This window comes from Coprococcus ammoniilyticus (genome assembly GCF_025567345.1).
GTDB classification, from domain to species: domain Bacteria; phylum Bacillota; class Clostridia; order Lachnospirales; family Lachnospiraceae; genus Coprococcus; species Coprococcus ammoniilyticus.
In genome coordinates this window covers 115,343-173,013 of sequence record NZ_JAOQJS010000006.1, presented here as the reverse complement: position 1 = coordinate 173,013, position 57,671 = coordinate 115,343, and the positions used below count along the sequence as shown (strand labels likewise).

The following is a 57,671-nucleotide window of genomic DNA, read 5'->3' as shown; positions in this document are numbered from 1 at the left end:
TCCGTCGATCTGAAGGTTATTATTATCTACGATCACTAACAGATTATCCAGCTTTCTGTGACCTGCAAACATGGCAGCCTCCCAGATCTGTCCTTCCTGGATCTCCCCGTCTCCGCACAGACAGTAGGTTCTGTATTCCTTACCGGACATCTTTGCTGCAAGTGCCATACCGACTGCTGCAGAAAGTCCCTGTCCGAGAGAACCGGATGACATGTCCACACCAGGAATGTGCTTCATATCCGGGTGTCCCTGTAAATAAGAACCGATATGACGCAGGGTCAGAAGATCCTCAACCGGGAAAAATCCTCTCTCAGCAAGGGCTGAATAGTAACCCGGTGCTGTATGTCCTTTGGATAATACAAAACGATCTCTGTTCTCATCCTTTGGATTCTTCGGATCCACATGTAATTCCTCAAAATAAAGATAAGTAAAAATGTCTGCTGCTGAAAGTGATCCGCCCGGATGTCCTGCTTTTGCAGAATGTACGGAGGAAACAATTCCCTTACGGATGTCAACAGCCTTTTTTTGAAGGTCTAGTTTGTTCATGTCTTTCTCCATTTCGTTTTATTTTCATTTTTATAATTGTCCCAGCACTTTTCCGATCTTGTCAGCGATCAGAAGATCTGCCTGACTGTCCGTCTGTGTCGGCGACATATTAATAACTACCAGGTGTTTTCCTCTGAAATACCGGATCAGTCCGGCGGCAGGATAAACAACCAACGAGGTTCCGCCAATGATCAATGTATCTGCCTCCGAAATATACCGGATCGCATTCTCAATGTCGTCATTGTTCAGACCCTCTTCATATAATACTACATCCGGCTTAATTATTCCACCACAACTGCATTTTGGTACACCATCTGATTGAATAATATAATCCAGATCATAGAATTTGTGACATTTTGTGCAATAATTTCTATGGATCGAACCATGCAGCTCAATCACATTCTTACTTCCTGCCATCTGATGCAGGCCGTCAATATTCTGTGTTACGATTGCTGCAAGTTTCCCCTGTGCTTCCAGTTCTGCAAGTTTTTTATGTGCCATATTCGGCTTTGCATCTTGATAGATCATCTTATCCTTATAGAAACGGTAAAACTCTTCCGGGTCACGCATATAGAAGCTGTGACTGATGATCGTTTCAGGTGGATATTTGTATTTCTGATTATACAATCCATCCACACTGCGGAAATCCGGAATCCCGCTCTCTGTAGAAACACCCGCTCCACCAAAGAAAACCATACGTTCCGAACCTGCAACAATTTCTTTTAACTTTGCAATTTTCTCATTCATTTGTTCCATATATCAGTCTCCCTTCTGCATAATACAGGATCAGGCAATAGCGAAACCTTCCTATTGTAGTTCTACTATTGCCTGCCCTTGCTGTGTCACGGCATTGCCGTAACTTCTATATCCACTTTACAGGTACTGTCCACTGTGTATGTATCGCTGTCTTTTATCGACAGCTCAACCGTATTTGCACCAATGGATAATGTTTCCGCATCAATCGTTATCTTCAGATCCTTCGCTGTGAGCTTGGCAACCTCATCAGAAAGCCCTGATATCACAACTGTATTTCCCTCCGGAAACTGAACAGCATAATCATAGTCCGTCAGTTTATTCTCAATCGTAATATCATTGGCTGATATCGTCATTGTTCTGCTGATATTCCGTTCAATCGCTACATGGACGCTGATGCTTGTATTCTCATCTGCCAGAACAACTCCATCAGGCAAATACTTGGATATCTCGATCGTACTTTCCAAATCTTCACTGCATCCGGATACATCGATATCATCTACTGTTATCTCCGTGAGATTCTGCAGCACATCTGCCGGTCCTCCAACTGTTATCTCATTCGGCACATATTCTGCGTTCACTACTTTATAATTATCTGCTGGAACACCGGTTGTATCCAGCTTTACTGCTACCGTTTTCGTCTTATAAACCGGTATAGTTACAGACACTCCGGTCACCTTGCTTTCCAGCTTCTTACCGGATATCTCGTCACCATTTGCATCATAGAAGATTGGTGTGCAGGTTGCTGTTACATCTGAAGTCCGTCCGGATACATCCACCTGTACCTCTGCCTTTTCGATCCGTTCAATCACGCTCGCTGCTCCCTTTACCGTTATCAGATTCGGCGTAGATACCGGAATACCGGTCGTATATCCTTCTGCCGTTTCACCCTTTGTTGTAACCGTTACCGGCAGGGATGCCGTCTGTTCCTCCTCCAGTTCTACCTGGAGTACATTATCTACGATCGTAATGCTGATATTGTTATTTACAGACGATGAATTCGCTGTCACCGTAATATTTACAGCATTTGTAATTGACAATTTTGACATATCCGCAATCGCTGTAAAATCAGAAGCTCCAAGTGCATTTACAACTGAACGTCTGCCCTTTACAATGATGTCCACCGTTTCACCGGACACAATATCATACAACTGATTCTTATCCGTGATCGCATCTGTATTGATCAGGGTAACCGGTATATCTCTAATCTGCCGTGTGGTTGAATAATCATCCACATTTAAAACTGTGACCCAGACAGCAAATCCAAGGATCAATGATAAGAGTTTCCAGCCCCAGTTACTGAATAATTTATCTTTCATTGCTGTCAGCCTCCTTTCTGTTATCAGAAGACTTTCCACTTTTTACATTACCTGAACTGGTCTTTTTCTCAGTATTCTTCTTTTTGCGTTTGCCATCCTTCTGCCGGCGTTCATCCTTTTTCTTTCCATCCTCCTGATTTAACAGTTCCAGATGGTTCCGGACACTTTCTGTATCCAGATTCCGATACAGCTCGCCGCCCTTTGCGATCGAGATCGAACCGGTCTCCTCTGATACGATCAGTGTTACACTATCGGACACCTCACTGATACCTACACCTGCACGATGTCTGGTTCCAAGCTCCTTGTTGATAGAGAGATTCGCTGACAATGGAAGATAACAGGTTGCTGCAACCACTCTGTTATTTCTGAGAATGACCGCACCATCATGAAGCGGTGTATTATGCTCAAATATATTAAGCAGAAGCTGGTTCGTTACAACCGCATCAACAGGAATTCCTGTATCAATATATTCACCCAGTGCGACCTTGTCTTCAATAACGATCAATGCACCTGTCCGGTTCGCTGATAAAACAGTTACTGTCTTGATCAGCTCATAAATCGTTTTGTCACTCAGCTTTCTTTCATCTGCATCTTCATGCATGATATAATCAAAAAATTTCTTTCGTCCAAGTGTTTCCAGTCCCCTCCGGAACTCCGGCTGAAATAAAATGATAACTGCCAGAATACCTATGCTGAACACATTTTTCAATATATACAGAATCGTATTAAACTGGAACAGGGATGCCAGAATCGTAAATAACAGGATCAGAACAATACCCTTTAACAGTGTCCATGCACGATTGCTCTTAAACCACATCAGTATCTTATAGATGACATATGAAAGGATCAGGATCTCAATAATGTCACTGATATCCGGTGTGGTAATGTAAAACCAGTCAAAATATGTTCTCATAAATGCCAGGATCTTATCCATTCGGTATCTCTCCTTTCTAAATATTCCGGATATACAAAGGCTGTATCAGCCTTCCTATATGGTGGGATAAAGATATGACCTGACAAAAACGTCAGGTCATATGCAAGAATTCATTTACCTCGTAACACCACTTACTGAATCTTCATCAGCAGTATTCTGTGATACTGTATTGATCTTTTTTACGTTCTTCTGCTGTTTCGTCATAACAATCTTCGGAACAGCTTTCACATAATAATAATATTCCTCATCTTCAAACTGTGTATTCTCCACTCTTGAATAATCCACAACTGTTTTGAAAAACTGCGCTACAACCGCAATGATCACTGCACAGATCGAACCCAGCAGGATCTCTCCAATCGAGATGCTTGCATTGAGTACAACATTTCCAATCAGGAATAAGATGATCTCAAACAGACCACCAACAATAATTGCCGCATACCATGAATATTCAACCGATAATCTGTATATCACATGCGTAATAATAAGAACAACTGCAAATACAACGATCGTAAGCAGAAGATCTTTATTATCAATCAAATGCTGGAATATATATTTATAACTTTCAAGCATATTTTCTGTATCTGTTGTCTTACTCAGTTCTGCAAGATAATTGGATGCATCTAATGAAAAATAATAGAAGACAGCACCAAAAGCTAACGGAACGATCGCGATCGGTCCTACAAACATACCTGCAAGAATCGGAAGCACATACTGCATTTTAATAATGAAAAATAATGGGGCATACATGACCACCCATGTTGCTTTCGGGAAAAACCGGATATACAGGCAATACATGATAATAAATAAAACAATAAATGATATGCCTGTTTCTTTATTGCCCGAAAAATAATTCATAAATGCAACAACTCCACCAATTGCATAAGTAAGACTTTCCGGAATAAATGCACATACAACAGCAAGAAGAAAAATAACCAGTCCGCTGGATATCGTTTCATTATGTCCGCCTGTAATATGTACAATGGACCAGAACATCAGCAATGCGAGAATGAACCGGATAGCCGGTGCTACGATCCTATCGTATTTACTGCAAAAATTCTTAATTCCATCTCTGAATGTCAAAAGTGATGCCATGTTTACTTCCTCCTCTTCTTCCCTTTGGTTTTGTCCTCTTTCTCATAGAAAGCAATCAGCTTCTTCAGATCCTGATTATACTTTATGATATGAGGCTTTGCCTTGGTGTATCTATAGGAGTATAGAAACCATGCAAGAACCATAAATACTACGCAAACAACCGCATATACTATAAGAAGTTTATATGCCAGACCGAACAGATCCATATCTACAAGCTCCGTGATCAGTTTACCCATATTGTAATAAATATAGGCCGCTACCACGACCACAAATAATATCGTTGTCGATACCAGAGTCTTCAGACAGTTGTATTTTACATAGTCTGATTTGAAATATCTGCCTTTTTCCAGATCTTCTTTTCCTGTAGATTGTTCGTACATGGCAAGTCTGGTCATCAATCTGACCTTTTCTTCGTTTACCATCTTGTTTTCTCCTACTTCTTTTCTTTCTACAAAAATCAGCTTTTGTTATTATAATCCATACGAAAAGAATAAGCAAGCATGCGCCGGAAAAAGTTTCTTAAATAGAATTAACGTCTTGATTAAAAGAATGCCATATACCCGGGTAAGGCAGATAGAGATGGTGGGGTGGTTGAGACTTGCTTCATTTCCAAGAAAGGTACACATGCCCGATCCGCTCATGCTCTTGTGCAAACTCGCCCTCCGGGCTCAGACATGCACCCGCATTCGCTGGCAATGTGACCTTTCTATTCGGAAATTATGCAAATGTCTCAACCACCCCACCATCTCTATCTGCTTTACCCGGGTATATGGATAAACAGCCTTAAAAATATTTCTTGAGTTCAGCAAATACCGGTTTCAGGCGATCAGCGCGAAGGTCGAAGTCCATCTCCTTGTATGACCATGCCGCACGGCCGATACCATATTTTGCAAATACTTCATGGATGGCTTTATACCATAATACAGTGTTTGCCGGGTCTGCGTTTTCGATCACGCCATATTCTCCGCAATAAAGTGCTACGTTTCGCTCCTTTGCAACAGCGATTGCATCGGCAAACAGATCTTCAAAATATGCTGAATCAAGATTTCCCTTATAATCAAGGATCGACAGCGTTCCGGCAAGCTTTGCAGGCAGGTGTGCTTTTGCATATGCACAAAAATCTTCCATGCTGCCTTTGAATTCCATATGATAATCCGCCGGCATATCATCTACCCACTGTGCGCCCTGATGTGTAAAAAGAAGAGGGTCATAGCTGTGGAAATTATATATGATATGTTCATCCATCGGCATCGGAATATCTCTGACTGCCTGCACGCTGTTATGCCAGTAACCACCGATCAGAATATCAGTTGTCGGTGCATATGCACGGATACGTTCGACACACTTTGGTGCGATCTCTGCCCATATGGCACCATCTTCTTTATCTACTACCTCATTTAATAATTCAAATGCAACTTTATCTCCATATCCGCCAAAGCGCTTTGCAAATTCTTCCCATAATCTGTAGAAGCGTTCCTGAAGAGCTTCGTTTCCAAAAAATCCACTCTGTTTTTCTCCCGGATCAAAGGAATAACCGGCGGTCTTATGCAGATCAAGGATCATATTGAAACCATATTTATGTCCGAGTTCCAGCGCGCGTTTGATCCGTGCAAAACCTTCTTCCTTATACTGTCCGTCTTCTGTCTCTACCAGATTATAATCCACCGGCAGTCTGAGATGATCCAGTCCCCAGCTTGTAAGCTCTTTAAAATCATCTTCCGTAATAAAATTATTGAATCTGTCCTCGGAATAATCACACTGGGAAAACCAGCCTCCCAGATTAACACCCTTCTGATACCCTTTCCATGTCTTCATATGCATGATCTCCTTTTCATTTAGCAAATAATAAATTTGTAATTGTTATTTTCTGAATTTATGATACTATAAATGCATATGTAGGGAATATAATATATCCGATTTTTATATCGCATAGCTGACCTTCATTGTTCTGATTGTATTTTTAGAGATGGGCAATCCGTTCATTTGATAAAATAATGCCTATATGCAAATATTTTTATAGCTGTATATTATATGAAAGGAGTATTTCCATGAATAAAGAATTACAGAAACTGTTATTAGCGCAGCAGGAGGAACAGTCTTATCACCTGCCGATGGAGGCAGAGTATTCATTTTACCGGCGGATCGCAAATGGGGATATGGAGCTACTGAAGCTAAATATGAATGCAGATACCATGGAAGGCATGGGAAAGCTGTCTTCATCCCCACTGCAGAACAAAAAATACCATCTGGTCATTCTGACTGCCATGATCACACGTTTCTGTATCGAAGCCGGGTTGGATCCGGAACAGGCCTATACTTTAAGTGATATGCATATCCGAAAAATTGACGCATGTCTGACACCGGAACAACTGAATCCGCGAAAAGGAGCTGTTGTGAAGGATTTTGTACTTGCCATGCACGAGCTTCATAACAGTCCCGGACTGTCTTATCATGTCATGCAGGCCGTCTCCTACATCAACAACCATATCACAGAACCGATCCGGGTATCGGATGTCGCCGATGCAGTGAAGCTCCACCCGGACTATATGACCCGTCTGTTCAAAAAAGATATGAACTGCAGTCTCTCACAATATATCATAAAAGAAAAATGCAGGATGGCTCGCTACATGCTGTTAAACAGCCAGGTGAGCTGTACAGAAATCAGTTCATTTCTGTATTTTGCGTCCTGCAGTCATTTTGTAAATTGTTTTAAAAAAGAATACGGTCTGACACCGAATGCCTACCGCAAACAAATGGGAGGTCTGTCAAATGAGCGAAGCGATGCGTTCTAATACAACAGCAACGCCGTCTTCATTATTTGACAGAGTCTCATTCATGGGAATACCAAGCATCACCGCAAGTGTCTGAAGTCCTGCTGCTTTAGTGGCATCTGACCGGTTAAATTCAAGGTTATCACAGCCACCATCCAATGAAATATCGTTTATATATTTAATTTCCTGTTTTGCATTTTCTACGATCATACGAACCTGATCTGCGGTCATATAATCATCTGCCGGTTCCATTGCCTGTTGTGTTGAAATACTATCATGGTTTTTAAGATAATGCATTACTCGTTGCCCTTTATTCATATTGCGTATTTCATCTGCTTCTGTTGAATCTGATTGTCTGTTTGTCTGCAGGTCCACAGCCTCAGGAATATATACCACTTGTCCAACTTCGAGCTTTAATGTTACCCTGTCATTGCGCTCTGAGAAATCAAATTCCGGTTTCTTTCCCTTTTTTACAACAAGGATTCCTCGTCTGCCATAATAATTTGCATGTGCCAGTACATTTGCCAATGCTTCTTCCTTGCCGCCTTTTTGTTATTCGCGGTGCGTATTGCATGAATTAATTTCGGTCGCAGTCCCCACACAAGGCGGGAACTGCGACGGCTGGCCCAAATTTTTTCTTTATGTCTTCCCCCACTTTTCTGGTTTTCTTGTTTCACCCCAGTGAGAATTTACAGATTGGGTTTTAAATTACCATGGGGTTCTCTTTATTTCGCCTTTCTTGTTTTCTCATCCATTTTATGATATTGTTTTTATAGCATTGTGGTACTTATGGTAAGAAAGGGGTATTAAACAAATGAAAAAATTTATAAACATATGGAGTCTTCTTATAGTCATGTCCATCTTGATTTTACTTCCGCACTTCTCTGTTGCTGCACATGGAGAAAAAGCAGAAAAAAAACAAGCAGAACTTGCCGGCAGAGAATCAGGTTATACACTGACCTGGAATGACAATAAAGGACGATTTATCTGTAAAAAAAACGGCTCCAAATTGAATAATGGCTGGAGTTTCGATTCATCGAAAAAAATCGCCTATTGCACCGGGAAAAATGGTTATTTGTATGCCAAAATCAAAGACGGTAAATACTACACATATACTGCTAACAATAAAAAACCATCTTCAAAAGTATTCAAAAACAAGAAAAATACCATCATTCGGCTACATAAGAAAAATTTCTATGTAGGGGCTAACGGTCTTATTAACCTAAACAAAGGCTGGAAATTAAATAATAACGGATTATATACTTACTATGTTGAAAAAAACGGTACTGTTTCTGTAAAAATATCAAATGGTAAATTTAGAGTCTGGAACGGGAAGGACATCAGATGGGATAAGAAAGATTTAAAAAATTATAAGGGAAAAGTTTATACCTATAATGAAAAATCTTTCTTCGTGAATACGAACGGAAACATTTCAAGAGCAATGGGGTGGCAGGAATCTTATTTCATCGACAATGATGGATGTGTAAAGTATTATGATGATGGAACCACTTCTTTCCGGATCACAAAAAATGGTGGCACAAAGGCATTAAAAGATGGCTGGAACGATGATGTCTATGTAAAAAATGGCAAGATACAGCGGTCAACAATCGTTAAATCAGGTGGCTGCAATTATTTTGTAGATAAAAATGGTAGCAGACAGAATTTTAAAGTGAAGAATAATCAGATTGTAAGACCGGATAATAGTATGGCGGTTTCATCCGGGATCTATGCTGCAGCCGGAAAAAAATATCCGATTGATAACAAGGGAAAGATCCAGAAAAACAGCACTGTGTTTATCAAGAATAAGGCTTATGAAACTGTGAGTGACGGATCTTTGTCTAAACAGCCGGCGAATCATGTTCATTTATGGAAGGCGGGTTCTGTAACAGAACAGATTGATCATAAAGCCAAGACAAAGGAAGTTCAGATCCCGGTCAAAGAGTGGGACGAAGAAGTGTGGTCAGAGAAAGAAAAATATATTTGCAAAAAGTGTGGGAAGTATTACGATACATTAGATGAATGGGAAGAACACTCCGGAAAAACCAATCATGGAAATTATGAACCTGCCAAGGTCCTCCTTTATACCATCCATCATCCAACCGCAGATGAACCAAAGTATGAAACTACGACCGTTATAACGGAGAAAGCCTGGTCTGAATATTATCAGGATTATACCTGTCGGGTTTGTGGAGAGAAGATGAGAGTAAGGATTGTAAGAGGTGATCCTACAAAGGGAGATTATAATGGGCTAAAGATTCCAAGTAAAAAAGGATATATACTTAATGCGTTTGGAGAGAAAAAAATGATCGTTTCTGCTAATATGGCATTCCCAACTGCAATTAGAATAAAAGAACCAATCTCTGCAGATGAATCCTATAAAAGATATGGATTTTCATATTTTGAAAAATCAGACAATATTCTTCTCCCAGATACTTACCTGCAGTTGCTTAAAGACCATAATATTCAGTAAACTATTTACTAGATAATAAGAAATAGAAAAACTAACTTGACAAATTCTTAATTAATGTATTATCCTAAAGATACCCTAATCCGTATGCTACAAGTATACGAAATCCTTGGTCAAGAATCCAGAAAAGAGCAAGGAATCAAACAAACGGGGCGGAATCCTCAATTTCCGCCTCGTTCTTTACCTATTTATGTAAATATTCCACTATTGGAAAATAAAATCATTAGAAAAATTTGAATTGCAGGATTCATAAGCAATAATATATCATTAATAATTATAAAAAATTATTATAAATAATATTAAATAATTAATAATAACGCATTGACAGTCTGACTTCACCAGATAAGATATGGTAAAGAAAAATGGATCAGGAGATTGGGTTTGTTGACATTACTATCTGGATATTTTATAATAAATATGTTAATAAATTCATTTGATCCTATTATAGGATGGGCGGAGAGTTATATCTTTCCGCCTTTTTTTTACCAAAGTTAAAGCCCGAATCAAATACCGTAATCTTTTGGTTTTAATATCCCGTAAATGGGGAAAGTGAGATAGGGAGAAAATTGGAGTAAAAATCATTATTTATAATATTAAATGATTAATAACAATGCATTGTGTCAAGTATAAGTATACTCACCTTACAAACCAACGCATAGGCACATAAATTTATATATTTCTTAACCAGCAACGAATTGACAGTCCAAAATACAAATGTTTATAATAAAGTATGTCCTTTGAATACCACCCTGGTACGCATCCCTCGCGACCGGGGTGTTGTTATTTTATTAACGACGCGAGCTACGGCTGCGATCAGCTTCTTATAGCCGCCGCTTAAAAATTCGGTTGGCACTTCCTTCAGGCAGTATACGGTCAGCACTGCCATGATGGCTGCCGAGAGGATTCGTCCGAGATACCGGATTTTCTCATAGATCTGTTTTCTCTTTTATATTAATTTTAGAATATATATTCTACTGGCACTTTACCGAAAACCATAAGTAAAATTTTGAAATTTTTCAAAAATATTTACCGGAAAAATATTTACAGATTGTCTTTATAAGCATCCACTTACCAAAAGTTACATCAAACCATACAAGTTATTACATCAACGGTTTTTATACCATTATTTCTGGTATGGTGGTTTTGTCGACAAATCAGGTACCGGAAATTAAGAGGAATTTTTATGTATAACAAGGACAAAACTACCATTTCACAAAACTCAAGCACCAAACATTCCGCATTCAATATTTATCAGCTTTTTCCACAACGAACGGAAGATGAATGCCTTGCAGAATTAAAACAATACCCAAAACTTTATTGGACATATAAGAACTGGCCTGATGACTGGAAAAAACGTTTTATGGAATTTATGGAGGGCTAAAAAAGTCTGCCACTAACCTATATCTATCTGCATCATGGAAGAACCATTTTTAATACTGGTGTAAATCTGAGTCTTTTACAGGAATACTATGTCGTTAACCTTGACGTATTTAAAAATAGCAAGTATGCTAAAGATATCAACGATCTAAATGCATGGTTGTCTCTGCTAACCGCTGACTCTACAGACAACCTTACCACACTGATATCCAACTATCCATGGATGGAATCTATATGCCAGGATATATCTGAATATCTGTATCGCCCTGAGGAGGTTATTAGTATGTTTTCAAAAGCATTAAAAAAGATGGATGAAAATACTGTTAATTTTATGATCGAACAGATGAAGAAAGCGTTGGAAGAAAAGGACGCTGCTTTGTCTGAAAAGGACGCTGCTTTGTCCGAAAAAGATGCCGAAATTGCTGCATTACAGGCAAAACTTGCTGCGTTAGAACACTAATGCGCAGTTCATTAACATAATTATTTTTACATAATAATCCCCCGGCTATAATGCTTATTCATTGACATATTCTTAGAATAGATAGCCTCATCACAAAATAGAGGGGCTGTCAACAATATGATCAAATAAAACAAAGTAATTTCGTTACAACGGATACTACAAAAAAGGGCTGCCGCACTAAGTGATTGGTGCGACAGCCCTTTTTTTCGGTGTCATTGCTCATAATAACATATACACAATCGTACTGCCTATGATGCTGACAAATGTATTCTTTTTCCACACATGAAGGGCGACACAAACTGCGGCTGCGATCAACTTCTTATAGCCACCGCTTAAGAATTCGGTCGGTACTTCCTTCAGGCAGTATACGATCAGCACAGCCATGATGGCTGCCGGAAGGATTCGTCCGAGATACCGGATTTTTTCGGGGATTTGTTTTCTCTTTCCAAGAATGGTAAATGGGAGCGCCCGCATAAACAAAGTCGCCGCTGCAGACACAAGGATACAGATCAATACATATCGATCATTCATGGGCTTCCACCTTTCTTTCACAGATCAGCAACAGACCTGATACCAGAATCAAAGTTGGAAGAAGGAAATAATCTTTTCCTATTAACAGAAGCAACAGCACACCTCCGATAAACCCGGCAAGTGCCGGCAAATGCACTTTCACACTTCTCCATTGATCGATCGCGATCGTAATAAATAACGCTGTCATACAGAAATCGATCCCCTCTAATTTCACCGGAAGGATCTGACCGAGTATGCCGCCAAGCACAGCGCCCCCGCGGATGTCAAGTCATTGCTACAAAAAATATGCGGCTTTTTTACCATGAAAATGGCTTAAAACCGCATATTTCTGTATAGAGGACGTTATATAATTGTCACTAAATAGGTGGGGAGGATGTTACGTCATTGTCACAAAATATCCCACACCAAATTATTTTACATCGTACCTTTTAATCTTTGAATAAACTTATTTAACTCACGGTACATAGCCCTACTATTAATTACCTTTCCTAAATTCAAATAAGCTTTTCCCGTCGCATTATCTCTCAACATTGTCTGTGATAATACACCCACAAAAATCAACCTACTTCCAAGTGCAATTCCATCTTTCACAGGATATGTTCCTTGATTATAAATAAAAACTGGACTTCCACTTGATCCTGGAAATACACCTGCATCAATCAAAAATACTTCTTCTCCTTTAAAGTCATTCCATATTGGAGTTGCCGTTATCCCTTGTCTAATTATTGATATCTTATTTTTTTCATCATATAATCCACTTGGATATCCTATGAATGTTACGTTTTCGATTGCAGAAAGCTTATCCTCTTGTTCTTTAGTAGGCACCATATTTTGATCCACTGTTCTAAAAAAAATTTCAATATTTCTATTCTGAAAATCATTAAATGTTCCTGCCAATGGAACCGCAATCAAATCTAACTTTCCTAGTTTATTTCCATCTATAATTGACTTATCAAATTGCACCCTTATTGTTTTATCAGTAGGAAATCCTTTTTCTCCAATATGCAGCTCAACAAATCCAATCATAGCGTCTTTTAGTACATGATAATTTGTTATCAATAATGGTATTGATTCCGTTTCACTTTCACGAACAGAAAACAAAAAACCTGTCCCCGTTGACAGAGATTTATCACTATTTTGTGCGTAAATAGGTACTGTTGTATATAATAGCTGAGTACCAATGTCATTAATTTCCATTTCTACTCCTCACTTTCTTCCGCTGGAACAATTATGTATTCTTCTACGTAATCTGCCAATTTCTTTGCATCTGCCATACTATTTTTCCTTAAAAAATAATATGCAACGCTACATCCAATTCCACCAACTGGACAAATCGAATAAAAAAGTATACTCAAAAATTTTAGTTCATAAGCCACTTGAGATATCAAGGCGCTTAAAAATGCTCCCAGTAAAAGTGATGCTACACCCAAACAAGCTTCCGCATAAGGAAACTTTGTTTGCTTGATTTCCTTACATTCTTTCCGAAGTTTCTCAATTAAACCTATATCCAACACAATTTTATCTCTAGTTTTTGGAACATGAATATTATATGTATCTTTATATTGCAAATTTCTGTTGTTTTCATCACTTATAACATTTCCACTTTCTTCTGCAGTTACGTTAGAAAATGCTTGATACAATTCATCTATTTCTTCCAATTTTTCCTTTCTCCTTTTGTATATTTTCATATTATCGGGTTGAAATCATGCGTAAACTGCAAACTTTTCGTTTCTTAATTTCCATTCGCTATTTCTACCTCAGTAAATCATATATTGTCTTTTCACTTTTTCGCACTTTAGATACTCTCTTATACTCATGAAGACTTTTTTCCAGAATAGATACATCAGCAAAATATTCCTTAACAAACGAAACACTTTTTACATTTTTCATTTTCAAAATAGATTTGCAATATTCACTCGGTGACATGTTCTTTTTCTTTTCAAAATCCTGATATTTTCCTTCGTTGCAAATTATCAGCATTTCTATCTCAGGTGCTGTAATTACGTTCACAACTTCTACTTTTCGCTGATACGCCTTACTTATCTTAAAATTTTCTCTTCTTGAATCAAGTATTCTATACACCGTTATTTTTCCTGAAAAGTCCTTTTTCAAATAACGGGTTTCAAATTCTTTTCCTTTTCTTGTCCTAAGTATTTCACCTTCAAGCAATTCATCTCTTGAGAATATCAATTTATTTTGATCCAATAATAAATCCAGTATCGCAGTTTCAGCTCCTCCTTCACAAATACAAGCCTTATACTTACTCATTTTCTTCTTCATCCTCCCCTATTCTCACACTAGAAAGGACTTTTTTTAATGCCATATATGCTTCATACACTGGAACAGTGCCTTCTAAATATCCACTTTCATATGCTTCACTCTTCTTAATGTCATTTCGTTTTAAAATAAGTGAAAGATTCTCAGCATATATTCCTCCTCGATTTCTAACAATGTAAATGCTATCATTTCTCTCATATTCATCTAATAATTCTGAATAATGTGTAGAATATATTAAAGTAGCACCATTTCTATTTACACTAGGGTTCATAAAAAAGCGAACTAATGTGGTTACAATCTCTTCATTAAAATGGTTTTCAAGTTCATCAACAATTAAATAACCACCTTCTATAAAACAAAGCAGAGCATTCATAAAAACATTTATTCCCTTAATAGTACCCGATGAAAGATATTTTTCTATCTCACTTGGTCTATTAAGTATAATTTCTTCTGATCCATAAAATTTCAGACGAATATCTGCTGATTTTTTTTCTACGCTACATTTAAAATATTCAATACTAGGATCTAAAAAGGTAAGCAGTTCTTTTGGAAATTTTCCAAGTATATTTAACATATTGTGGTTTGTCCACATTAGCATATCTCTTACTGGAAAATTTGATTGCTTTTCCTTATTAATTGCAATCATAACACTTACATCATTTAATAAAAATTGTTCTTTTTCATTTCTTTCAATTCGTATATCTGAGTCTTTAAAATCAAATAGACTCTTCTTTGTTCTTATTTTATTAGCATCTTTCTCCCAAAGTTTTTCTTCCGTAATAATCAATTTTTCTTCATTATCAACTGGGTTTATTTTTTTTTCTATGACTGTCTCAAGTTTATAAACTCTATTCTCATTATAGAAAAAACTAGTGATTGTAACTTTTTCGCCCTCTGATAAATCATTTAATATTTCCTTTGACTTAATATTATTGAGAGCCTCATTATTAAGTAAATTGATAACAAATGAAATTGCTTTTAATATTGTTGTTTTTCCAGATGCATTGAGTCCTATAAATGAAATTGCTTGGTTAGTATAAAATTCGGTGTAATTATTAGAAAAAACATTAAATAATTTTTCCTTATCATTTTCTGCCACTCTTTGTTTAGTAATAAAGTCAATATCTATATTTTCTTTAAAACGTGGCATATTATTTATAAATATTTTCAACAGCCTCACTTTTCATTTCCTCCTTATTCACATTAATTCCGTTATTACATTATATATTATGCCATATCGCTGTCATTTATTCAATATTAAAAACGTGATATCTGTTTTTATTTGTATTTTATTTTCACTCGTCCGTCATCATACACATATATCCCATCCACATACTTTTCAAGCATCTCCTCTGTCAGTTTCTCATACCCCAAAAACTCCATCATCTGCTCCACCGGAATATTCTTCTTCAGCAAGATTTCTTTCTCGCCGCTGATCAATTCTTCCAGTTCCTTTTTTCGTCTTTCCAGGCGTTCTTTTTCTTCCTCTAGCTGCTTCTTTTCACTCAGGAACTCCTCTCGGCTCATCTGCCCTTCATGGTACTTCTCATAATTCTGTTGGTTCTGAACCTTAATCTGCTCTTGGCGTTTTTCACAGTCAGCATTTTCAGCCTTGTATGTCTCATCCGTCATTGTGTGAACCATATATGGATAACGCTTACCCATTTTCTTGAAATCTTCAACAAATGTCAGTCCGTAAAAGAACTGTCTGCTATTCATGAACAATGCAGTCAGTGCGATCGTGAGGATCGATGCACCGCTACTTAAGAATGTTACCAGCACAAACTGAAATGCGCCGGTATATACCGTCAGGCTGGTAAACAACGACCAGAACCATGAAAGTCCTGCTTCCTGCATCATAAGTCCATATGCCATACTGACAAAAAGATAACTTCCGGTGATCGGCAAAGCTTTCACAAATGCCTGTTTTAATACTTCTTTTCTGTCTACAGTCTCCCCAGTCATAATTTTTCTCTATACTCCTAACTCACATTACAATATCTCTGAAATTTTTTCCAGTACCGCTTCCGCCAGCGCCTTGTGTCCTTCTTCATCCATGTGCTCCTGATCCCGTTCCGATGGTACGGCATAATCAGAAGCCGCCAGATAATAAAGTCCTTCTTCCTCTGCGATCTGCCGGTAAATCTCCGGCAGCTCTTTGGACACCTGTACAGAATTTTCCCCAAATTCCGGATCAAATCCATCCCAGACCTTCTCGCCCAGTGCGATCGGTGACATCAGAAGAATCTTCGCTGATGGCGCACCATCCCGGATCTGTCGCACAAGTTTACGGATACCTAAGCCGATACTGCCTGCCGTTGCACCATAAAATGTCTTACAATCATTTGTTCCAAGCATTAAAATGATCAGATCTTCCGGCTTATGGGTTTCTAATATGATCGGAAGGAGTTCACTGCCACGTCTGCCCGGACGAAGCGGATCGTCAAATACTGTAGTTCTGCCACACAGCCCTTCCTCCTGTACAATATATCCCTTTTCCATCAGTCCAGTTCCTACGATTCCGGTCCATCTGGTATCCCAGTCATAGCGTTCTGCCGTTCCCGGCACATAACCATATGTGTTTGAATCACCAAAGCATAATACCTGTCGCATGGCATTTCCTCCTTCTTATATTTTACTAATGCCGTAACGTAATATCATCATGTTTGAACACTTTCGGCATTACCAATCAGAGGACGCTTCCGCTCGTTTCGTCCTGCAACGGTACTAAGCTGCCGCTTACAGCGCCACCTAAGGACCGGCGGACTCAAATGCCTCTGTCTTGGTAATCCGAAGTGTTCAAACTTAATACAATTTTTGTTTCTGCGCATCATTATCTTACTATTCCTATTCGGAATGTATGAATTATATAACAAATTCCAACTAAAATACAATACATAAATATTAGAATTCGTTATAACTTTCTCTTATAGCAAACCTAGTCATGCTATAATCAATACGCTATCCACCATTTACCGCCTGCCTAAAAATAGCAAAAAACTCTACTGCTTCCTAGGGCTGGGTATTATGCTTATTATAAAATAATATTGCGAGATTTCGTTGTTGCCGGATCAGAGTAAGCTACACTAATCTCAAACTACGCTAACGCTCGTCTTCACTAAGTGCTCCGCTCAACCGAAGGCGAGTTAGCACAGGAGTATTTACGAATCAGGCATGTGCAGTGAACAGAAATCACAGCACGTTATTTATAATAAGAGCAACCACCAGAGACAGGTAACAGTAGAGTTTTTACTATTTATCACTCCAATTCAAATGCTCCGGTATAAAGCTGGTAATAGGTTCCTTTCTTTGCGATTAGATCCTCATGTGTACCACGTTCAATGACTGCGCCATGATCCAGTACCATGATAACATCCGAATTCTTAACTGTAGACAAACGATGTGCAATGACAAATACGGTTCTACCTTCCATCAGCCGGTCCATTCCCTGCTGAACCATCGCCTCCGTTCTTGTATCGATCGAGGAGGTTGCTTCATCCAATATCATAACCGGCGGATTGGATACGGCTGCTCTTGCGATCGAGATCAACTGCCGCTGTCCCTGTGACAATCCGCTTCCATCTCCGGCAAGCACCGTGTCATAACCATTTGGCAGCATCATAATGAAATTATGCGCATTCGCAAGCTTGGCGGCTGCAATACATTCCTCATCCGTGGCATTTGGATTTCCATATTTCAGGTTCTCCATAACCGTTCCGGTAAACAGATTGACCTCCTGTAATACAATACCGAGAGATGCCCGCAGATCCTTCTTGCGGATCTTATTAATATTGATTCCGTCATACCGGATCTTACCATCGTCTATATCATAGAAACGATTGATCAGATTGGTGATCGTCGTTTTTCCTGCTCCGGTCGCACCTACAAATGCGATCTTCTGACCCGGTTTCGCATAGAGCGTCACATCACGCAGGATCTGTTTGTCCGGATTGTAGCTGAAATCCACATGATCCAGAACGATATCGCCCTCTAATCTCTGGTAAGTAAGACTGCCATCCTCATGTGGATGCTTCCATGCCCAGATTCCGGTTCGTTCTTTCACTTCCACCAGCTCACCATTTTTCTCTTTGACATTTGCAAGTGTTACATAACCATTATCCACTTCCGGTTCTTCATCGATCAGCTTAAAGATACGTTCCGCGCCTGCAAGTGCCGTTACGATCGCATTAAACTGATTCGAAAGCTGTGAGATCGGATTGGTAAAGTTCTTCGACAACGTAAGGAAGGATGCGATCATACCAAGAGTGGCTGTATTCGTTCCGACCAGCGTCAGATTCGTTGCACCGGAGATCGCAAGCCATGCTCCAACAACCGCTACAACTACATACTGCACATAACCAAATGCATTCATCATCGGCATCATTCCGCTTGCATAACCATTTGCACTGGCTGCTGCCTGCTGCCATTCCTGATTCTTTTTCTGGAAATCTTCTCTGGCTTTCTCTTCGTGGCAGAATACCTTAACAACCTTCTGGCCATTGACCATTTCCTCGATATAACCATCTAATGCACCAAGTGTCTGCTGCTGTTTTATAAAATAAAATCCACTCTTGCCACCGATGACCTTCACCAGCTTCATGATAAAGAACAGCATCACGACAACGATCAGTGTCAGATAAATGCTCTGATATAACATACAGCAGAATACCGCAACAACCGTACATATCGATGAGATCATCTGTGAAAGGGACTGTGCGATCATCTGGCGGAGCGTATCAGTATCGTTGGTATAGCAGCTCATGATATCTCCGTGTGTATGCGTATCAAAATAACGGATTGGCAGGCTCTGCATCTTCTCGAACATCTCATCTCGTATGGTTTTCAGAGTTCCCTGTGCGATCCCTACCATCAGGTAGTTATAAAACCATGTAGAAAATACACCGATCAGGTAAATAACGCCGACCATACAAAGTGCCTTGATCAGCCCGGTATAGACCGGATGATCCATTGCAAGGATCGGGGTGATATAATCATCGATCAGTATCTCGATAAACATTGCCGACGCTACACTTGCAAGTGCACTTAAGATAATACAGATAAATACAACAACCAGCGTCTTCTTATATGCTCCGATATAGGACAGCAGCCGTTTGGCTGTATTTTTATTGACCCTGCTGCCCTGCTCTCTGTCGGGTGCGTCCATCTGTTTCTTCTGTTTACTCATCCTGACCGCCTCCCTTCTGCTGTGATTCATATACTTCTCTGTAGATCGGACTCTTTACGATCAATTCTTCATGCGTACCTACATCCATGATCTTACCATCATCCAATACCACGATCTTATCTGCGTGCTGAACAGAGGAAATTCTCTGCGCAATGATGATCTTGGTCGTGTCCGGCAGGTATTCGGCAAATGCTTTCTGGATCATCGCATCGGTCTTTGTATCAACCGCACTGGTCGAATCATCGAGGATCAATATCTTCGGTTTCTTAAGAAGTGCCCGCGCAATACAAAGACGCTGCTTCTGTCCACCGGAGACATTTGTTCCACCCTGTTCAATGTAGGTATCATATCCATCCGGCATCGCCTCAACGAATTCATCCGCGCAGGCAAGACGGCAGGCTTCTTTTACTTCTTCATCCGTCGCCTGTTCATTTCCCCAGCGGAGGTTCTCTTTTATTGTCCCTGAAAACAGTTCATTCTTCTGAAGAACCATTGCAACTGCATCACGAAGCACCTGCAGGTCATATTTGCGGACATCCACGCCACCGACCATAAGTGTTCCGCCTGTCACATCATACAGACGAGGGATCAACTGGACAAAGGAAGACTTCGATGAACCGGTTCCACCGATAATACCAACGGTCTCACCGGATCGGATCTTAAGATCTGCTCCGTCAATAACTTTCTTATCTGCCCGTTTGCTGTAAGAGAAATCCACATGATCATACACGATCGAACCATCTGCAACAGTCTGAACCGGGTTCTCCGGATTCTGTATCGTAGTTGTCTCCTCAAGCACCTCAACGATACGTTCCGTTGAAGATCTGGATATCATGATCATGACAAATACCATTGATAACATCATAAGTGACATCAATATCTGCATCGCATATGTGATAAGTGCAGTCAACTTACCGGTCGTAAGTCCAAGTGCTTCATTATTTCCGCTTGCCACAATGGCTTTTGCACCGATCCATGAAATTGCGATCATACATCCATACATGAAGAACTGCATCAAAGGAGAGTTAAATGCCAGGATTCTTTCTGCCTTTACAAAATCCTTATAGATATCACCTGATGCATGTTTGAATTTGCCGATCTCGGCTTCCTGCGAATTAAAGGATTTGACAACCCGCATTCCCTTTACATTTTCCTGAACGATATTATTTAAACCGTCATATTTGTGGAATACCCGTTCGAAGATCGGGTGCACCTTGGTTGCTATAAATATCAGACCGAATCCCATAAACGGAATAACGATCAGGAATATCCATGCCAGCTTTGCATTGATCGTAAAGGAAACGATCACGGAAAAGATCAGCATGATCGGTCCTCTGACTGCAATACGAATGATCATCTGATATGCGTTCTGAATATTCGTTACGTCTGTGGTCAGTCTTGTTACGATAGATGAAGTGGAAAACTTATCTATGTTAGAAAATGAAAATGTCTGGACATTATCATAGATATCCTGTCGCAGATTTGCGGAAAATCCTGCTGACGCTTTCGCACCGAGAACTGCTGCAAGCACACCTGTTAAAAGCTGTAAGGCTGCAAGCACAATCAGCCATGTTCCATCCTTTACGACAATACTCATCTTTCCACCTTCGATACCAAAATCCAACAGATCAGACATACAAAGTGGAATTAAAATCTCAAATACTACTTCAATTACTGCACAGAATATCGTAAGCAGTGTCGGCTTCTTATATTCCCGCAAACTTTTTAATAATTTTCTGATCATACGTCCTCCTTCTTTCTTTATCTGATATTTTCATATAATTTTTCAAGCAGCTTTTTCGCCTGCGCCACCTCATTCTCTGAAAAAGAATGAAGCAGTCTCTGTTCCGCAGCTCTCCTGCCTTCATACATTTTATTGAGCAGTTTTTCAGCTTCACAGGTGCTGCATACCATCTTATTTCGTTTGTTATTCTCATCCAGATGACAGTTCAGATAACCTTTCTTTTCCAGACGGTTCACGATGCCGACAACTGTCGGATGCGCTACATCCAGAAATACCTCGATCTCCTTCTGTGTCACCATTCCACCATTCCAGTACACATATTCAATCACTCTTGCCTGTGAACTGGTCAGATCCACGTCACATAAATATGCGTCAAATCCGGCCTTCAGCTTATCATTGATCCGCTTAATATAATAACCGATGTCCTTCTCCGGACCACACGGCAGCTTTCGATCTGCATCCATATCCTTTTCCTGTTCCATTACGGTTCCTTTCTTTTATTTACAGCTATGTATAATTCCCGGAAAATGCTCTTACATTTAATGTTATATAGCTTGCATATCTTATACATACTATACATCTTTTTTCATGTGTAGCACGCTACATTTTAGTTCAAAAAAAAGAATGTGTCAACACCACTTCCTGTATTTTATATTAAAAAACATAAAATCTTTCTCTTATAGTCAATTATCTAATTATACAAAAAACTCTACAGCACTCGGTCACGGGGATGGTGCTTGTTATAAAATAACATTGCGAGATTTCGTTGTGAACTGCACATTGCCAGTAAATACGAGTGCTTGTCTGAGCCAAAGGCGAGTTAGCACAGGAGTATTTACGAATAGGGCAATGTCCAGAGAACAGAAATCGCAGCACGTTATTTATAACAAGCGCCATCCCCGTGACCGAATGCTGTAGAGTTTCAGAATTCTTTTCTATGAATCACACATCCGGTATCCGACCCCTAATTCATTCGTTATGTAATTCTCCTTACCGGGAACTGCACCGAACTTCTTTCGGATATTCGCCATATTTACCTGCAGCTTCTTCCGGCTTCCCGAATCATTATATCCCCAGATCTCGTTGATGATAAAACTGTAGGTCAGCATCTTACCTGCATGCTCGGATAACAACGCTACAATATTATATTCTGTCTGTGTCAGCTTCACTTCATTTCCGGCGATCGTAACCAGTCTTGCATCATAATTGATAACCAGCTCTCCAACCTCGAATCTTCCACCCGGCCGCAATCCATCCTCTGCCCGATGCGTAGCGATACGGAGTGCTGAACGTACTCTTGCTACCAGTTCATTTGAACTGAATGGCTTGGTTACATAGTCATTTGCGCCCTCATTGAGTGCCTCTACTTTATCCCTCTCATCAGAACGTGCCGATAAAACGATGATCGGTGTAAATGATGATTGCCGCACTTCCCTTAAAAATGTCATTCCATCCCGATCCGGCAATCCCAGATCCAGAATGACAAGATCAGGACGATGGGATGCAAACATCATCTGTCCCCCACGACAGGAATATGCGGAAACAGCCTGATATCCATTTGCTTCCATCAGCGCACTGATCAGATTATTAATATGTTCTTCGTCTTCAATTATCAATATCTTATATCTGTTATTAATCATTCTCAGTTTCCTCCATATCCAGTGTAAATCGCACAACAGCACCGCCATCCTGCAGATTCTCCGCAGAGATCTCACCACCATGTGCTTTTACGATCGTGGTACATACCGCCAACCCGATCCCTGCATTTTTCTTACTGCTGTCAAGTCCTGATTCACCATAAACCAGTTTCCCTGCAAATATATCCTTTACCTTATCAACCGGAATACCACATCCGTTGTCCCGGATCTCAAATACTGCAAAATGCCCACTCGTATATACACGAAGCCCAAGCTTATTCATCCCCTCTGCATGCTGAACTGCATTTTCTAACAGATTCAGGATCAACTGCTCGACTAAGATCGCATCCATCGGAATCATGATCAGTTCATCCGGAATGTCAATCTCAACATTCTGACCTTCATACCGTTTATTGAACTTAACCAGAACAGAATCTAACAGCTCATCCAACGCAATCGGGATCTTAATGATCTTAACATTTTTTCCATCCAGTCTGGTAATCGATAACATATTCTCAACCATTCGCGACAGCCATTGTGCATCCTGTTTGATTCCACGAAGCATGCTTTTTTTCTGCTCCTCCGTAAATTCATTCTTATCATCTAACATTGCAGAGCTTGCACCATAAATCGTTGTAAGCGGTGTCCGAAAATCATGGGATACGGATCGGAGCAGATTGGCCCGCATCTTCTCCTGTTCACTCTCTGCCTTTAACTGTTCCTGACTCTTCAACTTATTTGTAAATCCGCAGGTAATAACTGCAATAGCTATCATGATAACGGCAGAGATCATATTTTCCGGGATCGTAAAATTAATCTTAAAATACGGAAATGTAAATGCATAATTTACCGCCAGAATGCTGATGACAGATGCGACCGCACCATATAAGAAACCATCTGTGATAACGGATACCAGAAATACATCCAACAGAAAAATAGAGGGTATCAAAGTCTGATTTCCCCACTCCTTCTGCATAAACAGGGACAACAAAAATCCACATACCAATATCGCTGCTGTAATTAAAAAATTCTTTGTAAAATTCAGGAATCTGTTCATCATTTTCTCCGCTGTATCTTTTTGTAATCTGTTATAACAATCGTATCCATTTCAACCAATTCTGACAATCATTATTATATATTCATATTCTAAACTGTAACAACATATATTGTAGCACGTTTTATGGTTAAGACATGGTAAAAGGCTAAAAAAAGAAGACCTGATACCTGCGTTTCTCGGTACAACTATCAGATCTTCCTTCATCCGTTCCAATGTATGCTTTTCATATTTTGCAACCATAATCTACTGCACTCATTCTGAGTTTCCACAATCTTGCAGCAAGGAGAGCTGATTGGGCTGAAAAATATATGTCCTCTCTGACATAAATGCATATATTATGAACTTTCCCACTCAATAATATATCGGTTTTCAATATATCTATGAAGTTATTATATCAAAACATTTATCAGATACAATAAACCTGTCGTAATCTGCAATGTTTCCGTCGTAATCGACATATTTCTACAAATTCCGGATACGGTTCTCTGCTTATGCAGTCAGATACAGATGAGATTCTTTCCTGTTATTCCACTGGAATCCCTCATGCCGCTCCATAATAAACTGGATGATCTGCTTATTATTCCGTATCTCCTTTCTGTTGTCTGAATTCATCTCAATGCCCTTCATACGAAGTCCGATACCCTTAAGCACAACCTGAATATTTCCATCTGAGGATTCCGATGGTGCGATCTGAATCCGGAGTGTCCGGGACAATGACTCTGATACGGAATCCTGCTTATTCTCTCCCTGATCTTCATTCAACAAAATAACATTATGTACCATCCGCTCGATCAGATATCCCATGTCCAGTTCTACATTTGTATCAATCTGAATTTCTTCTGCTGCAACTTCCGGATGAATACCTGCACCCTCACAGGCAGATGTAACATTATTTAATACCAGATTCAGGATTGAAAGATTTGTGTATTTTATATACTCCTTCTGTTTTCCCGGTTTCAGATCTTCCTGTAACTGTCTGATCTGCTCCTGTTCCTTCCGGACATCTCCTGCCAGATCAAGTATATGCACATAATTATACAGATCATGCTTGATATCCCGCAGCCTGTTGTAATCCGCCAGAAGCTTCTCATAATCCTCTTTCTGCTGCTTCATCTTTGCTTCCAGAAAACGTATCATTTTTCTTTGATAGCTATTATATACGATCGTATACAGATGATAAGTAGCTATAAAAGCAGATGCCCAGATTCCCAGTGCTATAAACTGTGACATCAGATTAACCTCTTTTACCATAGTCACAAAATACACAACCAACATCATATATCCGGTTCCAACAGCCAGAATCCACACCATGCTTCTGACAAATGATTGTCTCCGGAACTTCCTGTATGGCATATATTTCCGCATAAACCAGACTTCAATGATCGTTCCTATGCCCTCACGCAAGGCTTCTACTCCAAGCCAGACAAGCAATGCTTTTGCACTGTATAATACCGGTGTATCATTATATGCATATCCAAACAGTTCCTCGATCACTGCTGACATCGTCACCGTAACAAGATCAAATGTCATAATACCCACCATAAATGATACCAAATTTATAACCATGCACTCTTTACGGTATAATACAACGCCTACAAGCATCATCACAAATCCAAAAATATAAATGATGGCACGAAGCCATGCAGGTGCATCTAGCTGTATACTTGTATTTATTAAAACGCGGAGGAAAAACATATTTAAAATATTCAAGCCCAGATAGATCCGGTCTCTTCTTCCACGATCCATTCCCATATAAGCACCCAGATAAATATTAAATTGTAATGCCGTGATCAGGGCTGCTCCGAGCACCTGCAGGAATGTCCATATGTTCATTTCTATCTTCTCTCTTTCTTTATACCGTCATCAATATGCGTATATATATTTTGACATTTTTCTTGTTTTATGGCAACCTTTTTATTATAATATTACCAGTTAAGCAAAATGTTTTCTACATTGAAATTACCAATTACAGGGGGGATACCATATATGAAACTCAAACTTCTAATATGTGATGATTCAGATCTACAATTAAAAGAAACAACCAGTTTTGCACATTCCTGTTTGGATGCTTCTGAATCCTTCACTTTCAGAATCGACTCCTACGAGCCAGAGAAATTAAAAAAATTGCTTGAGACCGATACGATTAATTATGATATTGCAATCTTAGATATCGAAATGGGGGACTTCAACGGTATCGATTTTGCTTCCGAGCTTAATCAATGCTGCCCACAGTGTGCAGTTATCTTCCTCACCAGCCATACCGACTATATATCTGAATCTTACGAAGTCCGTCACATATATTATGTTACAAAGGATTCCATACAACAATATCTGCCTAAGGCACTGGATAAAGCGATTCAGCTTGTAATTGAACGAAAAGCACGCTTTCTGGACGTTATCTCCAACCGAAAACGGTACACCCTTTCATGCGGAACGATCACTCATATTGAACGGCTCAGCCGCGAGATTATTATTTATACTGACGATGGGGAAGCCTATAAAGTGTACGAATCCCTTCAGGCTGTAAGCGAACGACTGCCGTCCTATTTCTCGCAATGCCATAGTTCTTTCATGATCAATCTTGGATATGTAAAAAATTTATCCTCACAGGAAACCGAGCTGACCGGCAGCATCAAACTGCCTGTTGGCAGACGCTATGCCAAACCATTCAAAGCCGACTACCTCAAATATATCTCCGAACATGCTATGTTGTAAATTACAAACACACAAACCATGGCTGTTCTGTATGCCTTTTACAACATGATCGCTACTTCAAAGGCATCACCCTTGTCCGTGAACTCGACCGTTCCATCGTACCTGGCAACAATCTGCCTGATAATACGAACACCTCTGCCGTGGTTTTCTGCATCCGGCTTCGTTGTATGGAACTGATTCTCCATAACGGCAATCTCCGTTCTTTTGGAATTTTTAACAGTGATAAAGAAGTTACTCCCACGATTCAATATCGATACATGTATGAATCTTTTATTTTCCCCATTTGCATCCTGCACCGGCACACACTCGGCTGCTTCGATCGCATTGTCTAACAGATTGGCAAACAGACGAATCTTATCGACATCCTCCATACGAATCTCCGGTAACCCGGTTGGAATATTATAAGTAAATGCAATCTGCCTCTTCCTTGCAAGATCCCGCTTATCTGAGATTGCACAGTCAAGGATTGTGTCATTTGTCACAATCATCTGCCTGATCTCCTCAATCTCCTTCTTCTTTTTTTCTATGTACTCTTCGGTGTCTTTCTGCTCCCGGATCATTTCATTGATCTCGTTTGAAATCTCATATATCTTTTTGCTGGTGTCTTCTATACTCTTCATATGCGTATATGAAGATTGGATACTTTCTACAAACTGTTGTCTTTTTTTCTTCAGATTTCTTGCTGAAATGATATTGTAGATCAGTGATCCTATAAGCACAATAACTACTGCTACTATGATCATCCAGTTTTTCTCGTTCATCTGTGGCATATTTATCCTCTGGTCAAACATATTTTTTCATATATTCTATTATCTGAATTCTCCAAAAAACACTATAAATTTTAGTATATCTATTATTTCTTTCCTGTCAATAATATTTTTATCTCTAGTTTTCTGTTTCAGATAACACCCAGACTGTGTTTTTCTCTTTCTATAAAAATTGTATAAACAGCTTGACTCTTTTTATTTTAAAGCTATAATAGTTCTAAAAAGAACTTAATTAAGAAATGAGGAATATATATGATCCTACAATCACCATCCAATATTTTTGATATGACAAAAAGCCTGATGAAGCTTCAGGAAAAATATCTTGAGAGCATCCGGATAGACTATAAGCTTTCACGGATTGAAGTTATCATCATTACTTTTTTACACAATAATCCGGTACATGATACTGCCAGAGATATCGTAGAGTTTCGTATGCTACAGCGTGGAAATGTATCCACAGCCATTGATTCTCTCGCCGACAAAGGCTATCTGACCAGACATCCGGATACAAATGATAAACGGATCATTCATCTGAAGCTCTCCGATAGATCAATTCCTGTTGTACATGCAATCGAGAAAAAGCAGGACGAACTGATCTCCTGCATCTTTGAAGGTTTTTCAGATGACGAAAAGAAGAATTTTGCATCCTATAACAAGCGTTTGTATGACAATGTGTTATCGCATTTAAAATAATATGATCACAACACTGCTGCCTGAATACCGGGCAGTTCGGACAATACTATATTCAGGCAAGCTCATATCGCAATTAACTTTTATACAATATAAAATATCAATCAAAGGAACGAGGAATATACATGAAGAAACAAACACAAGCCTACAGCATGACCGATTCTTCAAACAACACATCAAAAGCTTCACCACCAACCGGCGGAGAATCCATATCGAAAAACATCAAGAATAATCAACCGAACCAGGTTGCCCACAACACAGGCTCATCCAACCGGGAATTTCTGGCAAAAGAACCGATCGGTAAATTACTGGCAAAGCTCGCACTTCCTACAGTCGCCGCACAGATGATCAATATGCTGTATAACATCGTTGATCGTATTTACATCGGTCATATTCCACAAAACGGTTCACTGGCACTTACCGGTGTCGGTGTCTGTATGCCCCTTATCATGATCATCTCCGCTTTCGCGGCTCTGGTCGGAAATGGCGGTGCTCCACGGGCTACCATCTATATGGGCAAAAATAAAAAAGACGATGCCGAGAAAATCCTCGGTAACTGTTTTACCATGCAGATCATCTTATCCGTTATACTGACTGCTGTTCTTCTGATCTGGAATCGCGACCTGCTTCTGGCATTCGGTGCAAGTAAGAATACCATTAACTATGCAACCTCATATATGAATATATACGCAATCGGCACAATCTTTGTACAGCTCACTCTGGGTATGAATGCATTTATCACTGCACAGGGCTTCGCCAAAGAAGGTATGTTGTCCGTACTGATCGGTGCGATCGCGAATATTATCTTAGACCCGATCTTTATCTTTGCGCTTCATATGGGGGTAAAAGGCGCGGCCCTTGCAACAATCATTTCTCAGGGTTGTTCCTGCATCTGGGTCTTAAGCTTCCTCTTCGGCAAGCGGACAACTCTCCGCATCCGTGTGAAAAACCTCGGTTTGCAGGCCTCCTATACCCTGCCATGTCTGGCACTCGGTTCTGCCGTCTTTATCATGCAGGGAAGTGAAAGTATCATATCCGTGTGCTTCAACTCCTCCCTTCTGAAATATGGCGGAGATATGGCCGTCGGTGCTATGACGATCCTTACCAGCGTCATGCAGTTCGCCATGCTCCCACTTCAGGGACTTGGCCAGGGTGCTCAGCCGATCATCAGTTATAACTATGGTGCAAAAAATGCATCCAGAGTAAAGGATGCATTCAAACTTCTGCTGAAGGTCAGCCTGACATATTCTGTTTTATTATGGCTTTGCATTATGTGTTTCCCTCAGGTTTTTGCATCCATCTTTACCCCGGATACTGCTCTGATCGAGTTTACTAAAGTTGCACTTAGATACTACCTCGCGGTTATGTTCTTATTTGGAGTCCAGATCTCCTGTCAGATGACATTCAATGCCCTCGGTAACGCTCCGGCATCCATCATCGTTGCGATCATGCGTAAATTTGTCCTGCTGATCCCACTGATCTTCATTATGCCGCATATCTACACCTCAGATAAGACAATGGCTGTCTACATGGCAGAACCGATCGCAGACCTGATCGCCGTAACCTTCACCGCCATCCTGTTCTTCTTCCAGTTCAGAAAGGCACTACGGGAGATTGAATAAATTAATTAATAATCCTATCCGGTCGTTTATATTTTTCATCGAGCTTTTTCATGCTTTAATTCAGGCAACACCGTGGCACACATTGTAAAGAAGCTGGCACATCCGCCGATCAGATTCGAGATTGGCTCTGCCCAGAATACACCATCCACTCCAAGATTTCCGATTTTCGGAAGCAGAATGGTAAGTGGCACTACGATAAATGCCTTCCGAAGCAGAGAAAAGAAGGTAGCCTTTTTCGCCTTTCCAAGCGCAAGGAACACACTCTGTCCGGTAAACTGCAATGCCATAAAACAAAATCCGAAGAAATATATATGTAATGCCGGAACCCCTTTTGCGATCAGTTCCGGTGAATGATTAAATATACGGATAAACGGCTCCGGGAACAATCTGAGAGTGCCCCATGCCGCAAAAGTATAGGTTACGCATAATATAGTCAGGAAACGGATGGCTTTCCGTACCTTCTCATATGCCCCTTCTCCATAATTAAAACTCATGACCGGAGATGCACCATTTGTAATACCCATAACCGGAAGTGTACAGATATCCCGCACGGAATTCAACACGGTCATAACGCCCACATAGATATCCCCGCCATAGACCTGAAGTGTCGCGTTACATACAACCTGTACCAGACTGTTTGTAAATGCCATGATAAAGCTGGACACTCCCAGACTGATGATCCGCAAAACCCGCTTCCACTGCAACCGCATACAGCTCCATTTCAAATGAAGCACTGCCCGTTTTCCGGTCAGGAATACAAGTACCCATACTGCCGAGCAAAACTGGGAAATAATCGTCGCAATAGCCGCTCCTCTTACTCCCAGATTTAAAACAAAGATAAACATAGGATCCAGTATTATATTTAAAACTGCTCCGATCAGAACCGATATCATTCCGGTATTTCCAAATCCCTGGCTGTTGATAAACGGATTCATTCCTACCGATACCATGACAAATACCGTTCCCAGCAGATAGATCCGAATATAGGAGCCTGCATATGGGAATGTATCATCACTTGCGCCAAACAGATAAAGAATCGGCTTATAAAAGATCAGCCCGATAATCGTCAATACAATTCCTGTTCCGATCAATAACGTAAAAGCATTTCCCATCAGATGCTCTGCTTCTTCATCATTACCCTTACCGCGTTCCATGGAACAAAGCGGTGCACCTCCATTTCCATACAGATAGGTAAAGGCGGTGATCAGTGAAATGATCGGAAAGCACAGACCTACCCCTGTCAGTGCAGTTGTACCGACTTCCGGGATCCGTCCGATGTAGATCCTGTCAACCACGTTATATAAAAGATTAAGTAGCTGTGCCAGAATCATTGGTACAGCTACTTCTATAATATTTCTATATACATTTCCACTTGAGAAATCTGTCTGATGTGCCTGCAATACCGTCTTCCTCTTTCAAAATAACATACAATATGATCCGTTCTGTTCCGTCAATACTTTCAAAAGCATTCTCTGTCAGAAAATACTTTTCAGAACTGTCTTTTATATTATATTCTTTTTTGAAGTGAAGTCAAATAACACTTATCATCTATGCGTGATAAAGGTTGACCGCCTTTTCGATCAGTGCCAGTTCCTCTGCTTCCATCTCGGTTGTTCTCTGCTTCTCAGCAGCCTTCAGATTACTGAGTATCTGTTCCGGCTTCGATGCACCGATCAAAACGGTTGTAACCTCCGGTTTATTCAGCAGCCATGCAATCGCAAGCTCTGACAAGCTCATATTATAGCCTGCTGCAATATCATTTAACTCTGTCAGAAGCGGACGCATCGATACGACCTGATCCTCATGAAGGAACCGTCCGTCTCTTGCCACCCGGCTGTCCTTTGGAATATTCTGCAGATATTTATCGGTTAACATACCCTGTGCCAGTGGAGAAAAGCAGATCAGTCCTCTTCCGGATGCATATGTCTGCTTCAGTAGTCCGTTCTTCTCAACTGTCCGATCCAGAATACTGTAACAATTCTGATTGATGATAAACGGACAATGCAGTTCATCCAGAATCCGCTCTGCTTTCGCCATCGTCGGGCCGTCATAATTCGACAAACCTACGTATAAAGCCTTACCACTTCTTACAATCTGTGCAAGTGCTTCCATCGTCTCTTCTAACGGTGTGTTCGGATCCATGCGATGATGATAGAAGATATCTACATATGGAAGTCCCATTCTCTTTAAGCTCTGATCCAGACTCGCGATCAGGTATTTGCGGCTGCCCCAGTTGCCATAAGGGCCTTCCCACATATCATATCCTGCTTTTGTACTGATCACCATCTCGTCTCTGTAAGCACTCATTTCTTCCCGAAGGATTCTGCCGAAGTTTTCCTCTGCACTTCCATATACCGGTCCGTAATTATTTGCCAGATCAAAATGTGTGATTCCGTGATCGAATGCGGTAAAACACATCTGTTTCATATTTTCATAATTATCTACACTACCAAAATTATGCCAGAGTCCCAGTGCGATTGGAGGAAGCATCAGACCACTTTTACCGCAATGACGGTAAAAATCCGTTCCTTCTGTCTCTGTATATCTGGTCTTTGAAGCTGTATATTCAGCCATATAAACTAACCCCTTTCTATCTTAAACAAACAGGCAATTGTATCTTCTCTATGCCCTGTATTCCGGCACGTTTACAATTGCCTGTCTGTTACTTATTTACTGAATATTTTCATTATGCACCATAGCCATCCGGATTCATGCTCTGCCATCTCCATGAATCTGCGCACATCTCATCAATTCCGTATTCTGCTTCCCAGCCAAGTTCTTTCTTAGCAAGAGTTGCATCAGAATAACAGGTTGCGATATCACCTGCACGACGAGGCTTGATCTCATAAGGAATCTTCTTGCCGCATGCCTTCTCAAATGCCTTAACAACATCTAAAACGCTGTATCCTTTTCCTGTACCCAGATTGTAAATCTTTACACCCGGATTCTCTTTGATCTTATTGATCGCTTTTACATGACCCTTGGCAAGATCTACAACATGGATATAATCTCTGACACCTGTTCCATCCGGTGTATCATAGTCATCACCGAATACACCAAGACAAGGAAGCTTTCCTACCGCTACCTGTGCTACATAAGGAAGCAGGTTGTTTGGAATACCCTTTGGATCTTCTCCGATCAGTCCGCTCTTATGTGCTCCGATTGGATTGAAGTAACGAAGCAGGATTACATTCCATTCCGGATCTGCTGTGTGGATATCTGTCAGGATCTGCTCAAGCATATGCTTGGTCCAGCCGTAAGGATTTGTGCAGACACCCTTTGGACATTCCTCTGTGATCGGAATAAATGCAGGATTGCCATATACGGTTGCAGATGATGAAAAGATAATGTTCTTGCATCCATTCTCGCGCATTGCCTTGCAAAGTGTTAATGTACCCGCAATGTTATTCTCATAATATTCGAGTGGCTTACGAACAGATTCGCCAACTGCCTTTAAGCCTGCAAAATGAATTACTGTATCCGGCTTTTCTTTTGCAAAGATTTCATTCATTGCATCCAGATCACGGATATCCTTCTCATAAAATGTTACGTCTTTTCCTGTTATCTCTTTTATTCTTCCAATTACTTTCGGACTCGCATTATACAGATTGTCAACAACTACTACATTATATCCTGCTTCTAATAATTCAACGCAGGTATGACTTCCAATATAACCAGCACCACCTGTTACTAAAATCTTCATATCATAATCCTCCTGTAAAATAAATTCTTAACCTTCGGTTATCACAACATTTATCGGTACCGGATTCTCTGTTACGATAACCACTATCATCATTATACACGAGAATAAAAACTAATCAATAGTTTTTGCTAAATTTTTACTAAAAGTTAGTAAATTTTATTCTTTTTTGTTTACTGCATGAATTCTACCGCATGCTTCCGCTTCCATATCGGCATCAGATTCCGCTGGCAGGTCGGATTCTTCCGCTGTTCAATCCCGATCGTATGAAAGAAGGTCTTCCAGAGTTCGGTATATTCATCCTTCAATAATTCCGTCTGTCGGAGCGTCTTCATTTCCTCATCGGACAACTCCCGCAAATACATCTTCTGAGCCTTTTCCTTCATATATTGGTTCTGTTCTGAAATCTCTCTTTCTCTATCTGCCTGCTGCCCTGAGTAATGTTTTCCCGGATGGATCACCGCATACTTCCGGTTATCATCAAGGATCATAAAATATTCATCCGGCATCCGGTCTGCAAAATGCTCTGCCACCTGATAGATCACATCATGCTTCGGTTCCAGATGACAGACATACACCTTATTATCGATCGAATTGAATCTGGCAAATTCCCGAAAATGATGAATTTCATTTCCAACTGCCCGCCGAATCTCCAGCATCCGGCTGACCGGAGACTCTGCAAGCATCCCGATCACCCTTGGTCCTGCCTGAAATCCGATCCGCAAAAACCGGTAGATATCGTCCAGTACATCTTCTTCCATCAGACAGGCATAATACACATCGATATATGCCTGCATCCCGATCTTATTTCGAACGGAACGCAGAACCTTTTCCGTCTTTTCTGCATCGGCATCCACATGGACATACTCGTCAAATAAAGTTGCCTGCACGATCGGCTCCGTCCGTAACTGCACCTTATCATGTCCGACCCGGAGTGCATAGACCCATGCATCATAGATGCAGGTCATCATATCTTCTAATTGATGTTTACAGGTAAATATCCTCATATTTACATTCTCCCATCTATATCCTCATCTATCTATAAAATCTATCCTGACAATATTTCTTCATACAATCGTCTATTCTTAAATAGGATTTTACATTTATCCACAAATCAATTCGGAACTCCAAATACTCCCTGAGCATCAAAAAAGGATAACTGCTTATATTCTTCTTCCTTATGCTCTACCTGCCAGTTTTCTTTTGCATGCTCGCCTATCAGTTGTCTGGTAATATACTGCTCTTCGATCGGTATCTTATACATCATCCGTCCTCCACAGGTAATAAAATAATGCGCCCGTTTCAACACCACACCCATCTTCTTCAGATGGTCAAATTCCAGATGTCCGTACCGTCTCGCCTTTACGATCCTGCCTGCTGATTTCGGTCCTATCCCCGGCACCCGGAGCAGCGTATCATAAGAAGCTGTCTGCACTTCGATCGGGAACTGTTCCAGATGCCGAATCGCCCAGTCGCATTTCGGATCCATGCGGGCATTAAAATTCGGTCGCTCCTCCGACAACAATTCATCTGCCTGAAATCCATAAAACCGCAGCAGCCAGTCTGCCTGATACAGTCGGTGTTCTCTCAGAAGCGGAACCGGAGTCTCAAGCGCCGGAAGTGCCGAATCCTCATTTACCGGAATATATGCGGAATAAAAGACACGTTTCAGATCATAGTTCTGGTATAACTTCTGTGTCGTCTGAACCAGCATATAGTCGCTCTCATCGGATGCTCCAATGATCATCTGTGTACTCTGACCTGCCGGTGCAAATGCCCGCGGCTTCCATGTATCCTGAGTTGCCGGAGCAAAGGAAGCTGCTTTCTTCCAAAGAGAGCCGCCTCCATTACTCTGTGCTCCGGTCAGCCGTAACTGTTCTTTCCCGAATATACTTCCCGGCAGGTAACGATTCCCCAGACTGCGTTCCATTCTTGCATCTTTCCCTATCAGGGTTCTTGTCTCTGCGATCGTATCACGCACTTTCCCCATCGGAATCATGATCGTCTGGAAGCTCTTATTCGGAGCAAGCTTCTTCAGGCTCTCCGCAGTCGGCAGCTCCAGATTCACACTGATGCGGTCTGCCAGAAATCCGGCTGCCGCAAGCAGTTCATCCGGCGCACCCGGAATCGTCTTTACATGAATATATCCGTTGAACCTGTATTTTGTACGAAGGAGCTGTAAGGTTATACAGATCTGCTCCATCGTGTATGTCGGATCACGGATCACACCGGAGCTTAAGAACAGCCCTTCTATATAATTCCTTTTATAAAATTCGATCGTCAGTTCACAGATCTCCTCCGGCGTAAAAGTGGCACGCTTGACATCATTCGATACTCGGTTCACGCAATACTTGCAGTCATAAATACAATGATTCGTCATCAGAATCTTGAGCAGAGAGATACAGCGCCCGTCTGATGCAAAGCTGTGACAGATTCCGCAGGATCGTGCATTTCCGAGCATTCCTTCCTTTCCTTTTCGATCCACACCGCTGGATGTACATGCCACATCATACTTCGCCGCATCCGCCAGTATATGTAATTTTTCCTGTATGGTTTTATTTGCTTGTATTTCGAACATATGTTTATTATAAGAACTTACGTTCGATTTTTCAAGTGGAAATTTTTGTTTTTTACATACGAAAAAGGCTTCCTGCTAGTGCCCGGTATACATCCTTTATTCCACAGAACACTTGTGTTCTGTTTTTCACGTAGCGGTACTAGGCTCACTGCCTATCGCAGTTCACCAAGGACCGACGTGAAAAAAGGTCTGTTCCATAAAGATATATACCGGGCACTGGCAGGAAGCCTTTTTCTGTCTTTGTAATAAACTATATACATATTTCCACATTTAAAAATCAAACTGGTAATTGTTTCATATTGTGAAAATGTTACAGAATTGTTACAATTTCATTGTACTCGATCGATACATTTATAAATTACAACAGGAGGATTTTATTATGTGTATTAATTATAACTGTTCAGATCTTTGGAATATGATCTGCAAGTACCTTGGTTTAGGCTGTTAATTTTAAAGCTGAAAAGCCATTGGATAAAAAATAATCGAATTATTAAGTATATTGTTTTCATAAGTTTTTGAATCAAGATAAAAAAATAGCAGTATCCATTATTTCACAAGACATCTCCTTGCCACATAATGATACTGCTATTCTTTTTATTTTACACTTTTAACTATTTCTTCTTATTCTTCAAGTCTGTCACCAGAATCATTGCTGCACCGGCTACCATAACGATCGCACCGATCAGCAGGAAGATGGTTCCATAGCCAAGGCTATAGACTATATCGCCATTGGCATTATTCTTAATCTGAACCATTGTATTGACCAGATCAATCATGATCACAGCCAGAGTCAGGATCGCTGTAAGTAACGTCCATTTTCTTGCATTTTTAAATACCATTATAATACTTGTGATCAATGCAAAAAATATAACAAGGATTCCGTCTCCACTCAGGAAATTGACGGATTCTGTTGTTCCATCCACAGTCGCCTGAACGAACGGCTGGAAGTTTGCCCATATCAGAAGCATCGCCATAAGTCCGATCAGAACTCTTCCGATCGCGACAGGTTTCGGTGTCTCCATCTTCTCATTTGCTACATTTGAAAACCGTTTGGAGATTCCTCCATAGGTCTTACTGTAATCCATAATGGATAAATCTTTCTCTCTGTGCTCTCCACTGCCGGAGGTTGTCTGCACAGAATCTTTCTCATTCTGTTCTGCCATAAAAAACTCCTTTAATTACTCCTCTGGGACAAGGCTACGATCGTGAAACGATTTACAACCTTTGTCGTTGCTTCCTACTGCTCCCGGAAAACGATCTTTCCTGTCGCTGTATCCATCCCGTCTACGATCGCCAAAGATTCCAGATGATATCCCAGATTCCGGATGATCTGTCCGCCGGTCTGGAAGCCTTTTTCGATTACGATACCGATTCCCGCAACATTTGCACCGGCTGATGTCACGATAGAGATCAATCCCTGAAGCGCACAGCCATTTGCGAGGAAGTCATCAATGATCAGAACATTGTCATCCGGATTCAAGAATTTCTTTGACACGATAACCTGATTCTTACATTTGTGGGTAAAGGATTCTACCTCTGCCACATATACTTCACCTTCTATATTGATGCTTTTTGATTTCTTCGCAAAGATAACAGGCACATCAAACTGTCGCGCTGCCACACATGCAATCCCGATTCCGGATGCCTCGATCGTGAGAATCTTATTGATCGGCGTTCCTTCAAAACGCTTCTTAAATTCTTCACCGATCTGGTCAAATAACCGGATGTCCATCTGGTGATTCAAAAAGCTGTCAACCTTTAATACATTTCCTTCTTTTACAATTCCGTCTTTTACAATTCTTTCTTCTAAGAAATTCAACTGTAGTTCCTCCTTGAGATTGCTTTCGTCCTTAACAAACAATTAGTACAATCATACATCATTTCTCGACGAGATTCTACTGGAAATGTATTTTTTATGATTCAAATTATTTACGCCTACCAGTCTGATCCCATTTTGCTGAGTGCTGATGCAATACTATCAATTCCAAGCACGGTCAGATACAGTCCGATCAGATAACCAAATGCGACAACTGCTGTAATCGGTTCTATCAGAAGCATAACTCCAATCACGATACCGACGATATTTAACAACAGGGATACAAGTCCGAAGCTGTTACCTGCAAAATACCGTACAGTGCTGATATGGGACAGTCTGGATATACTGTGCATAATGATCCAGAGTGCAAAGAGCCAGATTACTAACCGTTGTGCGGCTCCCGGACAGAGGATCAGCATCATACCAAGCAGGGTACTTAAGATGCCGGAGGTCAGGGATACTGTCGGTACAACTCCCATATGCCGCTCCATCTTTACATAGAATATAATATCTGTTATACCGCTGACTGCTGCCACGATTCCGTAACAGATGACAATACTGTTCAACATACTTTCAGGACGGATCATCGTAAAGATACCAAGTATAGTGAGTATGATTCCAAGTATCAGCTCCATCCAGCCAAATTCTGTTCGTTTCCTCATAATTCTCACCTCTTATCCTGTAAAATGCTCATAAATTCGTCTCCTGTGATCGTCTCTTTCTCATATAAAAAGGCTGCCAACTCATCCAGCTTTTCCCGGTTCTCCTCTAAAATCTTACGCGCTTTTTCATGCTGAACCTTCACCAGTTTTACAACCTTGCGGTCAATCTCCCGCTGGGTTTCCGGTGAACAGGTAAGGGATGTATCCCCACCAAGATACTGATTATTTCTCGTCTCCATCGCAACCATATCAAAGTCATCATTCATGCCATACTGGGTGATCATCGCCCGTGCGATCTTCGTTGCCTGCTCGATATCATTCGATGCTCCGGTCGTAACTTCACCGAATATCACTTCCTCTGCTGCACGTCCACCGGTAAAGGTTGCAATCTTATTTTCCAGTTCTTCTTTTGTCAGCAGATATTTGTCTCCCTGTTCCACCTGCATGGTGTAGCCGAGCGCACCTGAGGTTCTCGGAATGATCGTGATCTTCTGTACCGGTGCCGAGTGTGACTGCATGGCCGCTACGAGCGCATGGCCGATCTCATGATAGGCAACCACATGCTTTTCTTTATCTGATAAAACAGCATTCTTCTTCTGATATCCTGCGATAACTACTTCTACGCTTTCTTCAAGATCTGCTTCTGTAACGATCGTTCTGCCTGCCCGTACTGTCCGAAGAGCTGCTTCATTTACGATATTTGCCAGCTCTGCACCGGAAGCTCCTGCTGCCATTCTTGCGATTGTATGGAAATCCACATCATCCGAAACCTTGATCTTTCTGGCATGTACCTGAAGGATCGCTTCCCTTCCTTTCAGATCCGGAAGTTCAACCGGAACTCTACGGTCGAATCGACCCGGACGGGTAAGTGCAGGATCAAGCGATTCCGGTCGGTTTGTTGCCGCCAGGATGATAACGCCGTTGTTTCCTTCAAAACCATCCATCTCAGTCAGGAGCTGGTTCAAGGTCTGTTCTCTTTCATCATTCCCTCCGATCTGTCCGTCACGCTTCTTACCGATCGCATCGATCTCATCGATAAATACAATACATGGTGCTTTTTCCTTTGCCTGCTTGAACAGATCTCTAACCTTGGAGGCACCCATACCTACAAACATTTCTACGAATTCCGAACCGGACATCGAGAAGAACGGTACATTGGACTCTCCCGCAACTGCTTTTGCAAGCATTGTTTTACCGGTTCCCGGAGGACCTACTAACAGGACACCCTTTGGCATCGAAGCACCGACATCCGTATATTTCGCAGGGTTGTGCAGATAATCAACGATTTCTGCCAGATTCTCTTTTGCTTCATCCTCTCCTGCAACATCCGAGAAACGGATACCGTTTGTTGACTGCACATATACCTTGGCATTGCTCTTGCCCATTCCAAAGGACATCGCATTCTTCCCGCCCGCCTGTTCGATCAGCTTCTTACTGAAATACTGACCCAGTCCGATGAATATAATGATCGGAAGAAGGAATGTCAACAGGAAATGCCAGACCGGTGATACCGTCTCCTCGACATTCTTTGAAAATACCGCTCCGGCATCGTATAATCGTTCCGTCAGTCCCGGATCATCCATAGCTCCGGTCTTATAGTATGTGTTCTTATCCTTGTCTGTGAAGATGATCTCAGAATCAGCCACCTCTACTTCACCAATATTTTTCTCATTGATCATCTTCATAAATGTTCCGTAATCTACTTCCTTGACCTGTGTCTTCATCAGAAGCGGATAAATGAACATATTAAAAACCAGAAGAATAACCAGCACGATCCCATAATAGAAGATCAATGGCTTCTTGGGTGATTTTACTTCTTTCATATGTCTCCTCTCTTTCCGGCAGGTACCTGTAATTTCTACACATGTGTACTGCCTTTTCCTGTATTATTTCCAAGTTTCGCAAATTATCATAGCAATCATCGCTAACCTGTGTTGACACAGCTTTTGGTATTGCTTATGCAGGAAAAGCTGTTAGCACTCGCTATATAAGAGTGCTAAGTTTCTTTTAGAACAATATAGCCAGAAAAAAAGGAAATGTCAATCTCTTTTATAAAGATTTCACACTTCCTTTACAGCTTTTTATTTTATATTACTTTGATACATCAATTATAAATTCCGGCGTTCCCATTGCTCCTGCACCCAGCTCATATTTATTAAAAAATACCACAACCTGATCCTTGTCATTGATATAAAACTGTGTATCTTCATTGATCAGATCTTCCAGATCTAAATCTTCCCAGAGATAGAATTTCTTTTCGTCGTCCCAGGTATTGATCTGCTTCTGAACCTCATCGGCTATGATCTTCTTATAATTGCTGCCAAACCATTCTTTTAATGTAATATCCTTTCCTGTATCCAGATCAATGTTATAATAGAACATCTGGTAATAACCGGTTGCCCGGGTCTCATTTTCACTGATCACAAAGGATACATAATGTTCATCCAGACATTTGACCTCATAGTCAATAACGATATCATATGGGATAAAGTTCTTCGGATCTCCCCCGGTTAATATATAAGCGTTATACTCTTCTTCCGCACGCTTCTTACTTGCTTCCACTTCCTGGTTGATCATCTTTGCTATCTCACGATTCACACGCTTTTCCAGTTCGGAATTTCCGGTATTATTCAACTGCGGAACTTTCACATTTACATATTTGGCTTCATCCGCATATTCATATTCCCGGAAGGTAAATACCTGACACACAGGACCGATAAACGGCGTATCTGCTGCTGCCTTTGCAAACGTCGGAGATACATTCAGCAGAACCACAAATATCAAAAACATTGCAGCTACGGCCTCTCCTGCATAACGCAGTATATGTTTCTTCCGTCTCGTATATATATTAACAGGCTTCTGATCCGACATCCCTGTGCTCTCTGTCGTCAACCCTTCTTCTATCGCATCCTGAACTATGGAATTCAATTGTTCCGGGATTTTTATATTTTCATATTCCTCTTTATTAAACTTCATCATAAACCTCCAAATCCAGCTTTAAGAGTTTCAAAGCCTTATACAACCTTGATTTTACTGTGTTGATATTATCTCCTGTAACCTCTGCGATCTTGTCAAATGGCATATCTTCAAAAAAACGCAGAAGAACGACTGTTTTCAATTTTGCCGGAAGCCGATCCATAGAATGATACAGATCGACATATTCCTCCTGCTTTCCCGTTCTGTCTGTACGGTCTTCAAGTGAATCATCCTCCTGCAGATAGACAACCTTTTTTTGTCTTCGCAAAGCCATCAGACATTCATTGATCAGTATACGATACGCCCATGTTTCAAAGTATTCCGGACTTTTTACCTGGCTCCGGTTCTGCAGTATCTTAACAACCGCATCATGAACCGCATCTAAAGCATCCTGTTCATTCTTCATATAGCCAAATGCCATCCGATAAAACTTCTCCTGATTATCCTCAATAAATCGTATCACCACAGTTGACCGGATTCCCGTATCTTGTGATTCCTGCTTTTTATAACTGGCACGTTCATTCTGATATTTCGTTTTTCTTAAAATACTACGCTCATTCACGTTCTGTTCCCTCTGTTAATATTTTTATTTATCCAGTGTATGTTCCTCCAGATATGTGAGCCATTTTTCACAATATTTCTTATTCAGATGAATTCCATCTGTGGCCGCATCATCCGGCAGAACTCCATCTGTTGATACCGCTTCCTGCACATTCACAAATGTAGCACCTTCATCCGCTGCAAGCTGCTCTAATCGTTTATTATATTCCGCGATCTTATCATTTCTGACATATCCGCCGGAATCCGATACCGCTTTACTTACCGGAAGTACCGACTGAATAAATATCTTTGCAGATGGATTTTGTGCCTTAATATCATCAATGATCTGCTTGTAATCTGAGATAAATATATCATTACTGATCCAGCCTGTCTCATTGATTCCAAACATTAAATATACACGATTATATCTTGTTCTGGCAAGTGCCTCCATCACTGACCGGTCTTCATCGTCCTGATGGATTACTTTTGCGGTATATGCGCTTGCAACAGTTAATCCCTTGTGTACATATGCGGTTGTCTGTATACCGGTTTGTAACACGAAGCCTTCCGTTCTGGAATCTCCGACAAATACCGCATCCGAAAAATCATTTGATTTGTCATCGCTCTTTAAATCCATGTTTTTTACTGATCCTGTTGTTGTATCATCGCCCCGGCCTGTCAGCAATGTCTCTTTCACATTACCGGTTCCGGAACTCTCTGTCGTACTTGTCTCTGTCGTACTTACCTCTGTTGTCACAGGCTCCTGCGTTGATCCTTCTACAATCGGTCTGTCTTTCGCCATATGTATGAACCGAATACTGATGCAGAACGCAAACAGAAGCATTGCTGCTGCCGTTACACGCATAAATATCTGCTGTCTTCTTCTCCTTCTCTTTCTCTTTTGCTGCATTAAGAACATCTTTCTTCTTTTTTGTAATCTGACTCTATTCCCATTCTGACGCATTATCCGTTCCTCCTTATCTATCTCAAAAGTATTTCTTACTTTGTTTTCTATTATTTAGATGTTTAAGGATGAAAAAAAGTTGATACAAATTTATATTTTTTGAAAAAATTTTGATTTGACGAACTTTCGATCTGAAGTTCCTTGCTTTATACAATAAAACCTTCCATAAAGTAAAAAAACATCCAATCGGTTAACGACATATTCATATCTGTTATCCGATTAGATGTTTTTTGTTTATCTATTATTTATCTGTTATTTTTATTATGCTTCTTCCCTTGCTTCCGGATCAAAATGCTCCCTGACCAGCTTCACAACTACACCGGAAAGCAAGAATACTGCGATCAGGTTTGGTATCGCCATCAGACCATTGAAAGTCTCTGCAATACTCCAGAGCAATCCAAGATCTAAGGTTGCACCAACGATAGCAACCAGTGAATAAACAAACATAAACGGCTTATTTACCTTTGTTCCGAACAGGAACTCGATACACCTCGCACCATATAATCCCCAACCAATAATAGTTGAAAATGCGAAACAGCACATTGCCACAGCTGTAAAAAGTGATACCCAGTTGCCATATGTAGCAGTAAACCCACTGATCGTAAGCTCAGCGCCCGCTGCCTGTCCATATGTGATCGGCACTTCGCTGCAAAGTATAACCAATGCAGTCAGGGTACAGATAACTATAGTATCTACGAATACTTCAAAGATTCCAAAGAATCCCTGTTTTACCGGCTTTCTTGTATCTGCACATGCATGTGCGATTGAACCTGTACCAAGCCCGGCCTCATTTGAAAAGATACCTCTTGATACACCCTTCTTCATGCTCATGAAAAAGCTTCCAACAACACCACCGGTTACTGACGCCGGTGAAAATGCGCCTTCCACAATCTCTTTAAATACTGCCGGCACATGATTGATATTTAAAATTACGACTCCAAGCGCAAGCACCACATAGAACAGTGCCATAAATGGTACCAGCTTCTCTGTTACCTGTCCGATTCTCTTAATCCCGCCAAGCAGGATCAATGCAAGCAGGACTGCGAGCACAATACCGATGACCAGATTTATGTTTGATACGGAATCCTTTGAAATAATTCCATAATTAAATAATGCAGAATCGATCGCTGTCGTGATCGTGTTTACCTGTGTGGCATTTCCTGTACCGAACACTGTGATCACACCAAATGCCGCAAACAGATATGCAAGCCAGTGCCAGTGCTTCTTCAGACCATTCTTGATGTAATACATCGGTCCGCCGACAAATTCGCCCTTATCATTCTTCTCCCGGAAATGAACGGCGAGTGTTACTTCTGAAAACTTTGTACACATACCAAGAAGTGCGGATATCCACATCCAGAAGACGGCACCCGGTCCACCGATAGCGATTGCTCCTGCAACACCCGCTATATTTCCTGTACCGACCGTAGCCGCAAGCGCGGTACACACCGCCTGAAACGGTGTCATGGCTCCATCGGCAGCCTGTTTCTTTCGAAACATTCGCCCGATCGTAACTTTCATCGCATATGGGAATTTCCGGATCTGCAGAAACCGGGTTCGGAAGCTTAACACCAGACCGACACCAATAATACAGATCATGGCAGGGACACCCCATATAAAGTTATTGACTACGTTGTTGATTGATTCAATTGTTTCTAACATATTTTACTACTAATTTCCTTTACTATAATCTGGCAAGTTTTTCGAATTCAGGTCGTACGCTCTTAAATATGTCCATACGTTTCGGTGAAAATATTCGAAACCTAAACCTCTTCACGTCCGGTTTTTGCACGAATAAGCATTAGAACTACAAATAACAGCACGATACAAACCGGAAGCGCAAGCCATGAAAGTGCGGCAAGCTTCGCAGCCTGAAGAATTCCGATCAGCAGATATCCAACCATACATACTGCAGCTACAACAATTGCATATGGAAGCTGTGTAGATACATGGTTTACATGCTCACAATGTCCTCCGGCAGATGCCATGATCGTTGTATCTGAGATTGGGGAGCAGTGGTCACCACATACCGCACCTGCAAGACAGGATGCGATAGAGATTACCATCATCTGTCCGGATGGGAATACGCCGATCACGATCGGGATCAGAATACTGAAGGTTCCCCATGACGTTCCGGTGGCAAATGCAAGTAAGGCTGCAACAATGAATATGATCATCGGCAGGAAGCCCTGCATGGAACCGGCAGAACTGGATACCAGATCAGCTACATATACCTTTGCGCCAAGGAGATTCGTCATACCGGAAAGTGTCCACGCCATTGTAAGGATCAGGATCGGTGCGATCATTGATTTGAAACCTTCCGGTATACATTCCGTAAATTCCCGGAAGGATAAGGTATCACGCAGCATGAAATAAATAAACGTAAATACCAGTGTAACAGCACCACCAAGCACCAGACCAACCGATGCGGATGAATTTGCGAATGCATCTACAAATGATGTTCCGCTGAAGAAACCGCCTGTATATACCATTGCAATGATACAGCTTATGATCAGCACAACAACCGGCAGGATCAGATCCAGCACATGTGCATTTTCTTTTAAAATTTCTTCTTCATTATCTTCATATGGTCTTCCCGGAGTTGTGAACAGATCCCCTGCTATCGCATTCATTTCATGTCTCTTCATCGGACCGAAATCAACACGAAGAATGGTTACTCCAAGTACCATGACTAACGTAAGAAGCGCATACAGATTATATGGAATTGTCTGGATAAATACTGCAAATCCGTTAATTCCAGCATCTTCCGGTACGGATGATGTAACAGCTGCAGCCCATGAACTGATCGGTGCTATGATACACACCGGTGCTGCTGTAGCATCAATAATATAAGATAATTTGGCTCTTGATACTTTATGACGATCTGTTACGGGACGAAGGACACTTCCTACAGTCAGACAATTAAAATAATCGTCTACAAAGATCAGGATTCCAAGAACCATAACGGATAATTGTGCACCAATCCTTGTCTTAATGTGTTTTGATGCCCATTTTCCAAATGCCGCAGAGCCTCCTGCTTTATTTAACAGGGATACCAGAATACCAAGCATAACAAGAAATACCAGAATACCCGTATTTCCTGAATCTGAAAGCTTCGCGATCATACCGCCATTTTCATTAAACAGCATGGTATTGATACCTAACTCCAGATTGAAATTCGAATATAATAATCCACCTGTGATAATACCTGCAAGCAATGAGGTATAAACTTCCTTTGTGATCAGTGCCAGACCGATCGCAATAACCGGTGGAAGCAGAGATAATATCGTTGCATATGTCTTACATTGATAATTCTCCGGATCTGCGATCTCCCCCGGTGTTTTACCGGTTACCACCATGAGTACGATTATGATCGCAATGAATATAAGCATCGCTATCTGTTTTCTTTTGATCTTCAATTTCTCTCCTCCAAAATTTTCTTTTGTTTTTTATGCCCTATGATAAGCATTCTGCTACATTCGTTTCCATAAAGGCACACTACTTTTCCAGTATAAAGTGCTATCCCTGAGAAATCAAGTTTTACCTGACATTTTAAAAGGGTATTTTCGGAATTTGTTCCAAAAATACCCTGGTTTCTTATTTTATATCAGTATTGTACCTCTTATAAATCAATAACTTTTAGAAATCAACCTCTGAATCATAATAACAGCACTTTAAGAGTTTCTCCATCTCTTCCTGACTCGGCTGTCTTGGATTTGATCCTGTACATGCATCCAATATTGCATTTGCTGCGATCTCAGGCAACCGCTCTAAGAATACATTCTCAGGTACAAAGCCCTGCTCTGCCGGATAGCTGTCAGCACCATAATGTTTGATACAGTGTGGGATATTCAGATCATCGTTCATCTTACGCAGATAGTTGATCAGAAGTGTTACCTTCTCATCTAATGTATCACCGCCAAGTCCCATAAAGTCTGCAATCACTCCATATCTTTCTTTTGCAGTTTCATCCTTTGCATTAAATGCGATGACCTTCGGCAGATACATTGCATTTGCCGCACCGTGAATGATGTGTGCACCATAATCCGCAAATGCTGCACCTGTTTTATGTGCCATAGAATGAACAATACCCAGAAGCGCATTTGAGAATGCCATACCTGCAAGGCACTGAGCGTTGTGCATTGCATCACGTTTTTCCATATCTCCGTTATAAGAACCAACCAGATCATTCTGGATCATCTTAATAGCATGTAATGCAAGCGGATCTGTGAAATCACAGTTTGCGGTTGATACATATGCCTCGATCGCATGTGTCATTGCATCCATACCGGTATGAGCAACTAACTTCTGCGGCATCGTCTCTGCCAGCTCAGGATCAACGATCGCTACATCCGGTGTAATCTCAAAATCAGCGATCGGGTATTTGATGCCCTTCTGATAATCCGTGATAATTGAAAAGGCCGTTACTTCAGTTGCAGTTCCTGAAGTAGATGAAATTGCACAGAAATGAGCTTTTTTACGAAGGGAAGGAATACCAAATACCTTACACATATCTTCAAATGTAATGTCCGGATATTCATATTTGATCCACATTGCCTTTGCCGCATCAATCGGAGAACCTCCGCCGATTGCTACGATCCAGTCCGGTTCAAACTCCAGCATGGCAGCAGCACCCTTCATAACTGTTTCAACAGACGGATCCGGTTCAATGCCTTCAAATAACTGAACTTCCATTCCTGCCTCTTTCAGATTCTTTTCTACTTTATCCAGAAATCCAAAGCGTTTCATCGAGCCACCGCCAACACAGATCATCGCCCTTTTTCCTTTAAAAGTTTTTAATGCATCTAATGCATCCTTTCCATGATAAATATCTCTAGGTAACGTAAATCTTGCCATCTTTCCATCCTCCTATTACTCTATCTTATTGGTACGACTAAGGAGCCGCAAACGGCTCTTGCCTATAAAAAACAAAAAGTAGTGTACTACTACACTACTTTCTGATTATATCACAATTCTTTTCATTTCTCATTATATTTTTGTGAAATTTAAACAACTGTTTTTGTGAAAAATTAAATTTTCTAAACTTTTTATATAAAAAATGGCATTTTTCTAATGTTGAGCTACTTTCCTGCAAGAATCAGCTGAAGCAGGCTCTTATCCAGCATTAATGCGCGATTCCAGGGATTCAGAATAATGCCCTCTATATCGTCCGTCATTAAAGCTGCTTCAAAGAGATGGCTGATATCTGCCATAAAGGTTGACATTACGGTTTCACCGCCCTTTATCTCCTCATCAAAGCCGGTAAATGCCATCCACCAGTACCGCTCATCCTCGGTCTGGATCGCCTGGATCTGCAAACTGCTCTCCGCACCCACCGGTGGTATAACAGCAACAATGAACTGTCCATTTGCTCTCGCACGCCGTCTTATCACTGTAAGCGTATGCGCAAGTATTTCTTCTGTCGGTTCCTGCTGTAAAGCAAGGATTGCTTCTTCGATTGTCTCATTTCCCTGTAGACCTTCATCTACAGGCATCTGATCTTCATATTTTTTTGTATCCATATACCGTCTTATCTCCCAAATATCTTCTCATATTTTATCTTGAAAATCTTCTTTATAACAGTCCCTGAATCAGAATGATCAGGATCAGAACAGGAAGTACAAACTGGAAATATGGTTTTAATTTTCTGGACATTTTCAGTCCGGAACCGGTATTTACTTCCTCGATATAATTATCAAAGCCCCAGCCCCATTTCGTAACACAGAACAACAGATAGATCAGCGAACCGAGTGGGAGCAAAAGATTACTTACCAGGAAGTCCTCACTGTCTAATACATCTCTGCCACCGATCAGGTGCAGATCACTCCACACGTTGTATCCCAGAACACAAGGAAGACTTGCGATCAGAATAATAATGCAATTGATGATGGCTGTCTTATTCCTGCTCCATCCGAACATATCCATTGCAAAAGACATAATATTTTCAAATACTGCAATTACTGTCGAAAAACTTGCAAATGTCATAAACAGAAAGAACAGAGAACCCCAGATCCTTCCACCTGCCATATTTACAAATACATTCGGCAGCGTTACAAATATCAGCTTTGGTCCTGAAGTAACCTCTACGCCATAACTGAAACATGCCGGAAAAATGATCAATCCTGACATAACAGCAACAAATGTATCCAGAGCACAGATTCGCACACCTTCGCCTGCCAGCGCATGATCCTTGCTCATATAACTTCCGAAGATCTCCATCGCAGCTACACCAAGACTCAGAGTGAAGAATGCCTGATTCATAGCCGCCGAGATCACATTTCCAATACCAACTTTCTCAACCGTTGACAGATTTGGAATCAGGTAGAACCGTAAACCTTCGCCGGCTCCTGATAAAGTAATACTGTGAACTGCCAGTACCACGATCAGCACCAACAGTGCTGTCATCATGATCTTACTGATCCTTTCCAGACCATTCTGAAGTCCGCGGCTACATACAATAAATCCAACAATAACCGTCAGGATCATCCAGAAGCCCATCTGCTTTGGATCGGCAAGCAGATCCGAGAATACAGATCCGGTCGCATCCACATCCATACCTGCCTTGAATTCGCCTGTTACGAATTTATAAAAATACGATACCATCCAGCCGGATACGGTTGTATAGTACATCATCAGCACATAACATCCAAAGATGGCAAACCAGCCATGGATATGCCATTTGCTCTTTGGTTTCTCAAGCTCCTTATATGCAAGAACCGCACTCTTCCTGCTTCCTCGTCCGACTGCAAGCTCCATGGTCAGAACCGGAAGTCCCATTGCCACAAGGAACAGCAGATAGAACAGTACAAAGATACCACCGCCGTTTTCTCCTACTACATATGGGAATCTCCATACATTTCCAATTCCGATTGCACATCCCGCACTTACTAATAAAAAGCCTAAACGGGATTTAAATGATTCTCGTTTCATATTTTCTACTTTTTCTCCTGTATTTCTTGCTTCTCTATGCCGATGCCTTAAGCATCCGATCTCGCATAAGAATTCTTCATCTGATTACTCAGTTCATATAAGACTTTGGAAAGCGTATTACCGGTCTCTTTCCGGAGGATATCTGCCATTTCCTGATTGGCCTGCTCTCGAAGCACACTTCGTTTACCGGCATCCGGTTCTTTTTCTATCTGCTCATCGTATCTGTTGATCACCTCATGCCCTTTCGCAAGCATGGTTTCCTGATACCGTTCGATATGAAACAGCGACTTGCTGTAAGATGCATCTGCCATCGCTGCGATCATTCGGCTGCTCCAGTAGAAATTATCGGTAGATACATCAGCGGTCGTGTTCGCCAGATATTCCGGTGTTGTGTCCACATTTGCATAAAATGGCACCATGACATTAAATGCATTTGAGGCAAATGCCACCCACTCGATCACACGGCTGTCCTCTGTTCCATATGGTCGCATCTGGATCGCAGACATGAAATCAGTCCGGTTAATGCCGATGGAACGATATGCACCTGCCATCTTCTTATCTCCATATGGAAGATATGGGTCATATGTTGTTCCCTGATAATGCGAGGACAACACATATTTGACATCCTCCATCGTCACCTTATGCTCCGGAATCAGACTCCATGGAATGTCGTCCGATACCGGTGTGTAATCTGCATTTTCACCATCCCAGCGGTAGGTCTTCGGATTCAGGTACCGCTCCATAAACCATGCTCTTGGTGTATTGTAGACATGATCCGAATCATCATGACTGCCAAATATCTCTCTTGGATTAATGAATCTGCCAAACGGCAGATCCGCATCTTCGGCCTTACATTCTGTGCTTCTTCTAATAGTCAGATCCAGATGATTCTTCTCGATAAATTCCGCCAGATCCTTTGAGCACATATGTGCGTTCTGATCCGTTAATGCATCCTTCATATCAAATATATCCGTGCCGAACTGATTCGGCATCACAACATAGACATCATCCGGCACTTTCTTCGCGATCCAGTGATGTCCTCCGATCGTCTCCATCCACCAGATCTCATCCTGATCCTGGAATGCGATTCCATTCATCTCGTAGGTTCCGTACGTTTCAAGCAGATTTCCAAGACGTTCTACACCTGCTCTCGCACTTCTTATATATGGGAGTACCAGACAGACAATATCTTCTTCTCCGATTCCGCCCGGTATTTCTTCGTTTCCGTTCTCTGCCGGCTGATACTCGACCAGAGGATCTGCACCGAGCACTCTCGGATTCGATGTAATGGTTTCGGTCGCTGTCATTGCAACATGGGCTGCATTTACACCGCTTGCCGCCCAGATGCCCTCACCATCGACTGCATTTGGCATCGAGGTATAGCGCATCGCTTCTTCCGGAAGCGGAATTTCCAGATGCGCCAGAACCGAACGGTAGATCTTCGGCTGTTCTTCCGGTTCTACGACTACAAATTTCTTCGGCATATAATGACCGGATCCTGAATCATCGTTTCTGGCAATGATCGTTGATCCATCATAGGATGCCTTCTTTCCAACTAATATCGTTGTACATGCCATCAGGCTTCACTCCTTTTTCAATCACAACTACTGTCTAAGTTTATTTTAACAACTGCTCCTTTAACACCTTGATCACACCCTGATTGCGCATCGTATCTGCTACATGGGCTGCTGCCTGCTTTACCTCATCTCTGGCACTTCCGATCGCATAGCTTTCCTTTGCACAGGCAAGCATACCAAGGTCATTGATATTATCACCAAATACCATAACTTCATCCGGTTTGATCTCATATTTATCAAGCAGAAACTGTAATGCACTTCCCTTGTTGATCGATGGTTCCGAACAGTCTACCCAGTAAACTCCGGCAGGTGCCAGCAGAATGGTATCCTTCCATTTGTCATAAAACCAGTCTTTTACGATCCGCTCTGCATCCTCCGGGTGAAATATCGAGATCTTCACGATATCATCATCAATATCGGTAAGATCCGGCACTGCCTTGATCTCATAGCGGTATGCTTCCCGCATCCAGTTATACAGTCGTCCATCCTCGCTTCCAACATATGCGTAGTCCCTTCCACAGAGCATCAGCTCTACATCCGGCAGCTTCTCTGCATCCTCCACAATCGCACGGATCAAGTCTTTCTCCATCGGACGTTTGAGCCATGTTTCACCCTTACTTCCTCTGACAAATCCGCCATTATCCGGGATATACAATATCCGGTCTGCAACCGGCGCAAATAACTTCTTAAGGCTCGCATACTGTCTGCCACTTGCTGCCACAAAGGTAATACCCTTTTCTTTCAGTTTCTTTATCACATCATAGATCTCAGGATCAATCTCAAATGTTCCGTCCGGAACAAGAGTTCCATCCACGTCACTTGCAACTAATTTTATCATTTCTACTTATGCTCCATTTTCATTTAACTAAAAACAGCCGTCCGGTAACATTCCTACAGGAAATCTCCTACAGGAATAAATGTCTTACACCTTCCGCATCAAATGTCACCTGTGGTACATGATCTACCTCGATCCGGTAAAGTGCATTTGCTGCCAGATGCTCGGCTGCCTGCTCCAGATCACGGATACCGGAGGTATTCTTGAATTCTTCTATGACCGCATCCAGACCATCCTCTGTGATGATACATTCATTTTCTTTCAGACCGATCCGCTTCAATACCTTTGGCAATGCAAATTTACTGAAGATGATCTTCTTTTCTTCAAAGGTATAATCCGGTATGTCGATAACCGCAAAACGTGACATCAATGGCGCACTGATATCTTCTTTATTATTTGCCGTCGCGATCGGATATACGCCAACGGTCGGGATCATACACTCCATATAGTTATCTGTAAATCCAAGGTTATCAAGCAAAGTCAGAAGTACATCCGCGGGATTTCCATTTCCCTTTCCGGATGCAGCCTTATCAAGCTCATTGATAATAAATACCAGATTGGATTCTCCTGCGATCGAAAATGCTTCCATGATGATACCCGGCTTTGCATTTGCATAGATTCTGGAGCTTCCTGTAAGCTGCTCCGGATCATTGATCGAACTCATATCAAGGGTTGTCCATGGTAGTTTCAGAATACGGGCAACCGCATACGCGATCTGTGATTTTCCGGTACCGGCAGGTCCAACCAACAGAAGTCCATAAGCAGGAAGGGTATGAGTTCGGTTGATCTGGATAACCGTCTCCATGATTCTCTGCTTTACACGTTCCATTCCATATAATTCTTCATCCAGGATCCGTCTTGCTTCAACCGGATCGATCGCTTCAAAATAATTGCTCTTCCACTGAATATTCATCATGATCGAGAGTGCTCTCTGTGCATGACGACGCTCCTCCGGTGACACCTCGTTTGATCTGGCAACAGCAAGATTTCTTCTCGCCCAGAGACGGATATTATCCGGCATCGTTCTGCCCGCACATGTCATAAAATCGGAAATGCTCTGAAGACTGGTCAGCTTCATATCGTCGCCTTCCTCGTCTGCATCGTCATCCTCCTCGACTTCCTCTGATGCTGTACTTGCAAGCAGTCGTTCGATCATAAACTGTAAAAATCCATCTGCCGCAGATAACTTGGTTCCGCCACCAAATGCTGTCTCACGAATTCTGTATACTGCATATCCATCTTCCAGATTTTTACCGGACAGACGTACACTGATATGATTTTCTCCCAACCATTTGATCAGACTGACAAATCTGGAATCAATCTTTAAAATATCTGCTGAAAATGTCTCCCCATTTTCCTTGAATTCAAAAGCAGTACGCTTTGCCGGATTTATAAAAACGCCCAGCGCATGATGGATCCACTGTCTCTCACTGTTATCTAACACCAGAATCGGTTCCTCCGGTGTCTTTTCCTTTGCATTTGACTGAAATGCCGTATAGGTACAAACCGTATCCTCATTCTTTACCGGTTTATCACTGAAATCAAAAACTGGCATATATAATTTCTCCTTTTATCATTTTTCTATTCTTCTACACCCGCAAGTGCTGTAATCTTTACTTTCGCCTGTTAGTATGCATTTATTCTTATAAATGGCACCGTTACAGGTCAATATCAAGTTCTACCGGACAATGATCGGAACCCAACACCTCTGTATGGATCTTTGCATCCACTAATCTGGATTCCAGAGCCTTTGAGGTCAAAAAATAGTCGATCCGCCATCCGGCATTCTTCTCTCTTGCCTTAAAACGGTAAGACCACCAGGAATAAATGCCTTCTGCGTCCGGATTAAAAAAACGAAACGTATCAATAAATCCACTGTCAAGCAGGGTACTGAATTTTTCTCTTTCCTCATCTGTAAATCCGGCGTTCTTACGATTGGTCTTTGGATTTTTCAGATCGATCTCTGTATGTGCCACATTCATATCCCCACATACTACCACCGGCTTTGTCTGTTCCAACTGCTTCAGATACTCTCTGAAATCATCCTCCCACTTCATACGATAGTCCAGTCTGGCAAGCTCATTCTGTGAATTTGGCGTATATACAGTGACCATATAAAAATTATCATATTCGAGTGTGATGACTCGTCCCTCATGGTCGTGTTCTTCTATACCGATTCCATATGCCACTGACAACGGCTCTTTCTTTGCGAAAATAGCAGTTCCGGAATATCCCTTTTTCTCTGCATAATTCCAATATTGATAATAACCCGGAAGCTCCAGTTGAAGCTGTCCTTCCTGCATTTTTGATTCCTGAATACAAAAAATATCTGCATCTGCCTCTTTAAAGAAATCCATAAAATTCTTTCCAACACATGCGCGAATTCCGTTCACATTCCACGATATCATCTTCATTGTAGTGCTTCCTCCTGTCTGATCTATATACATAAAAAGGCCATCCGCTACCTCCTGAAAGCTCCGCTCTGCCTACGCAATAGAAAAAAGAGTCATGGGTAATACGGCAAATGCCGCACTTATTTCTAAACGAATGGTCATATTTATTATACTACATATGGTTTATCCGTCAAATAGATTCATTGCATTGTCGGTATTTCAGATTACTATATCTATAACCGGTATCAGAATTTATCTGTTCATCGGAATCTCAATATCAAACTTTTCTATATCGATTATCGCATTTCCATCACAGAAAAACGAAATGCCATCTGCTGTCTGCGGCGTATAAATTGTTGTACTCATTGACAACGCTCCGTCATTCACAAATAGTTCTACCGAATTGCGGTCAAGAATAAACCGTAATGTTATCCGTTCTGCTTCCGATTCTACCTCTGCCCGCCTGATGCAGACTACATCCCGGTTCATTCCGGCAAATGTCCGGTCAACTTCGATCTCCCGTTTTCTTCTGTTATATGTAATTCTGGTATAATGCTCTGCATCTTTTGCTACATCAATGTAAAACTCCTGAAATTCACCGGATTTTATTGTTACTGTCATATCCAGCGTTCTTCCCTTTATCCCATCAAAGTTCTGCCCGCCTTCTACCTTTTCATTCGAATAGGAAACCGGCCGAACCCGATATTGCTCCAGTTCTTTCACAGGTTTCTGGATGATCCTGCCATCTGACAGATATAATTCTCTTGGGATTGTCATCATGCCCTGCCACTCCTGTCCATCCGGGATAAATGAATTATGCCATGACTGCATCCATGCGATCAGGATTCTCCTTCCATCCGGAAGTTCTGTCGTCTGTGATGCATAAAAATCCAGACCTTTATCAAGTGTATGTGGCTGCCCCATTTGAAACTGCTTTTTTGCATGATCATATGTTCCAACAACATAGATTGCATTATTACCATTATGCAGTTCATTTCCCTGCGCCTGTACATCAGGTGGTGAAAACAACAGCACATCTTTTCCGTCCAACCTGAAATAATCCGGACATTCCCATACGCTTCCTAACCGTTCCATGTGCTCTGCAAATACACCTTCATATTTCCAACAACCTGCTGCTTTCTCAAAGGCTTCTGTCTCCTGTTCGGTAAGCTCTGTTTTTTCCAGATATTGATGTATTTCAGAATTTGAAAATAACGCGATCATTCCTTTATTCTGAGCATCCCGGCTGCAGGTCAGCATATAGTAAATACCATCTTCTTCCCATACCTTCGGATCTCTGAAATCAATATGGCTGAATCCCTCCGGCATCACCGCTCCTGTGAGAACAGGATTGTTCTTCAGCTTCTTATATCCTACACCATCTCCAACTGCCATACACTGATTCTGAAGATTGCAGCCACCATTCTTATCTTTACTGACTCCTGTATAAAACAACACATGTCCAAGATTTGTCATAACTGCCGAACCGGAAAAGCATCCTTCCTCATCGTATTCCTTATCCGGTGCAAGTGCCGTCGGATACTGCTTCCAACTTATCATATCTTCACTTACCTGATGCCCCCAATGCATCGGTCCCCATACATTGCTATATGGATGATATTGATAAAACAAATGGATTTGTCCCTTATATACTGAAAATCCATTGGGATCATTCATCCAGCCGATCGGTGGTGTCACATGAAATAACGGTCTTTTATCAGCATCAACTTCATATTCTTTTTCATATTTTCTGGCTGCTTCTAATGTATGCATATTCTTTCTCCTTATCCAAGCTCCAACGCTGTCTTTGCAATTGCCTCCGGGATACCCTTTCCCAGTTTACACGTCATCTCGTGCCACTGTTCGCCGCCCCACGAAGAAACCGACATGCCGTTATCCTCATATCCCATCTTCCGGTACATGGCAACCTTGGATTCCAGACAGGTAAGGATCAGTCGCTTTCGTCCATTCTGTCTTTCCCTGTTCTTATAACATTCCATCATCTCGGAAGCCAGCCCAATCCTGCGATATTCCGGCAAAACATCAACACCAAGGATCATTACATTTTCTCCGGCAGGATCATACAGATCTGCATTCTGAAAAAATTCATCACGCAAAACCGTTTCATTTGTAGACAGACCATTAATAAATCCGGCAATCTTACCTGTTGCTTTATCTACCGCAACCAGAAACATTTCCGGCACTTTCTCCACACGCAAATGCATCATCTCCGGAGTACAGGCCTCATTCGAAGGAAAACAGATCCGTTCGATCTCTGCTGTTTGCTCTGCTTCATTCTTTTTAATATTTCGGAACTCAAATCTTACTAAATTTTCCTGTGTCACTGTTAAACTCCTTTTTGCTATTTGTTATGAACTCTGTATTATAGATAATATAGGAACTATTTTTTCAGGAGGTACTATTATGGGTATTAAAGACATCGATATAAACAAAGACGGGGTTACACTCGGCGATCATATTGAAAATATGAAAGAAAATCAATATATCTTTGGAATCTCCGCATCCTGCGGAATTCCATATTTTTTCCGGAAGACTTTCAGATCTTCTTTTCCACGGATCAACATGATATCTTCAAATATCCCGTTATGAATATCCTGAAAACCAGCGACCTGTTCACCGGTGCAGATGCTGCATTTGATGACCGGTCGTTTACTCTGACTATCATATGATGCCTGCTCTTTCTTTTTTCGAAATAATCCCATATTAAACTTCCTTTACATTTCAGGTTTTAATTC

56 protein-coding genes (2 of these 56 running past the window's edge) are annotated in these 57,671 nt (G+C 41.2%); 7 read left to right on the top strand and 49 right to left on the bottom strand.

The genetic code is table 11. The annotated features are described in order from the left end of the window. From OCV60_RS10950 to OCV60_RS10920, 7 genes are all read right to left on the bottom strand, one after another. Positions 1-546, bottom strand: the 5' portion of a protein-coding gene (locus OCV60_RS10950) for a transketolase (RefSeq protein WP_173789145.1). Its footprint begins 291 nt before the window's first position; only the first 546 of its 837 coding nucleotides appear in the window; the start codon lies at positions 544-546; the stop codon falls past the left edge of the window. A gap of 30 nt (positions 547-576) precedes the next feature. After that, a complete protein-coding gene (locus tag OCV60_RS10945) occupies positions 577-1,293 on the bottom strand; it encodes an NAD-dependent protein deacylase (protein WP_173789168.1) in 717 nt (238 codons plus the stop codon). Positions 1,294-1,388: 95 nt separating this feature from the next. Further along, complete coding sequence (locus tag OCV60_RS10940; RefSeq protein WP_021943550.1) at positions 1,389-2,618, bottom strand: CdaR family protein; 1,230 nt, start codon at positions 2,616-2,618, stop codon at positions 1,389-1,391. Then, complete coding sequence (gene cdaA / locus OCV60_RS10935; protein ID WP_021943549.1) at positions 2,608-3,552, bottom strand: diadenylate cyclase CdaA; 945 nt, start codon at positions 3,550-3,552, stop codon at positions 2,608-2,610. The genes OCV60_RS10940 and cdaA overlap by 11 nt, the downstream gene beginning before the upstream one ends. A gap of 114 nt (positions 3,553-3,666) precedes the next feature. After that, the gene (locus tag OCV60_RS10930; protein WP_117785272.1) at positions 3,667-4,644 is read right to left on the bottom strand and encodes a hypothetical protein; all 978 of its coding nucleotides are present in this window, start codon (positions 4,642-4,644) and stop codon (positions 3,667-3,669) included. 2 nt (positions 4,645-4,646) lie between these two features. After that, positions 4,647-5,066, bottom strand: a complete 420-nt coding sequence (locus tag OCV60_RS10925; protein WP_117785271.1) for a hypothetical protein — start codon at positions 5,064-5,066, stop codon at positions 4,647-4,649. 361 nt (positions 5,067-5,427) lie between these two features. After that, entirely contained in the window at positions 5,428-6,459 is a 1,032-nt protein-coding gene (locus OCV60_RS10920) for a glycoside hydrolase family 5 protein (protein WP_021943546.1), read from the bottom strand. Positions 6,460-6,692: 233 nt separating this feature from the next. On the opposite strand from OCV60_RS10920, the gene OCV60_RS10915 reads away from it, so the two are divergent. Beyond that, on the top strand, positions 6,693-7,436 hold the full coding sequence (locus OCV60_RS10915) for an AraC family transcriptional regulator (RefSeq protein ID WP_021943545.1): 744 nt from the start codon (positions 6,693-6,695) through the stop codon (positions 7,434-7,436). Here OCV60_RS10915 and OCV60_RS10910 read toward each other — a convergent pair. After that, entirely contained in the window at positions 7,410-7,943 is a 534-nt protein-coding gene (locus OCV60_RS10910) for a hypothetical protein (protein WP_117785268.1), read from the bottom strand. The two genes, OCV60_RS10915 and OCV60_RS10910, sit on opposite strands and share 27 nt — an antisense overlap. 286 nt (positions 7,944-8,229) lie before the next feature. Here OCV60_RS10910 and OCV60_RS10905 point away from each other — a divergent pair, with 286 nt between their 5' ends. Then, entirely contained in the window at positions 8,230-9,885 is a 1,656-nt protein-coding gene (locus tag OCV60_RS10905; protein ID WP_262530158.1) for a hypothetical protein, read from the top strand. A gap of 715 nt (positions 9,886-10,600) precedes the next feature. Here OCV60_RS10905 and OCV60_RS13100 read toward each other — a convergent pair. Then, complete coding sequence (locus OCV60_RS13100; RefSeq protein WP_334307892.1) at positions 10,601-10,816, bottom strand: hypothetical protein; 216 nt, start codon at positions 10,814-10,816, stop codon at positions 10,601-10,603. A 249-nt stretch (positions 10,817-11,065) separates the two neighbouring features. On the opposite strand from OCV60_RS13100, the gene OCV60_RS10900 reads away from it, so the two are divergent. Next, positions 11,066-11,263 carry a hypothetical protein gene (locus OCV60_RS10900; RefSeq protein WP_021943203.1) on the top strand — a complete coding sequence of 66 codons (198 nt, stop codon included), beginning with the start codon at positions 11,066-11,068 and terminating at the stop codon, positions 11,261-11,263. A 279-nt stretch (positions 11,264-11,542) separates the two neighbouring features. After that, a complete protein-coding gene (locus tag OCV60_RS10895; RefSeq protein WP_021943204.1) occupies positions 11,543-11,719 on the top strand; it encodes a hypothetical protein in 177 nt (58 codons plus the stop codon). Positions 11,720-11,938: 219 nt separating this feature from the next. Here the strand turns inward: OCV60_RS10895 and OCV60_RS10890 are convergent, their stop codons facing one another. From OCV60_RS10890 to OCV60_RS10825, 14 genes are all read right to left on the bottom strand, one after another. Further along, positions 11,939-12,250 carry a branched-chain amino acid transporter permease gene (locus OCV60_RS10890; RefSeq protein WP_021943205.1) on the bottom strand — a complete coding sequence of 104 codons (312 nt, stop codon included), beginning with the start codon at positions 12,248-12,250 and terminating at the stop codon, positions 11,939-11,941. Further along, positions 12,243-12,497, bottom strand: a complete 255-nt coding sequence (locus tag OCV60_RS10885) for a hypothetical protein (RefSeq protein WP_262530157.1) — start codon at positions 12,495-12,497, stop codon at positions 12,243-12,245. Before OCV60_RS10885 ends, OCV60_RS10890 begins: the two co-directional genes overlap by 8 nt. Positions 12,498-12,664: 167 nt before the next feature. Beyond that, positions 12,665-13,447 (bottom strand): S1 family peptidase, encoded by a 783-nt coding sequence (locus tag OCV60_RS10880; protein ID WP_262530156.1) that lies wholly within the window; start codon positions 13,445-13,447, stop codon positions 12,665-12,667. 2 nt (positions 13,448-13,449) lie between these two features. Beyond that, positions 13,450-13,908 (bottom strand): hypothetical protein, encoded by a 459-nt coding sequence (locus OCV60_RS10875; protein WP_262530155.1) that lies wholly within the window; start codon positions 13,906-13,908, stop codon positions 13,450-13,452. A 94-nt stretch (positions 13,909-14,002) separates the two neighbouring features. Continuing rightward, positions 14,003-14,518: a hypothetical protein gene (locus OCV60_RS10870; protein WP_262530154.1), complete on the bottom strand. Its 516-nt coding sequence runs from the start codon at positions 14,516-14,518 to the stop codon at positions 14,003-14,005. Further along, positions 14,511-15,707 (bottom strand): AAA family ATPase, encoded by a 1,197-nt coding sequence (locus OCV60_RS10865; RefSeq protein WP_262530153.1) that lies wholly within the window; start codon positions 15,705-15,707, stop codon positions 14,511-14,513. The genes OCV60_RS10870 and OCV60_RS10865 overlap by 8 nt, the downstream gene beginning before the upstream one ends. 98 nt (positions 15,708-15,805) lie before the next feature. After that, positions 15,806-16,492: an AzlC family ABC transporter permease gene (locus tag OCV60_RS10860; RefSeq protein WP_262530152.1), complete on the bottom strand. Its 687-nt coding sequence runs from the start codon at positions 16,490-16,492 to the stop codon at positions 15,806-15,808. Positions 16,493-16,519: 27 nt separating this feature from the next. Further along, complete coding sequence (locus OCV60_RS10855; RefSeq protein WP_021944502.1) at positions 16,520-17,140, bottom strand: GDSL-type esterase/lipase family protein; 621 nt, start codon at positions 17,138-17,140, stop codon at positions 16,520-16,522. A 646-nt stretch (positions 17,141-17,786) separates the two neighbouring features. After that, positions 17,787-19,712 (bottom strand): ABC transporter ATP-binding protein, encoded by a 1,926-nt coding sequence (locus tag OCV60_RS10850; RefSeq protein ID WP_021944503.1) that lies wholly within the window; start codon positions 19,710-19,712, stop codon positions 17,787-17,789. Beyond that, positions 19,705-21,456 (bottom strand): ABC transporter ATP-binding protein, encoded by a 1,752-nt coding sequence (locus OCV60_RS10845; protein WP_117785263.1) that lies wholly within the window; start codon positions 21,454-21,456, stop codon positions 19,705-19,707. Before OCV60_RS10845 ends, OCV60_RS10850 begins: the two co-directional genes overlap by 8 nt. 17 nt (positions 21,457-21,473) lie before the next feature. Continuing rightward, complete coding sequence (locus tag OCV60_RS10840) at positions 21,474-21,938, bottom strand: MarR family winged helix-turn-helix transcriptional regulator (protein WP_008402340.1); 465 nt, start codon at positions 21,936-21,938, stop codon at positions 21,474-21,476. A gap of 453 nt (positions 21,939-22,391) precedes the next feature. Beyond that, a complete protein-coding gene (locus OCV60_RS10835; RefSeq protein ID WP_008402338.1) occupies positions 22,392-23,096 on the bottom strand; it encodes a response regulator transcription factor in 705 nt (234 codons plus the stop codon). Beyond that, positions 23,089-24,150: a sensor histidine kinase gene (locus OCV60_RS10830; protein ID WP_021944505.1), complete on the bottom strand. Its 1,062-nt coding sequence runs from the start codon at positions 24,148-24,150 to the stop codon at positions 23,089-23,091. Before OCV60_RS10830 ends, OCV60_RS10835 begins: the two co-directional genes overlap by 8 nt. Before the next feature lie 489 nt (positions 24,151-24,639). After that, entirely contained in the window at positions 24,640-25,983 is a 1,344-nt protein-coding gene (locus tag OCV60_RS10825; protein ID WP_021944506.1) for a hypothetical protein, read from the bottom strand. 153 nt (positions 25,984-26,136) lie between these two features. Here OCV60_RS10825 and OCV60_RS10820 point away from each other — a divergent pair, with 153 nt between their 5' ends. Further along, positions 26,137-26,865: a LytR/AlgR family response regulator transcription factor gene (locus OCV60_RS10820; RefSeq protein WP_173789149.1), complete on the top strand. Its 729-nt coding sequence runs from the start codon at positions 26,137-26,139 to the stop codon at positions 26,863-26,865. Between the two features lie 38 nt (positions 26,866-26,903). Here OCV60_RS10820 and OCV60_RS10815 read toward each other — a convergent pair whose 3' ends face one another. Beyond that, positions 26,904-27,635 carry an ATP-binding protein gene (locus tag OCV60_RS10815; protein WP_021944508.1) on the bottom strand — a complete coding sequence of 244 codons (732 nt, stop codon included), beginning with the start codon at positions 27,633-27,635 and terminating at the stop codon, positions 26,904-26,906. 249 nt (positions 27,636-27,884) lie between these two features. Here OCV60_RS10815 and OCV60_RS10810 point away from each other — a divergent pair, with 249 nt between their 5' ends. Both OCV60_RS10810 and OCV60_RS10805 read left to right on the top strand, forming a co-directional pair. Beyond that, the gene (locus tag OCV60_RS10810) at positions 27,885-28,325 is read left to right on the top strand and encodes a MarR family winged helix-turn-helix transcriptional regulator (protein WP_021944509.1); all 441 of its coding nucleotides are present in this window, start codon (positions 27,885-27,887) and stop codon (positions 28,323-28,325) included. A 122-nt stretch (positions 28,326-28,447) separates the two neighbouring features. Further along, a complete protein-coding gene (locus OCV60_RS10805) occupies positions 28,448-29,944 on the top strand; it encodes an MATE family efflux transporter (RefSeq protein WP_021944510.1) in 1,497 nt (498 codons plus the stop codon). 35 nt (positions 29,945-29,979) lie between these two features. Here OCV60_RS10805 and OCV60_RS10800 read toward each other — a convergent pair whose 3' ends face one another. The 25 genes from OCV60_RS10800 to OCV60_RS10680 all read right to left on the bottom strand — a co-directional run. Further along, on the bottom strand, positions 29,980-31,344 hold the full coding sequence (locus tag OCV60_RS10800) for an MATE family efflux transporter (RefSeq protein ID WP_117785260.1): 1,365 nt from the start codon (positions 31,342-31,344) through the stop codon (positions 29,980-29,982). A 148-nt stretch (positions 31,345-31,492) separates the two neighbouring features. Then, positions 31,493-32,518 carry an aldo/keto reductase gene (locus tag OCV60_RS10795; protein ID WP_021944512.1) on the bottom strand — a complete coding sequence of 342 codons (1,026 nt, stop codon included), beginning with the start codon at positions 32,516-32,518 and terminating at the stop codon, positions 31,493-31,495. Between the two features lie 112 nt (positions 32,519-32,630). After that, entirely contained in the window at positions 32,631-33,647 is a 1,017-nt protein-coding gene (galE, locus tag OCV60_RS10790) for a UDP-glucose 4-epimerase GalE (protein WP_262530151.1), read from the bottom strand. A 170-nt stretch (positions 33,648-33,817) separates the two neighbouring features. After that, complete coding sequence (locus tag OCV60_RS10785; RefSeq protein WP_117785259.1) at positions 33,818-34,651, bottom strand: TIGR03915 family putative DNA repair protein; 834 nt, start codon at positions 34,649-34,651, stop codon at positions 33,818-33,820. 107 nt (positions 34,652-34,758) lie between these two features. Next, entirely contained in the window at positions 34,759-36,222 is a 1,464-nt protein-coding gene (locus tag OCV60_RS10780) for a putative DNA modification/repair radical SAM protein (RefSeq protein WP_262530150.1), read from the bottom strand. 611 nt (positions 36,223-36,833) lie between these two features. Beyond that, positions 36,834-37,385 (bottom strand): DUF5336 domain-containing protein, encoded by a 552-nt coding sequence (locus tag OCV60_RS10775; RefSeq protein WP_021944515.1) that lies wholly within the window; start codon positions 37,383-37,385, stop codon positions 36,834-36,836. A gap of 74 nt (positions 37,386-37,459) precedes the next feature. Beyond that, a complete protein-coding gene (locus OCV60_RS10770; protein WP_021944516.1) occupies positions 37,460-38,041 on the bottom strand; it encodes a xanthine phosphoribosyltransferase in 582 nt (193 codons plus the stop codon). Positions 38,042-38,157: 116 nt separating this feature from the next. Next, entirely contained in the window at positions 38,158-38,700 is a 543-nt protein-coding gene (locus OCV60_RS10765; protein WP_021944517.1) for an HdeD family acid-resistance protein, read from the bottom strand. A gap of 5 nt (positions 38,701-38,705) precedes the next feature. After that, positions 38,706-40,523 carry an ATP-dependent zinc metalloprotease FtsH gene (gene ftsH, locus OCV60_RS10760; RefSeq protein WP_117785257.1) on the bottom strand — a complete coding sequence of 606 codons (1,818 nt, stop codon included), beginning with the start codon at positions 40,521-40,523 and terminating at the stop codon, positions 38,706-38,708. Between the two features lie 268 nt (positions 40,524-40,791). Then, entirely contained in the window at positions 40,792-41,676 is an 885-nt protein-coding gene (locus OCV60_RS10755; RefSeq protein ID WP_021944519.1) for a DUF3298 and DUF4163 domain-containing protein, read from the bottom strand. Beyond that, positions 41,666-42,238 carry a sigma-70 family RNA polymerase sigma factor gene (locus OCV60_RS10750; RefSeq protein WP_173789151.1) on the bottom strand — a complete coding sequence of 191 codons (573 nt, stop codon included), beginning with the start codon at positions 42,236-42,238 and terminating at the stop codon, positions 41,666-41,668. Before OCV60_RS10750 ends, OCV60_RS10755 begins: the two co-directional genes overlap by 11 nt. Positions 42,239-42,262: 24 nt before the next feature. Beyond that, positions 42,263-43,180: a GDSL-type esterase/lipase family protein gene (locus tag OCV60_RS10745; RefSeq protein ID WP_021944521.1), complete on the bottom strand. Its 918-nt coding sequence runs from the start codon at positions 43,178-43,180 to the stop codon at positions 42,263-42,265. A 261-nt stretch (positions 43,181-43,441) separates the two neighbouring features. Continuing rightward, positions 43,442-44,842 carry an alanine/glycine:cation symporter family protein gene (locus OCV60_RS10740; protein WP_021944522.1) on the bottom strand — a complete coding sequence of 467 codons (1,401 nt, stop codon included), beginning with the start codon at positions 44,840-44,842 and terminating at the stop codon, positions 43,442-43,444. Positions 44,843-44,943: 101 nt separating this feature from the next. Then, positions 44,944-46,593, bottom strand: a complete 1,650-nt coding sequence (locus OCV60_RS10735; RefSeq protein ID WP_262530208.1) for a Na+/H+ antiporter NhaC family protein — start codon at positions 46,591-46,593, stop codon at positions 44,944-44,946. Between the two features lie 226 nt (positions 46,594-46,819). Further along, on the bottom strand, positions 46,820-48,037 hold the full coding sequence (locus OCV60_RS10730) for an iron-containing alcohol dehydrogenase (protein ID WP_021944524.1): 1,218 nt from the start codon (positions 48,035-48,037) through the stop codon (positions 46,820-46,822). 224 nt (positions 48,038-48,261) lie between these two features. Continuing rightward, positions 48,262-48,702 (bottom strand): SseB family protein, encoded by a 441-nt coding sequence (locus OCV60_RS10725; RefSeq protein ID WP_262530149.1) that lies wholly within the window; start codon positions 48,700-48,702, stop codon positions 48,262-48,264. Positions 48,703-48,754: 52 nt separating this feature from the next. Continuing rightward, the gene (locus OCV60_RS10720; RefSeq protein ID WP_262530148.1) at positions 48,755-50,110 is read right to left on the bottom strand and encodes a sodium-dependent transporter; all 1,356 of its coding nucleotides are present in this window, start codon (positions 50,108-50,110) and stop codon (positions 48,755-48,757) included. A 47-nt stretch (positions 50,111-50,157) separates the two neighbouring features. Next, on the bottom strand, positions 50,158-51,687 hold the full coding sequence (locus tag OCV60_RS10715) for a C69 family dipeptidase (RefSeq protein WP_173789155.1): 1,530 nt from the start codon (positions 51,685-51,687) through the stop codon (positions 50,158-50,160). A gap of 40 nt (positions 51,688-51,727) precedes the next feature. Then, the gene (locus tag OCV60_RS10710) at positions 51,728-52,525 is read right to left on the bottom strand and encodes a Cof-type HAD-IIB family hydrolase (protein WP_173789156.1); all 798 of its coding nucleotides are present in this window, start codon (positions 52,523-52,525) and stop codon (positions 51,728-51,730) included. 67 nt (positions 52,526-52,592) lie between these two features. After that, positions 52,593-54,077, bottom strand: a complete 1,485-nt coding sequence (locus tag OCV60_RS10705) for an AAA family ATPase (protein WP_021944529.1) — start codon at positions 54,075-54,077, stop codon at positions 52,593-52,595. A gap of 103 nt (positions 54,078-54,180) precedes the next feature. Further along, positions 54,181-54,936: an exodeoxyribonuclease III gene (locus tag OCV60_RS10700; protein ID WP_161116825.1), complete on the bottom strand. Its 756-nt coding sequence runs from the start codon at positions 54,934-54,936 to the stop codon at positions 54,181-54,183. A 231-nt stretch (positions 54,937-55,167) separates the two neighbouring features. Beyond that, positions 55,168-56,688, bottom strand: a complete 1,521-nt coding sequence (locus OCV60_RS10695) for a glycoside hydrolase family 32 protein (RefSeq protein ID WP_262530147.1) — start codon at positions 56,686-56,688, stop codon at positions 55,168-55,170. Positions 56,689-56,699: 11 nt separating this feature from the next. After that, positions 56,700-57,260, bottom strand: coding sequence for a GNAT family N-acetyltransferase (locus tag OCV60_RS10690; protein ID WP_117785247.1), 561 nt, complete (start codon positions 57,258-57,260; stop codon positions 56,700-56,702). 153 nt (positions 57,261-57,413) lie between these two features. Continuing rightward, a complete protein-coding gene (locus OCV60_RS10685) occupies positions 57,414-57,638 on the bottom strand; it encodes an aspartate dehydrogenase (protein WP_117823027.1) in 225 nt (74 codons plus the stop codon). Positions 57,639-57,664: 26 nt separating this feature from the next. After that, positions 57,665-57,671: the 3' portion of a M48 family metallopeptidase gene (locus tag OCV60_RS10680; RefSeq protein ID WP_021944534.1), read on the bottom strand. Its footprint extends 584 nt past the window's final position; the window shows 7 of its 591 coding nt (coding positions 585-591); its start codon lies off the right edge, out of view; its stop codon occupies positions 57,665-57,667.

What these genes read in the sequence shown, in the direction of transcription:
- OCV60_RS10945 (WP_173789168.1), bottom strand. Translation starts at nt 1,293, where the DNA reads ATGAATGAGAAAATTGCAAAGTTAAAAGAAATTGTTGCAGGTTCGGAA.
- OCV60_RS10940 (WP_021943550.1), bottom strand. Translation starts at nt 2,618, where the DNA reads ATGAAAGATAAATTATTCAGTAACTGGGGCTGGAAACTCTTATCATTG.
- cdaA (WP_021943549.1), bottom strand. Translation starts at nt 3,552, where the DNA reads ATGGATAAGATCCTGGCATTTATGAGAACATATTTTGACTGGTTTTAC.
- OCV60_RS10930 (WP_117785272.1), bottom strand. Translation starts at nt 4,644, where the DNA reads ATGGCATCACTTTTGACATTCAGAGATGGAATTAAGAATTTTTGCAGT.
- OCV60_RS10925 (WP_117785271.1), bottom strand. Translation starts at nt 5,066, where the DNA reads ATGGTAAACGAAGAAAAGGTCAGATTGATGACCAGACTTGCCATGTAC.
- OCV60_RS10920 (WP_021943546.1), bottom strand. Translation starts at nt 6,459, where the DNA reads ATGAAGACATGGAAAGGGTATCAGAAGGGTGTTAATCTGGGAGGCTGG.
- OCV60_RS10915 (WP_021943545.1), top strand. Translation starts at nt 6,693, where the DNA reads ATGAATAAAGAATTACAGAAACTGTTATTAGCGCAGCAGGAGGAACAG.
- OCV60_RS10905 (WP_262530158.1), top strand. Translation starts at nt 8,230, where the DNA reads ATGAAAAAATTTATAAACATATGGAGTCTTCTTATAGTCATGTCCATC.
- OCV60_RS10900 (WP_021943203.1), top strand. Translation starts at nt 11,066, where the DNA reads ATGTATAACAAGGACAAAACTACCATTTCACAAAACTCAAGCACCAAA.
- OCV60_RS10895 (WP_021943204.1), top strand. Translation starts at nt 11,543, where the DNA reads ATGTTTTCAAAAGCATTAAAAAAGATGGATGAAAATACTGTTAATTTT.
- OCV60_RS10890 (WP_021943205.1), bottom strand. Translation starts at nt 12,250, where the DNA reads ATGAATGATCGATATGTATTGATCTGTATCCTTGTGTCTGCAGCGGCG.
- OCV60_RS10880 (WP_262530156.1), bottom strand. Translation starts at nt 13,447, where the DNA reads ATGGAAATTAATGACATTGGTACTCAGCTATTATATACAACAGTACCT.
- OCV60_RS10870 (WP_262530154.1), bottom strand. Translation starts at nt 14,518, where the DNA reads ATGAGTAAGTATAAGGCTTGTATTTGTGAAGGAGGAGCTGAAACTGCG.
- OCV60_RS10860 (WP_262530152.1), bottom strand. Translation starts at nt 16,492, where the DNA reads ATGACTGGGGAGACTGTAGACAGAAAAGAAGTATTAAAACAGGCATTT.
- OCV60_RS10855 (WP_021944502.1), bottom strand. Translation starts at nt 17,140, where the DNA reads ATGCGACAGGTATTATGCTTTGGTGATTCAAACACATATGGTTATGTG.
- OCV60_RS10850 (WP_021944503.1), bottom strand. Translation starts at nt 19,712, where the DNA reads ATGAGTAAACAGAAGAAACAGATGGACGCACCCGACAGAGAGCAGGGC.
- OCV60_RS10845 (WP_117785263.1), bottom strand. Translation starts at nt 21,456, where the DNA reads ATGATCAGAAAATTATTAAAAAGTTTGCGGGAATATAAGAAGCCGACA.
- OCV60_RS10840 (WP_008402340.1), bottom strand. Translation starts at nt 21,938, where the DNA reads ATGGAACAGGAAAAGGATATGGATGCAGATCGAAAGCTGCCGTGTGGT.
- OCV60_RS10835 (WP_008402338.1), bottom strand. Translation starts at nt 23,096, where the DNA reads ATGATTAATAACAGATATAAGATATTGATAATTGAAGACGAAGAACAT.
- OCV60_RS10830 (WP_021944505.1), bottom strand. Translation starts at nt 24,150, where the DNA reads ATGAACAGATTCCTGAATTTTACAAAGAATTTTTTAATTACAGCAGCG.
- OCV60_RS10825 (WP_021944506.1), bottom strand. Translation starts at nt 25,983, where the DNA reads ATGAACATATGGACATTCCTGCAGGTGCTCGGAGCAGCCCTGATCACG.
- OCV60_RS10820 (WP_173789149.1), top strand. Translation starts at nt 26,137, where the DNA reads ATGAAACTCAAACTTCTAATATGTGATGATTCAGATCTACAATTAAAA.
- OCV60_RS10815 (WP_021944508.1), bottom strand. Translation starts at nt 27,635, where the DNA reads ATGCCACAGATGAACGAGAAAAACTGGATGATCATAGTAGCAGTAGTT.
- OCV60_RS10810 (WP_021944509.1), top strand. Translation starts at nt 27,885, where the DNA reads ATGATCCTACAATCACCATCCAATATTTTTGATATGACAAAAAGCCTG.
- OCV60_RS10805 (WP_021944510.1), top strand. Translation starts at nt 28,448, where the DNA reads ATGAAGAAACAAACACAAGCCTACAGCATGACCGATTCTTCAAACAAC.
- OCV60_RS10795 (WP_021944512.1), bottom strand. Translation starts at nt 32,518, where the DNA reads ATGGCTGAATATACAGCTTCAAAGACCAGATATACAGAGACAGAAGGA.
- galE (WP_262530151.1), bottom strand. Translation starts at nt 33,647, where the DNA reads ATGAAGATTTTAGTAACAGGTGGTGCTGGTTATATTGGAAGTCATACC.
- OCV60_RS10785 (WP_117785259.1), bottom strand. Translation starts at nt 34,651, where the DNA reads ATGAGGATATTTACCTGTAAACATCAATTAGAAGATATGATGACCTGC.
- OCV60_RS10780 (WP_262530150.1), bottom strand. Translation starts at nt 36,222, where the DNA reads ATGTTCGAAATACAAGCAAATAAAACCATACAGGAAAAATTACATATA.
- OCV60_RS10775 (WP_021944515.1), bottom strand. Translation starts at nt 37,385, where the DNA reads ATGGCAGAACAGAATGAGAAAGATTCTGTGCAGACAACCTCCGGCAGT.
- OCV60_RS10765 (WP_021944517.1), bottom strand. Translation starts at nt 38,700, where the DNA reads ATGAGGAAACGAACAGAATTTGGCTGGATGGAGCTGATACTTGGAATC.
- ftsH (WP_117785257.1), bottom strand. Translation starts at nt 40,523, where the DNA reads ATGAAAGAAGTAAAATCACCCAAGAAGCCATTGATCTTCTATTATGGG.
- OCV60_RS10755 (WP_021944519.1), bottom strand. Translation starts at nt 41,676, where the DNA reads ATGAAGTTTAATAAAGAGGAATATGAAAATATAAAAATCCCGGAACAA.
- OCV60_RS10745 (WP_021944521.1), bottom strand. Translation starts at nt 43,180, where the DNA reads ATGCGTCAGAATGGGAATAGAGTCAGATTACAAAAAAGAAGAAAGATG.
- OCV60_RS10740 (WP_021944522.1), bottom strand. Translation starts at nt 44,842, where the DNA reads ATGTTAGAAACAATTGAATCAATCAACAACGTAGTCAATAACTTTATA.
- OCV60_RS10730 (WP_021944524.1), bottom strand. Translation starts at nt 48,037, where the DNA reads ATGGCAAGATTTACGTTACCTAGAGATATTTATCATGGAAAGGATGCA.
- OCV60_RS10725 (WP_262530149.1), bottom strand. Translation starts at nt 48,702, where the DNA reads ATGGATACAAAAAAATATGAAGATCAGATGCCTGTAGATGAAGGTCTA.
- OCV60_RS10720 (WP_262530148.1), bottom strand. Translation starts at nt 50,110, where the DNA reads ATGAAACGAGAATCATTTAAATCCCGTTTAGGCTTTTTATTAGTAAGT.
- OCV60_RS10715 (WP_173789155.1), bottom strand. Translation starts at nt 51,687, where the DNA reads ATGGCATGTACAACGATATTAGTTGGAAAGAAGGCATCCTATGATGGA.
- OCV60_RS10710 (WP_173789156.1), bottom strand. Translation starts at nt 52,525, where the DNA reads ATGATAAAATTAGTTGCAAGTGACGTGGATGGAACTCTTGTTCCGGAC.
- OCV60_RS10705 (WP_021944529.1), bottom strand. Translation starts at nt 54,077, where the DNA reads ATGCCAGTTTTTGATTTCAGTGATAAACCGGTAAAGAATGAGGATACG.
- OCV60_RS10700 (WP_161116825.1), bottom strand. Translation starts at nt 54,936, where the DNA reads ATGAAGATGATATCGTGGAATGTGAACGGAATTCGCGCATGTGTTGGA.
- OCV60_RS10695 (WP_262530147.1), bottom strand. Translation starts at nt 56,688, where the DNA reads ATGCATACATTAGAAGCAGCCAGAAAATATGAAAAAGAATATGAAGTT.
- OCV60_RS10685 (WP_117823027.1), bottom strand. Translation starts at nt 57,638, where the DNA reads ATGGGATTATTTCGAAAAAAGAAAGAGCAGGCATCATATGATAGTCAG.